At 59.3% G+C, this 57,671-nt stretch carries 48 protein-coding genes (2 of these 48 only partly in view); 27 read left to right on the forward strand and 21 right to left on the reverse strand.

Annotated elements, in window-relative coordinates; translation table 11 throughout:
- From HSW_RS03710 to HSW_RS03745, 8 genes are all read right to left on the reverse strand, one after another.
- A protein-coding gene (locus HSW_RS03710; RefSeq protein ID WP_044000880.1) for a T9SS type A sorting domain-containing protein crosses the window boundary here: on the reverse strand, positions 1 to 118 show its 5' portion. 1,046 nt of this gene lie to the left of the window's left edge; the window shows 118 of its 1,164 coding nt (coding positions 1–118); the start codon lies at positions 116 to 118; its stop codon lies beyond the left edge, outside the window.
- Between the two features lie 99 nt (positions 119 to 217).
- Positions 218 to 1,846, reverse strand: a complete 1,629-nt coding sequence (locus tag HSW_RS03715) for a RagB/SusD family nutrient uptake outer membrane protein (protein ID WP_081768242.1) — start codon at positions 1,844 to 1,846, stop codon at positions 218 to 220.
- 21 nt (positions 1,847 to 1,867) lie between these two features.
- Entirely contained in the window at positions 1,868 to 4,894 is a 3,027-nt protein-coding gene (locus HSW_RS03720) for a SusC/RagA family TonB-linked outer membrane protein (protein ID WP_231501350.1), read from the reverse strand.
- A 502-nt stretch (positions 4,895 to 5,396) separates the two neighbouring features.
- Positions 5,397 to 6,683 (reverse strand): M16 family metallopeptidase, encoded by a 1,287-nt coding sequence (locus HSW_RS03725; RefSeq protein ID WP_044004075.1) that lies wholly within the window; start codon positions 6,681 to 6,683, stop codon positions 5,397 to 5,399.
- 16 nt (positions 6,684 to 6,699) lie between these two features.
- Positions 6,700 to 7,899, reverse strand: a complete 1,200-nt coding sequence (gene porV, locus HSW_RS03730) for a type IX secretion system outer membrane channel protein PorV (RefSeq protein WP_044000882.1) — start codon at positions 7,897 to 7,899, stop codon at positions 6,700 to 6,702.
- 52 nt (positions 7,900 to 7,951) lie between these two features.
- Positions 7,952 to 11,890, reverse strand: coding sequence for a type IX secretion system sortase PorU (gene porU, locus HSW_RS03735; RefSeq protein WP_044000883.1), 3,939 nt, complete (start codon positions 11,888 to 11,890; stop codon positions 7,952 to 7,954).
- Positions 11,891 to 12,072: 182 nt separating this feature from the next.
- Positions 12,073 to 12,777, reverse strand: coding sequence for a CDP-diacylglycerol--serine O-phosphatidyltransferase (gene pssA, locus HSW_RS03740; protein ID WP_044000884.1), 705 nt, complete (start codon positions 12,775 to 12,777; stop codon positions 12,073 to 12,075).
- An 88-nt stretch (positions 12,778 to 12,865) separates the two neighbouring features.
- Positions 12,866 to 13,501 carry an MBL fold metallo-hydrolase gene (locus tag HSW_RS03745; RefSeq protein WP_044000885.1) on the reverse strand — a complete coding sequence of 212 codons (636 nt, stop codon included), beginning with the start codon at positions 13,499 to 13,501 and terminating at the stop codon, positions 12,866 to 12,868.
- A 117-nt stretch (positions 13,502 to 13,618) separates the two neighbouring features.
- Here HSW_RS03745 and HSW_RS03750 point away from each other — a divergent pair, with 117 nt between their 5' ends.
- The 8 genes from HSW_RS03750 (at position 13,619) to ccsA (ending at position 24,095) form a co-directional block, all read left to right on the forward strand.
- The gene (locus tag HSW_RS03750) at positions 13,619 to 14,731 is read left to right on the forward strand and encodes an NAD(P)/FAD-dependent oxidoreductase (RefSeq protein ID WP_052346079.1); all 1,113 of its coding nucleotides are present in this window, start codon (positions 13,619 to 13,621) and stop codon (positions 14,729 to 14,731) included.
- A 10-nt stretch (positions 14,732 to 14,741) separates the two neighbouring features.
- The gene (locus tag HSW_RS03755; RefSeq protein ID WP_052346080.1) at positions 14,742 to 18,062 is read left to right on the forward strand and encodes a TolB-like translocation protein; all 3,321 of its coding nucleotides are present in this window, start codon (positions 14,742 to 14,744) and stop codon (positions 18,060 to 18,062) included.
- A gap of 188 nt (positions 18,063 to 18,250) precedes the next feature.
- Entirely contained in the window at positions 18,251 to 18,892 is a 642-nt protein-coding gene (locus HSW_RS03760) for a heme exporter protein CcmB (RefSeq protein WP_044004078.1), read from the forward strand.
- A gap of 107 nt (positions 18,893 to 18,999) precedes the next feature.
- Complete coding sequence (locus HSW_RS03765) at positions 19,000 to 19,671, forward strand: cytochrome c biogenesis protein (RefSeq protein WP_044000886.1); 672 nt, start codon at positions 19,000 to 19,002, stop codon at positions 19,669 to 19,671.
- The gene (locus HSW_RS03770) at positions 19,652 to 19,900 is read left to right on the forward strand and encodes a CcmD family protein (protein ID WP_052346081.1); all 249 of its coding nucleotides are present in this window, start codon (positions 19,652 to 19,654) and stop codon (positions 19,898 to 19,900) included. Before HSW_RS03765 ends, HSW_RS03770 begins: the two co-directional genes overlap by 20 nt.
- 124 nt (positions 19,901 to 20,024) lie before the next feature.
- Positions 20,025 to 20,453 (forward strand): cytochrome c maturation protein CcmE domain-containing protein, encoded by a 429-nt coding sequence (locus tag HSW_RS03775; RefSeq protein WP_044004080.1) that lies wholly within the window; start codon positions 20,025 to 20,027, stop codon positions 20,451 to 20,453.
- 178 nt (positions 20,454 to 20,631) lie between these two features.
- Positions 20,632 to 21,423 carry a hypothetical protein gene (locus HSW_RS03780; RefSeq protein WP_197031935.1) on the forward strand — a complete coding sequence of 264 codons (792 nt, stop codon included), beginning with the start codon at positions 20,632 to 20,634 and terminating at the stop codon, positions 21,421 to 21,423.
- Positions 21,424 to 21,497: 74 nt separating this feature from the next.
- The gene (gene ccsA / locus HSW_RS03785; protein WP_044000888.1) at positions 21,498 to 24,095 is read left to right on the forward strand and encodes a cytochrome c biogenesis protein CcsA; all 2,598 of its coding nucleotides are present in this window, start codon (positions 21,498 to 21,500) and stop codon (positions 24,093 to 24,095) included.
- Between the two features lie 311 nt (positions 24,096 to 24,406).
- Here ccsA and HSW_RS03790 read toward each other — a convergent pair whose 3' ends face one another.
- Positions 24,407 to 27,193, reverse strand: coding sequence for a T9SS type A sorting domain-containing protein (locus HSW_RS03790; protein WP_044000889.1), 2,787 nt, complete (start codon positions 27,191 to 27,193; stop codon positions 24,407 to 24,409).
- A gap of 196 nt (positions 27,194 to 27,389) precedes the next feature.
- On the opposite strand from HSW_RS03790, the gene HSW_RS03795 reads away from it, so the two are divergent.
- The 8 genes from HSW_RS03795 (at position 27,390) to HSW_RS03830 (ending at position 33,687) form a co-directional block, all read left to right on the forward strand.
- A complete protein-coding gene (locus HSW_RS03795) occupies positions 27,390 to 28,205 on the forward strand; it encodes a Rossmann-like and DUF2520 domain-containing protein (protein ID WP_071883057.1) in 816 nt (271 codons plus the stop codon).
- A 70-nt stretch (positions 28,206 to 28,275) separates the two neighbouring features.
- Positions 28,276 to 28,605, forward strand: coding sequence for a 2Fe-2S iron-sulfur cluster-binding protein (locus HSW_RS03800; RefSeq protein WP_044000890.1), 330 nt, complete (start codon positions 28,276 to 28,278; stop codon positions 28,603 to 28,605).
- Positions 28,606 to 28,697: 92 nt separating this feature from the next.
- A complete protein-coding gene (gene iscX, locus HSW_RS03805) occupies positions 28,698 to 28,934 on the forward strand; it encodes a Fe-S cluster assembly protein IscX (protein WP_044000891.1) in 237 nt (78 codons plus the stop codon).
- Positions 28,935 to 29,008: 74 nt separating this feature from the next.
- The gene (locus HSW_RS03810) at positions 29,009 to 29,512 is read left to right on the forward strand and encodes a KdsC family phosphatase (protein WP_044000892.1); all 504 of its coding nucleotides are present in this window, start codon (positions 29,009 to 29,011) and stop codon (positions 29,510 to 29,512) included.
- 137 nt (positions 29,513 to 29,649) lie between these two features.
- Positions 29,650 to 29,844, forward strand: a complete 195-nt coding sequence (locus HSW_RS03815; RefSeq protein ID WP_044000893.1) for a cold-shock protein — start codon at positions 29,650 to 29,652, stop codon at positions 29,842 to 29,844.
- 65 nt (positions 29,845 to 29,909) lie between these two features.
- The gene (locus tag HSW_RS03820) at positions 29,910 to 30,902 is read left to right on the forward strand and encodes a geranylgeranylglycerol-phosphate geranylgeranyltransferase (protein ID WP_052346083.1); all 993 of its coding nucleotides are present in this window, start codon (positions 29,910 to 29,912) and stop codon (positions 30,900 to 30,902) included.
- Positions 30,903 to 31,069: 167 nt separating this feature from the next.
- Positions 31,070 to 32,347: a BamA/TamA family outer membrane protein gene (locus HSW_RS03825; protein WP_044000894.1), complete on the forward strand. Its 1,278-nt coding sequence runs from the start codon at positions 31,070 to 31,072 to the stop codon at positions 32,345 to 32,347.
- Between the two features lie 134 nt (positions 32,348 to 32,481).
- Positions 32,482 to 33,687, forward strand: a complete 1,206-nt coding sequence (locus tag HSW_RS03830) for a glycosyltransferase (RefSeq protein WP_081768244.1) — start codon at positions 32,482 to 32,484, stop codon at positions 33,685 to 33,687.
- Here the strand turns inward: HSW_RS03830 and HSW_RS03835 are convergent.
- The 3 genes from HSW_RS03835 to HSW_RS03845 are packed head-to-tail and all read right to left on the reverse strand — an operon-like array spanning position 33,684 to position 36,241.
- On the reverse strand, positions 33,684 to 34,286 hold the full coding sequence (locus HSW_RS03835) for an SAM-dependent methyltransferase (protein ID WP_044000895.1): 603 nt from the start codon (positions 34,284 to 34,286) through the stop codon (positions 33,684 to 33,686). The genes HSW_RS03830 and HSW_RS03835 overlap by 4 nt on opposite strands.
- Before the next feature lie 15 nt (positions 34,287 to 34,301).
- Entirely contained in the window at positions 34,302 to 35,045 is a 744-nt protein-coding gene (locus tag HSW_RS03840) for a PIG-L deacetylase family protein (protein WP_044000896.1), read from the reverse strand.
- Between the two features lie 38 nt (positions 35,046 to 35,083).
- Positions 35,084 to 36,241: an acyl-CoA dehydrogenase family protein gene (locus HSW_RS03845; protein ID WP_044000897.1), complete on the reverse strand. Its 1,158-nt coding sequence runs from the start codon at positions 36,239 to 36,241 to the stop codon at positions 35,084 to 35,086.
- 203 nt (positions 36,242 to 36,444) lie between these two features.
- On the opposite strand from HSW_RS03845, the gene purH reads away from it, so the two are divergent.
- The 7 genes from purH (at position 36,445) to HSW_RS03880 (ending at position 45,820) form a co-directional block, all read left to right on the forward strand.
- On the forward strand, positions 36,445 to 37,980 hold the full coding sequence (gene purH, locus HSW_RS03850; RefSeq protein ID WP_044000898.1) for a bifunctional phosphoribosylaminoimidazolecarboxamide formyltransferase/IMP cyclohydrolase: 1,536 nt from the start codon (positions 36,445 to 36,447) through the stop codon (positions 37,978 to 37,980).
- Positions 37,981 to 38,345: 365 nt separating this feature from the next.
- Positions 38,346 to 39,371, forward strand: coding sequence for a rod shape-determining protein (locus HSW_RS03855; protein ID WP_044000899.1), 1,026 nt, complete (start codon positions 38,346 to 38,348; stop codon positions 39,369 to 39,371).
- 108 nt (positions 39,372 to 39,479) lie between these two features.
- A complete protein-coding gene (gene mreC / locus HSW_RS03860; protein WP_044000900.1) occupies positions 39,480 to 40,406 on the forward strand; it encodes a rod shape-determining protein MreC in 927 nt (308 codons plus the stop codon).
- Entirely contained in the window at positions 40,403 to 40,939 is a 537-nt protein-coding gene (locus tag HSW_RS03865; RefSeq protein WP_052346085.1) for a hypothetical protein, read from the forward strand. The genes mreC and HSW_RS03865 overlap by 4 nt, the downstream gene beginning before the upstream one ends.
- 228 nt (positions 40,940 to 41,167) lie before the next feature.
- The gene (mrdA, locus tag HSW_RS03870; protein ID WP_044000901.1) at positions 41,168 to 43,009 is read left to right on the forward strand and encodes a penicillin-binding protein 2; all 1,842 of its coding nucleotides are present in this window, start codon (positions 41,168 to 41,170) and stop codon (positions 43,007 to 43,009) included.
- Between the two features lie 89 nt (positions 43,010 to 43,098).
- A complete protein-coding gene (gene rodA / locus HSW_RS03875; protein WP_044000902.1) occupies positions 43,099 to 44,397 on the forward strand; it encodes a rod shape-determining protein RodA in 1,299 nt (432 codons plus the stop codon).
- A 46-nt stretch (positions 44,398 to 44,443) separates the two neighbouring features.
- The gene (locus tag HSW_RS03880) at positions 44,444 to 45,820 is read left to right on the forward strand and encodes a hypothetical protein (protein ID WP_044000903.1); all 1,377 of its coding nucleotides are present in this window, start codon (positions 44,444 to 44,446) and stop codon (positions 45,818 to 45,820) included.
- Here HSW_RS03880 and HSW_RS22480 read toward each other — a convergent pair.
- Together HSW_RS22480 and HSW_RS03890 are read right to left on the reverse strand one after the other, a co-directional pair.
- Positions 45,765 to 46,832 carry a hypothetical protein gene (locus tag HSW_RS22480; RefSeq protein ID WP_052346086.1) on the reverse strand — a complete coding sequence of 356 codons (1,068 nt, stop codon included), beginning with the start codon at positions 46,830 to 46,832 and terminating at the stop codon, positions 45,765 to 45,767. The genes HSW_RS03880 and HSW_RS22480 overlap by 56 nt on opposite strands.
- A 94-nt stretch (positions 46,833 to 46,926) precedes the next feature.
- Entirely contained in the window at positions 46,927 to 48,102 is a 1,176-nt protein-coding gene (locus HSW_RS03890; protein ID WP_044000904.1) for a hypothetical protein, read from the reverse strand.
- Between the two features lie 34 nt (positions 48,103 to 48,136).
- Between HSW_RS03890 and HSW_RS03895 the strand changes: the two genes are divergently transcribed.
- From HSW_RS03895 to recO, 4 genes are all read left to right on the forward strand, one after another.
- Positions 48,137 to 48,460, forward strand: coding sequence for a 2Fe-2S iron-sulfur cluster-binding protein (locus tag HSW_RS03895; protein WP_044004086.1), 324 nt, complete (start codon positions 48,137 to 48,139; stop codon positions 48,458 to 48,460).
- A gap of 149 nt (positions 48,461 to 48,609) precedes the next feature.
- The gene (locus tag HSW_RS03900; protein WP_044000905.1) at positions 48,610 to 49,236 is read left to right on the forward strand and encodes a thymidine kinase; all 627 of its coding nucleotides are present in this window, start codon (positions 48,610 to 48,612) and stop codon (positions 49,234 to 49,236) included.
- Between the two features lie 79 nt (positions 49,237 to 49,315).
- On the forward strand, positions 49,316 to 51,664 hold the full coding sequence (porZ, locus tag HSW_RS03905; protein ID WP_044000906.1) for a type IX secretion system anionic LPS delivery protein PorZ: 2,349 nt from the start codon (positions 49,316 to 49,318) through the stop codon (positions 51,662 to 51,664).
- Between the two features lie 122 nt (positions 51,665 to 51,786).
- Entirely contained in the window at positions 51,787 to 52,509 is a 723-nt protein-coding gene (gene recO / locus HSW_RS03910; protein WP_044000907.1) for a DNA repair protein RecO, read from the forward strand.
- Between the two features lie 64 nt (positions 52,510 to 52,573).
- Here the strand turns inward: recO and HSW_RS03915 are convergent, their stop codons facing one another.
- The 7 genes from HSW_RS03915 to HSW_RS03945 form a co-directional block, all read right to left on the reverse strand.
- Positions 52,574 to 53,542: an FKBP-type peptidyl-prolyl cis-trans isomerase gene (locus HSW_RS03915; protein WP_052346087.1), complete on the reverse strand. Its 969-nt coding sequence runs from the start codon at positions 53,540 to 53,542 to the stop codon at positions 52,574 to 52,576.
- A gap of 94 nt (positions 53,543 to 53,636) precedes the next feature.
- Positions 53,637 to 54,074, reverse strand: coding sequence for an FKBP-type peptidyl-prolyl cis-trans isomerase (locus tag HSW_RS03920; protein WP_052346088.1), 438 nt, complete (start codon positions 54,072 to 54,074; stop codon positions 53,637 to 53,639).
- A 58-nt stretch (positions 54,075 to 54,132) separates the two neighbouring features.
- Positions 54,133 to 54,675, reverse strand: coding sequence for an FKBP-type peptidyl-prolyl cis-trans isomerase (locus HSW_RS03925; protein WP_052346089.1), 543 nt, complete (start codon positions 54,673 to 54,675; stop codon positions 54,133 to 54,135).
- Positions 54,676 to 54,712: 37 nt separating this feature from the next.
- Positions 54,713 to 55,201 carry an FKBP-type peptidyl-prolyl cis-trans isomerase gene (locus HSW_RS03930; protein ID WP_052346090.1) on the reverse strand — a complete coding sequence of 163 codons (489 nt, stop codon included), beginning with the start codon at positions 55,199 to 55,201 and terminating at the stop codon, positions 54,713 to 54,715.
- A 30-nt stretch (positions 55,202 to 55,231) separates the two neighbouring features.
- A complete protein-coding gene (locus HSW_RS03935) occupies positions 55,232 to 55,741 on the reverse strand; it encodes an FKBP-type peptidyl-prolyl cis-trans isomerase (protein ID WP_071883058.1) in 510 nt (169 codons plus the stop codon).
- 107 nt (positions 55,742 to 55,848) lie between these two features.
- The gene (locus HSW_RS03940; protein ID WP_052346091.1) at positions 55,849 to 56,910 is read right to left on the reverse strand and encodes an FKBP-type peptidyl-prolyl cis-trans isomerase; all 1,062 of its coding nucleotides are present in this window, start codon (positions 56,908 to 56,910) and stop codon (positions 55,849 to 55,851) included.
- Between the two features lie 50 nt (positions 56,911 to 56,960).
- A protein-coding gene (locus HSW_RS03945) for a DHH family phosphoesterase (protein WP_044000908.1) crosses the window boundary here: on the reverse strand, positions 56,961 to 57,671 show its 3' portion. It continues 333 nt past the right edge of the window; only the last 711 of its 1,044 coding nucleotides appear in the window; its start codon lies off the right edge, out of view; it ends in the stop codon at positions 56,961 to 56,963.

Here is a 57,671-nt window from a genome sequence, read left to right on the forward strand (position 1 = left end):
CGGCCGCCGACCCGATTTCGGTGGCGTTGATGATGCCGTCGAGCGTAATCTGGGCCTGGGCGCTCAGTGCAGTGCCCGTCAGGGTGGTGGCCAGGATGAGAGTAGAAAGTTTTTTCATGGGAAGATGAGAGAATGGTGGGGATTGCGGTAAGAAAGCTGCGAAAGTGAGGCTGGCAGGCAGTTGCAGCTACCCGCCAGCCTCAAGCGGTTCGGTTGGTTAGTAGCCGGGGTTCTGCACCAGCGTGGGGTTGGCCACGATGTCGGTGGAAGGCAGCGGGTAGAGGTTGAACTTGTTGTCGATGGCCTGGCCGTTGCGGGCACCGCCTTTCCAGGGCCACAGGTAGCTGCCGCTCGTGAACTTGCCGAAGCGCACCAGGTCGGTGCGGCGGGAGGCTTCCCAGTACAGTTCCCGGCCCCGCTCGTCCAGCACAAAATCGGTGGTGAGCTGAGTAGCGGTGATGCGGCCATCGGTGGTACCGCCGGCATTGCCGTAGGCCCGGTCGCGCAGGGCATTCACATAGGTAAGAGCCTGGGCTGGACTGCCGCCCTGGCCGCCGCGCAGCACGGCTTCGGCGTACATCAGGTACACGTCGCCGAGGCGAAACAATGGGAAGTCGGTATCCACGAAAATGAGCTGCGGGTCATTGCCGTCGGCACCGGTGGAAGTCTTGTTGCGCCACTTGGTCACGCCGTAGCCTTCCGTAAAAATGGTCAGGTCGTTGATTTCCAGGGTCTGACCGTTGGTGAAGAACATGGCCCGGGTATCGAAGCCGCTGGCAGGCGTGGGAAACAGCAGGGGCAGGTTTTTGCGGGCGCGGTTACCGGCCCAGCCGCTGTTGATGCCGAAGCCGCTGGCCAGCATCTGGCCTCCCACGGCGGCGTGCACCAGGTAAGTAGTGCCGCCATATACCTGCGACACGAGCCCGTCAGAGGTAATCGGAAAGATGATTTCCGAGGCAGCCGTTACGTTGTTATCGGCCAGGAACAGCAGACGGTACTCGGGGGCCAGCTGGTAGCCGCCGGCCAGCACTTTGTTGCAGTAGATGAGGCAGTCGGTGTAGCGGGCAGTGCCGGTATACACTTCCGCGTTCAGATACAGCTTGGCCAGCAGCGTTTGAGCGGCGCCCTGGTCGGCGCGGCCATATGGTCCCTGGCGGGCGGGCGTCAGTAGCGGCTCCACAGCCTTCAGCTCCGATTCCACATAGCTGAACAACGCCGCGCGGGTGGTTTGCTTGGGCAGGTCCTTGCTGGGCGCGTCGGCTTCGGTCACGAAGGGGACATTGCCGTACAAATCAATGGCGTGATAATAGGCCAGTGCGCGCAGAAAACGGGCTTCGGCGCGGTACAGGCGGGCTTTTTCGGCATCCGCGCCCGTAATACCCCGGCTGCTGAGCTTCTCGTCGCTGGTTTCCCGGATGAACTCATTGCAAAGTGCTACCTCATAGAAAATACGGGTGTAGCTGTTGTTGATCAGGTCGTTGCTGGACGTCCAGCTGGTGCGGTTCAGCTCCTGCAGCGGGCCGCTGTTCCAGGCCACGGCGGCTTCGTCGGTTACCAGTTCCTGCAGGTACCAGTAGGCGCGCATGTAGGAGGTTTCGCCTTCGTCCTTGCCCTGGCCGGCAAACACGTCGGGGCTGCCGGAGTTGCCGGAGAGGTTGAAGCCGGCGTAGCACTTGGCCAGCACCTGGATATAGTTGGCCGGGTCTTTATACACCGATCCGGTGTTCAAGTCATAAAACGGCTCCCGGTCAAGATCTTTCACGCAGGCCGTGAGGCCGCCGGTGAGCAGGGAAGCGGTAAGGGCCACTGTAAGGCCGCCGCGGCGCAGAGTAAAGGGGAATTTCATGAGAAGCAGGAGTAGCGGCGGTTAAAAACCAAGGTTGAGGCCCAGCGTGATGGTGCGGGGCAGAGGGTAGAAGTTGCTGTCGACGCCAGTAGCGCGCTCTGGGTCGAGGCCGGAGTAGCTGGTCAGCAGCAGCAGGTTCTGGGCGGCCAGGGTCACGTTGAGGTTGGTGCCGGCTTTCACCAGGCTGCCGAAATCGTAGCCCAGCGTCACGTTCTGCAGGCGCACGAACGAGGCGTCTTCCAGGTAAATGTTGCTCAGCGGCTGACCAGTGGTGAAGCCGGTGGTGTAGATGGCGGGCACCACGTTGGCCGAGTAGTTCAGGCCGGTATTCAGGCCGTAGTAGCTGCTCTGGCCGCCGTCTACGCTGTTGTACACGGAGCCGCCCACGTTGGAGCGCACCGTGAAGGCCAGACTCGCTTTGCCGTAGCTCAGGTTGGAGCTGAAGCCCAGAATGGCCTTGGGCGCGGGGTTCTTGCCGTACACCTTATCCCGCTCATTAATGATGCCGTCTCCGTTCTGGTCCACGTACTGCTCGATGGTGGGGCTGGCGGTGGGTCCCTGAATGGGCTTACCTGCCTCGCTGTACCGCTGCTCATACAGGAAGAAGGTATTGGGCGCGTAGCCCACGGCATTCACCTGCACAAACTGGAAGTTGCCGATGCCACCGGTAGGCGTGCCCAAGTAGGTGGGGTCCTGTACCTGTGAGAGTTTGGTGATTTTGCCCCGGTTCATGGTGGCATTGAGGTTCACGGACCAGTTCAGCCGGTCGCCCTGCAATATGTTGTAGTTCAAGGCCAGCTCCACGCCCCGGTTTTCCAGGCTCCCGATGTTGGTGAGCAGCGTGTTGGAGAGGTTGCTGCCCGCCGGAATCGGAATAACGGCCAGCAGGTCAGAGGTTTTGCGTAGATATACATCCACCGAACCGGTCAGACGGTTACCGAAGAAGCCATAGTCCAGGCCCACGTCGTAGGTTGCCGTTTGCTCCCACTGCAGGTTCCGGTCGTAGGCAGCGGGACGGAGGGTGTAGATGGTGTCCTGCCCGAAAATCTGCCGTACCGAGGGTGCCCCGAGGCTGTACTTGGCCAGGTAGGGGTAGTCACCGGCTACGTTGGTAATATCCTGCTGGCCCGTAATGCCGTAACTGGCCCGCAGCTTCAGGTCCGATACCGTTTTCGACTCAGCCAGGAAGCTTTCCTTGTTGAGGCGCCAGGCTACCGAGGCCGCCGGGAAGTAGCCCCAGCGGTTTTCGGGGCTGAAGTGCGAGGACGCATCGGCCCGCAAGGTGGCCGTCACGAGGTAGCGGTCCTTGAAGTTATAATTCGCCCGGCCGTAGTAGGAAAGCAGGGTGTACTGGGTTTTGAAGGGGTTCTGGGCTGGGTCGAGCGGGTACAGGCGCGAGCCGTCGGCCTTGTAGGCAAACCGGAAGGGCGCGTGGGTGTAGAAATCCTGGTAAGAGTAGCCGGCCAGGGCCTCCACCCGGTGGTTACCCAGCTCCTTGCTGTAGCGCAAGTAGGTTTCCAGCAGCTTGTTGTCCTTTTCCTGGCGGTAGGAGTTGTTCTGGCCCTGGGTGGAATACGCCACCGACGAGCTGGCCGGGATAAAGACAGTACCGTTGCTGCGCGACACATCATAGCCCACGTTTAGGTTGGCGTGCAGATCAGGCAGGAAATGCAGCTTGTAGTCGAGCTGCACGTTGCCGATGCTGCGCAACACCGTGCTCCGGTCCCGCTTGTCGTTGAGCAGGGCCACCGGGTTGCGGTCCGTGAGCGGGTTCGGAATAGCCCCGTCGCGCCACTCGAAGTATCCGTTGAAGCCGTCAGTGCCCGTGCTGTAAATGGGCTGGGTAGGGTTGAAGCGCACCGCGCCGCCAATGGCGCCCTGGTCGGCAAAGCGGTAGTCGGCCCAGGTGCCCTTCACGTTCACGTCAATGCGCAAATGGTCGTCCAGCAGGCGCGGGGAGAGGCCAATGGAGGCCGAGTTGCGCTTGAGGTTGCCGGTGCGCAGCGTGCCATCCTGATTCAGGTAGCCCAATGAAACCCGGTAGGGCACGTGCCGCACGCTGCCGGTCAGGCTCACGTTGTTATCGGTGGTCCAGGCAGTTTTGTAGATGGCGTCCTGCCAGTCGGTATTGGCGGTGCCGAGGTAGGCTTGGTTCAGGGCCGGAATAGTACCCTCCGCCACGGCCCGGTTCAGCAGTGCGCGGTACTCGTCGCCGCTGAGCACGTCCACCTTACCATAATTCGTGGCCCTGGATACCTGGGAGCTGATGTTCACGCGCATCTTCTCGCCATCCAGCCCTTTTTTGGTGGTGATGAGAATAACCCCGTTGGAAGCCCGGGAGCCGTAAATGGCCGTAGCCGAGGCATCCTTGAGCACCGTGAAGCTCTCAATATCCTGGGGGTTGACCAACGAAAGCGGATTGCCTGCCCCATTGATGCCCTGGTTATCCACCGGCACCCCGTCAATTACGATGAGCGGGTCATTGCTGGCGTTCAGGGAGGAGCCGCCCCGGATGCGAATCACACTGGCTTCGCCGGGTGCTCCGCCGCCGGTGGTAATCTGTACGCCGGCCACCTTGCCCTGCACCAGTTGCTCGGGCGAAGTCACTTGGCCTTTCACAAAGTCCTTAGTGGTTACCGTGGTTACGGAGCCCGTCACATCTTGGCGGCGAGCAGTGCCGTAGCCCACTACCACGGCCTCATTGAGCAGAGTCGTGTTGTCGCTGAGGGTGGCTGCCGCTACCTGGGTGGCCTGGCCTTCCGTCACCGTTACCGGCGTCCGTACGGTATTCAGCCCAATAGAGGAAAATACCAGCGTATGCGGACCGGCGGGCACATTAGCAATGGTATAGTTACCGCTGCCATCGGTGGAGGCTCCGAGCGAGGTGCCTTCCACCAGCACCGTCACGCCCGGAATGCCCTGGCCTGTGCTATCGACCACGCGGCCGGTTACCGTGCCGCCGGCCACAGCCGCCAGGCGAGCAAAATCAGGGGTAGCTGCGGCGTTTGCCGAGCGCGGCGCGGCCAGCGTGCTTCCGATAGAAAGCAAACCCAGCGCGGGCAAAACCAACCGGGCATGAGAAGGCCAGGAAGAGAGTGGGAATAGTAGGGGTACCGGCATGAGAGCAGGGTTAAGGGCGGGAATGGCTTGTACTCGACGCAGTACCCAGTACCTGAATAAGGCCCCGGCCACGCATACACGCGACCAGCCTGGTAACTGGGAACGGAGCAAAAGAATACCCTCCCTCTCTCAAGCGAAACTTATCAAACCCGGATCAAGAAAATATAGATTGTATTGGGTGCTATGTTTTTGTTTAACAAATAATTAAAAAGGAAATAAGTGGAGAAAATATTAAGGTAATATGACCTATTTTTTGCTCGTAAACCCAGGCAGGTATGCCCGATAGGCAAGGTGGAGGAGAGAATATATAGTCTATAGTGACTACTCACTTTGCTCCGTTTGCGCAACCGGACATGGTTCGATAGAAATGCAAAAAGCCTGCTTCTCTCTGGGAGAAACAGGCTTCAGAATTGGCTTGTTAAAACGTGGCTCAGGTGCGCTGCCCGGGACCGGCTACTACCTCAATCATGTCTTCCGGAGCAAGGTATTGCTGCGCCAACTCCTGCAGCGTTGAGGCACTGACGGCCTGAACATGGCTGATGAAATCGGAGTAATAGGTGGCGGGTAGGTTATAAAAGACCAGGTTCTTGTACTTATCGCACTGCTCGAATACGGTGCTGAGCTCATTGGCGAATTTGCCGGCCATGTAGTTTTTCACCGTCTGCAGCTCACTTTCAGGCACCAATTCCTCCTGCAGGCGGTGCAGCTCATGATGCACTTCCCGAATAGCTGCGTCGGCACTGGCTGCATTTACATCGGAACCAATCACGAAGCTGGTAGCCTGCTCACGCGGGCCGATACTGGCGTAAATGCCGTAAGTCAGGCCTTTATCTTCCCGGATGTTCTTCATCAGGCGGGAGCCGAAGTACCCACCAAGTACCTTCGCCAGTACCTGTAAATCATGCGTTTGAGGATGACTGAGAGCTGGCCACAACCGCCCGATGCGCAGAGAAGCCTGTAGGCTGCCTTCCACCAGCACGTAATCCTGGGCCGGGGCACTGGCCGGAAAAGCAGCCGCAACGGCCTCTATTCCGCTGCTAATGCCGGGAACAGCTCCCAGTATATCCTGTACAAGCGCATCCTGAACCGGGCTGACATCTCCGCAAAGGAAAAGCTCGGCTCCGGTAAAGGTGTATGCCTGCTGATGAAAAGTGCGGACCTGCTCTGTGGTGACGCGCTGGAAGGCTGTTTCGTCAAACTTGACCCCGTACGGATAGGTTGCCCCGAAGAGGTTGCTGGAGAACTGCTCGGCGGCGAGGTAGCTGGTTTTCTGCCGCTCAACCCGCACGTTCTGCACGGTGCGGGTTTGCAGCTGCGTCAGTTCGGCTTCCGGAAAGGTAGGCTCGGTGAGCACATCAAGAACCAGCGGCAGCAGCTTTTCCAGATGCCGGGTCAGGCAGTAGAGGGTGAGGGTAGCGCGGTCAAAGCCCTGGTCGCACTCCAGCGAGGCGCCGTAAAAGGCTATTTCGTCGGCAATCTGGCGGGCAGTGCGGGTGCGGGTGCCTTCCAGCAGCATGCGGGCCGTGAGCAACGATACGCCGGGGGCCGGCTCGTACCATTTACCGGCTTTAAATACTACCTGCAGCCGAACTACGGGTTGCGCATCATTGCGCATCACATGCAGGCGGGCTCCGTTAGGGAGCGAAAACACGTCAGCCGCGGGCAGCTTTACGCTGGCCAGCGGCTGAACGGGAGGAGCGACTGTGCGGTCGAGCATCAAAAGGAGAGGAGAGTTAGTTGGTTGGGCTGTCTGAAGAACCGAAGGCTTCGCTCAGCTCGTTGAAGTTAAAGTGCAGGGAGACACGTAAGGTTTGCGCCAGCGGGTTGGCCTTGGAGTTAGGAACCAGGTACGTGCCATCCACCCCGAAAACTTGGTAGCGTACTCCGGCCCCAAAGCTTAGATATTGCCGGTCACCCTTCATGGGGTTTTCGTAGAAATAGCCTACGCGGGCCATCAGCAAATCGTTGTACACGTACTCCAGGCCCGCCGAGAGGTTGATTTCCTTCATTTCCTCACTGAAACCGCCGGGCGCGTCGCTGAAGGAACTGGTAATGCCGCGCACGATGCCGTAGTTGGCCCGCTTCTCATTCTCGGCAACTACCGCCGGGGCCTGACGGTTATCAGTGGGGTCATTTACATCATAGAAAGGAGTTGGAACCAACAGCTTGTTGGCGTCCACCGTCACCGTTAATCTGTTGTAGGCGTCCAGCTCCCGGGTAATGGCCGTGCCCAGCTTCAGGTTGGTGGGCAGGAAATCCGGCTGATTGGCATCGGTGTACGTGATTTTGTTACCGATATTCGATACCGCCGCGCCAAGGGCCAGATTGTACTCGCCCGCCCCGATGGAAAGGTCGGTGGTGTAGTAGGCCCCCAGATCAACGGCTATGGCGTTGCCGGGATTAGAGTCGGTGCTGCCGCCAGTGAGGTTGGAGCGAACATAGCGGGCATTCAGACCCACGCCAAAGTTGTCGCTCAGCTTTTGGCCGTAGCCTACCGTAAAGGCGTATTCCTTGGGGTTGAAGGAACCGTTCGGCTGATTATTGGCCGTGCGGTAATCAATCTGGCCCAGATCGAAATACATCAGGTTGGCCGAAATTGTCGACCGCTCACCAAGTTTGCTGGTGCCACTCAGGTAAGCCAGACCCATATCATTGGCAATGCTGGCCAGCCAGGGAGTGTAGGATGCTGCCGCGCTGTACTGGTACCGCACAAAGCCCAGCTTGCCCGGGTTATAGTACCCGGCGTTGGCATCGGGGCTGATGGCAACCCCGGCCTCACCTAAAGCCGAAGAACGCGCATCGGGGCTGATGGTGAGAATGGGCACAGCGGTGGTAATGGCATTGACCCGGCTCTGGGCGTGGGTAGCAGTAGCAGCCAGACCAAGCAGACCAGGCAGCAGCACAGAGCGCAGGGACAGTTTCGGCAGTGTCATAAGGGAAGAAAGAATGGAGGCGGAAGGTAGGCGAAATAGCCCGATGGGTTGATTAGTTGAGCAAAACCAGTTTCTCGTATTTCGATGCGGTAGTCGTAGCCGAGCCGTTGGCTGAGCGTGTGCGCACGCTTACGCGGTACACGTACACGCCCCGGGCCAGCTGGTCCTGGTACTCATCGCGGCCGTCCCAGGTGACGGCCGAAACGTGGGAGCCGCTGCCAAAAGCCGAGCCCTGCAACGTGCGCACCAATTTACCCGACACCGTAAAAATCTGCACCTGAATGTCCAGATCCTCACCGCTCCGGTTATGGTCGAAATGGAAGGTGGTGTTGCGGGCAAACGGGTTAGGATAGTTCAGGACGTGCTGCAGGGCCAGTTTCTCGGTGGGTGCGGCCACAAACTCCACTGAGCGCTCCGCGGAGTTATTCCACGTGTCCCAGGCTTTTACGCGCAGCTCGTGGGGGCCAGCCGTGAGGTCCTTGAACTTGTATTCTACCCGGCCCACCTGAAAACTATCGGTTTTGGCGGTGTAGAAGGAGTTGAGAATGGTCACTTTGCTGGCGTCCCCGTCCAGGGTGGCCGTAAGGTCGTGCCCGATGCCGGTACCGGCCGTGTTGATACCACTTTCGTCGCGCAGATTGCCCAGCATGGTGGTAGTAAGACCCGTGAGCCCGCCAAATACAAACTGCTCATTATCCATGAACAGCTGGATGCGCGGCGGAATAGTGTCGCGGTAAGCCAGGGGAGACGCGTCGCCTACCGATACCAGCATCTGGCCGTGAGCATCGGTGCGGGAAGCGGCATCGGAGGCATACAGGCTGATTTTGCCCAGCCCTACGCTGTAATTGATATCCTTGGGCACGACAAACTGCACGTTGAACTGCCCGTTGCGCACCGTGGCCGGCCCATCATACAGCACATTCTCCCGGATGGTAATGGGTACCGTCGGCGAATTGGCCTCGTTAGCCAGTGTCATCACCACCGACTTCTTCTCGAAGACCTGCACGTTGGCCGTACCGTTGAAAGCATTATTCAGGCGGCCTCCTTGGCGCACTTCGCCTTTCAACTCCACCCGTTGAAGAGCCTTAAGCGTATCGGTCTGGGCCGCGCCGGCAGTTTTGCCATTGATTTGCGTGATGACTGCCAGTTGCTCCGGGTAGGCCAAACGCATAGATGGATCGCCGAGCAGAGCGTAATTGCGGTTGTTGTCGCCGGCCACGGCGATGTTCTTAGCCGTCTGGCAGATGTCGCCGATGCGGGGCATCGTGCCATCGGAGCGAGGCTTGAATAGGTCGTTGAAGAACTCAATAGCCAACGACTGGTTTTTATCGGCATACACCACGCGGGTAGTAGTGAGCAGCCCAATAGAGCCGCCGCTGATATCGGTGAGCGACAGTTCCCCGGCAGAGGTAAACTCCGGGTTATCATAGGTGCTGAAGTCGCAAGTGCCGGTAAATAGGAAGGGCAGCGTGGCGCTGTTCTGAAGCCGCTGAACTGAACCATTTGTCAAGATCTGCTCATCGGCCCAACTCCGTGGGCTGCCGTGACCTATGTAGTTGATCAGCAGAGAGCCTTTTTCAAACGCCTCGTCCAGTGCCTTTTCAGCTGCTGGGGAGCGTTGGCCGGCCGCCACAATGGTCTGCGGATACAGGTCGAGGTACTGCTTGTACACATTGTAGCTGCGCGCTTTAGCCAAGGTATCTAACGGATTAGCAAGCTGGTCGCTGTAGTAGCTGAACAGGTTGCCGTCCCCATCATCGGCCACGAAGGTCAGGCGGTTGCGCCACTTGCCGTAGCTGCTGGCCGCGTCGTAGCCAATCAGCTTTTTCACCACTAGAGTGGCCTGGTCAATGGTGCGGACGGGTAGGCGGCCCACGGCTACATCCATCAACTCGTTGCTGGTGTTGGGTAGCCAGGCCCCCTCGTTGTCATCGAGCAGGGCATAGTAATCGTCGGAGGAGTAGGTGAGGCCTTGGGCATTCGGGCGGGCCCCCATCACCAGGTCAAAGCCTTCCACCGACTCATACACCGGCACGAAGTTCTGGTTGATTTTATCGGCGTTAGCCGGCAAACGGTCCTTCCACCAATCAGGCAGCTTAGTGGCATCGTTGGTGATGTCGGCCTTATAGTCGTACGAGGCGTCGCCGAACAGCAGCAGATACTGGCGGCTGCTAGTGGTGTTCCGGTCGTACACCATCTTCATGAAGTCCCGAATGGCCGTTACGTCCTGCGCCCCGGAGCCGAACTCATTGTACACCTGGGTGGTGGTTACTACCTGCACCGTAAGCCCGTCGCGGGTGGTACGGTGAGCGGCCAGGGCGTTGGCGGCCGTCAGGAAAGCTGGGTGCGTGAGAATAACCAGCTCCAGCTTGCCATCAAGGTTGAGGGCGTGCAGGTTCTGGTTGCCGACTTTACCAAAACCGCGCGGCGTAGGGAAGTTGCTGCCGGTGAAGGCTACAAACTCGCGTACCGAATCGGTGCGGGCCAGAAAAGTGCCGCTGGTGTGGGCCACTGCCGCCGGCCGGCGCGGATTGGTTACTTCCCAGATGGTAGCTCCCGTGGCGTTGGCCAGCTCAAACTGACTAATAGCCGCCGCGCTAATGTTCTCAAGGGAGCGAAATTCCAGCAGGCTGCCATTCAGGCGAAGCTGGCGCTGGGCATTCAGCTCCAAGTAGTCGAGGTAGCCCTTAGCGCCCGGATCGGTTCCCCCGGCGTACGTCAGGCTTATTTTTACCTCTGATGGCGAGGTGCCCGGAACCGTGTAGGCTATATTGGAGAGGTTGGTATTGGCTATTTCCGGGTAGCAGCCGTAGCCGCCGGTGCAGTTGTAGCCCGGTACCACTTGGCTTACGGTATTCTGCCCATTTATACTGGTCTGGAAAACGGATGCGGAAGAGGAGGCCGCCACCACGGAAGACGTAACCTGTGCCGCCGAGCCGGCTACCAGATCAGTTACCGGAAAAGTAACCTCGCGCTGTGTCCCGGAGGCGGTGGAAAACTGCTCGCCTACCCACACCCGCCCCGATTTGGCCAGATTCTGCAGCTCCCGCTCATAGAACTGCCGCTCATTGAAGGTGGTAATACGAGCCGAAGCCGACCCGCTTACAGCGGACCTCGGGGCTACCCGCCGGCCGCCACTGGTGCCTGCTGTCAGGAAATAATAAGCAGTATCGGCGTAGGGGTTTTGCTGGTGCCGGAATCGGTTGCTCAGGCCGTCGCGCGTCCAAGTGTGGGGGCCCCGGGCGTAGAACAGAAAGTATTCGTTGTCGTCGAAGGTGGCGTTGCCGTCGCCCACGAACTGGATGGCGTTTTCGGCGAGGTCATCGGGGCGGTAGGCACTGTTGAGCTGGGGCAGGGTGCCCATAGCGTTGCCGTAGAGGCGCAGCCGGTTAGGGTCGAGGCCCTGCACATTCATGCCCAATCCGCTTAGCGTGGCTTTGTCGAGCTTATATATACCATTGCTTGGCACCCCAATCTTAAACCAGTCACCCTGGCTGAGCGCGGAAGTACGGGTATAGATGCGGGAAGCAGTAAGGCGTTGAGCGGCCGTGGTGTAGGCGTAAGTGAAGGAAACCAGCTTTTCGGGTTGGCCGGTCTGGGCATTGCGGCGTAGCGGCTGGATGGCCAGCAGCGTAACCGGCTGCCGGGTATCGGTACCCGAAATCAACTGTAACGTGGGAGTCGTAGGCAGCGCGGCCAGATCCAGTTGCTTAGCGTCTGCGGCCACCACCGGCTCATACACCGCGTCGCGAAGCTGGCCCTGGGCTACGATGCCAGCCAAGCGCAGCTGTAGGGTACCCACCTGCTCGTTGGCGCGGAACGACGCGCCCCGAAACGACGGTACCTGCCGCTTTTGCCCCCGTATGGCAATCGGCTCCTTGCCCGTCCAGGTGACGCGGGCTCGTACTACCTGCTCCGACTGTGCCCAAGCAGTCTGCCCGGCCATCGTCAAAACCAGGACAACCAGCCACCAGACCGTAGAATACCGCATACGCAAAGCTCAAGAATCAGCGAAAAGGAAAAAGATGCTTTCGAGGGGCAACAGGTGGGCGGGCAACACAGTTCAGCAGTGGCTATTTAACTACTTACGTGAGTAATTATTGCAGTCTGCCAAGAGAAAAAACGTTCAATCAGGTAAACGTATTCCGTTCCGACTATGGATTGCCGGGGTGGTTACGCGGCTTCGATTTTGGGCTTTGCGGGGCTCAGCACCGAGAGCAGCACGTACAACAAAATAATCAGCGGAATGGCGGCGGCCCATAGCCACAAAAGCAGCCCAACGCTCAGCAGCAGGAACACAAACCGCACTTGGTTGTCCTGCCAGCGAAAGGACTTAAACTTCAAGGCAAAGAGCGGCAACTCGGCTACCAGCAGCCCGGAAAGTACCAGCGTGAGCCCCAGCAGCACCCACGGATTCAGCACGTAGGGGCTGAGGGCAAACCGGTCGTTGGCCAGAATCAGGGGCAGCGAGGTGACCACCAGGGTGCAGGCTGGCGTGGGCAGGCCAATAAAGGAATCGGACTGGCGGGTATCATTATTGAATTTGGCCAGCCGCAGTGCCGAAAACACCGTCACGATAAAGCCGGCGTAGGGCAACCAGTTGGGCATTCCGGCCCCACTTTGCCGCAGCAGATCAAAGAGGAAGGCTCCCGGTACTACCCCAAACGACACGACATCGGCCAAGGAATCCAGGTCTTTGCCGATGGGGGAGGAGACGTGGAGTGCCCGCGCCAGTAAGCCGTCGAAGAAATCGAACAAAGCCGAAAGCCCAACGAAATAGGCGGCTGTTTCCAGGTTGCCAGCAAAAATTTGGCAGATGGCCAGGCAGCCCGAAAAGAGGTTCAGGCAGGTAACGGCGTTGGGAAGATGCTTTTTCAAGTAGAAGCGGCTGATTAGAAAAGCTACAGAAAGGCAGCGGCCCGGGGCACCAGGTCAGCTACAAAGCAATGGCAGGTAGCCGGCGGCCTTATTTCAGGAAAGGGTTACTGCGACGTTCCTGTCCTATAGTGGTAACCGGGCCGTGGCCGGAGTACACTACCGTCTCGTCGGGGAGCGTCAGGAGCTGGGTTTTGATGCTGGTAATGAGCGTGGCATAGTCGCCGCCGGGCAAATCGGTGCGGCCGATGCTGCCCTGAAACAGCACGTCGCCCCCAATTACGGTGCTGGTAGGAGCGTGGTAGAACACCACGTGGCCGGGTGCGTGGCCGGGCGCAAACCGAACTTCCAGCTCCGTTTCCCCAAAGCGGACTGGCTCACCGGGCGTCAGAAAACCGGTGGGCTCGGCCGGGTTATACTTCGGGAAGCCGTAGCTAGGCGCATACGTCGGTACTGCCCGGAGCGTAGCCAGGTCAGCCTCGTGAATTAGGAAGGGTACCTTATAGGTATCGAGAATGAATTGATTGCCGAAGACGTGGTCGATGTGGCAATGCGTGTTCACCAGTAACACCACCTGCAGGCCCTGGGCAGCAATGAATTGTTGGAGAGCTTCCTGCTCGGCCGGCTCGTAGCAGCCGGGGTCAACTACCACGCAGTGGCCGGTGGTATCGTGCAGCAGGTAGGTATTCTCGGAAAAAGCGTTGAAAGTAAATCCCGAAACAGTCATGGAAAAGAAAGGAAAACCGGAGTGGAGTCCGGGCGCATTTGGGAGGGTAAGTTACAACTTGTCGGGTGGAGTAACGCCGGACGCGAACTTTCCCTATTCCCTGTTACCTTGCTCCCAATGACGCGCGTTGAGTATTTATTGGTAGGCTACGGCATTGCTGGGGCTACGTTGGCGGCCGAGTTGCGCCACCGGGGGCACCAGGTGCTGGTGCTGGATACCCTGCAGCCCGATTCGGCTTCCCGGGTGGCAGCCGGCCTCATGAATCCGGTGGCCGGCAAGCGGTTTGCCCTGGCTTGGCGCGCCGATGAGCTGTTGACGGCTGCCACCGCCTTTTACCGGGCGCAGGAAGAACACCTAAAGCAGCCTTTCCTACGGGAATTGCCCATTATAAAGCTGTTCTCCTCTATTCAGGAGCAGAATACCATGCTAGCCCGTAGTGCCGACCAGCCCTGGCAGGATTTTGTGCCGGACCCCACCGGCGAGCTGCCCGAAATAGCGGGAGTGCAGCAGGAAATGGGTGGTTTGTGCATTCAGCGGGGCGGCTACGTGCTGGTTGAGGAGCTGCTTACTGCTCTCACGGCGGAAGGCCTGCGGGAAGGTTGGCTGCGGCACGAAACTTTTGATTGGGGCCGGCTTGTTGCCGATCCGGCAGAAGGCTTCATCTACGCCGATCAAGTGCACGCCCGGCACGTGGTTAGCTGCGAAGGTGCCGCCGCTGTGCATAACCCGTATTTCCGCTGGTTGCCGTTGACTCCCAACCAGGGAGAGGTGCTGGAAGTGGAATGCGCGGGGCTGCCTGCAGAGGTGGTGCTGAACAAGGGGGCCTACGTGGTGCCGCTCGGCAACGGCCGGCTGCGCGTAGGAGCCACCTACCGCTGGCCGCCCTTTGCGGAAGGCATTACGCCCGAAGCCCGTGAGGAACTCAGCCAGCGCCTGCAGGCCATGATCAGCTTGCCCTTCCGGGTAACAGGGCAACGGGCCGGGGTACGGCCCGCCGTGCGTGACCGGAAGCCGCTGCTGGGCACTCACCCGGAAACGCCGGGTGTGCACATTTTCAACGGGTTTGGCTCGAAAGGGGTGATGATGGCCCCGCGCCTAGCCCAAGTAATGGCCGACTGGCTGGAAAATGACGTAGAGCTCTGGCCCGAAGTCAATATCCGGCGGTATTTTACGTTGTATTCTTCCCTACCGGCTGCGGCCGGCCCGGCTTCTTCCGCGTCTCGCTCCTAGTCTTTCCTATATGAAGCACGTTTCCTTCCTTTTCCGGTCCCGCGTGGGTGGGCCGGCTGGCCTGGCGGCTTTGCTGCTGGGCTTGCTGCTTTCCGGTTCAACTGCTGCCCACGCCCAAACCGCTCAGGAGCCGTTCGGGCGCGTGCGCATTCAGTACAAGGACTTCAACTGGCAGCAGCTCAACACCCAAAACTTTAACATCTATTACTACGCTGGGGGCGAGGCCAATGCCCGGCACGCTGCCGAGTATGCGGAAAAGGAATTGCAGCGCATCACCGGCCTGATAGGGTACTATCCCTACTCCAAAACCACCATTATGCTCTTTAACTCCGTGGGCGACCTGCGGCAGAGCAATGTGGGCTTGAGCAGCGACAAATACCAGACCGGTGGCGAAACCTCTCTGCTGCGCATGACCAAGGTGCAGATTGCCTTTGAGGGTCAGCAAACCCGGTTTAAACAGGACTTGAGCAACCGTATCACCCAGGTGCTGCTCAATGATATGATGTATGGGGGCTCGCTGAAGGAAGTTATTCAGAGCAGCTACCTGTTGCAGCTGCCCGACTGGTTTATCAGTGGAGCCTCGGCTTACGCGGCGCAGGGCTGGAGCGTGGAAATGGACGACTACATGCGTACCATGACCAAAGAGCACGAGGGCACCCGGACGGCTCCGTTCTTTGTGCGCAACCCCGAGCTGGCCGGCCAGAGCCTGTGGAATTACATTGCGGAGCGCTACGGCTACACCAGCATCCAGAATATTCTGAACCTTACCCGCATTACCCGCGACGTGGAAGTGGGTATCAGCTCCTCGCTGAATGTGCCGTATAAAGTCTTCCTGAAAGACTGGCTGGGCTATTATCGTCAGCTTAATTCGCAGCCTCGCACGCCATACCAGGAGGCGAATGAGAAAAACCGCATTGTGGGTCGCAACCGCAAGGGAACCATCTACAGCCAGCCGGTAATAAGCCCCAACGGGCAGCGCATGGCGTACGTGCAGAACGACCAGGGCCGCTACCGGGTGCAGGTGGTGAATAAAGACGGCTCAGGCCGTAATATGATCCATCGGGGCGGCTACAAGACGCCTGATCAGCAGGTAGAAACCCGCCTGCCCGTACTGGCCTGGCGCGGCAACGGACAGATTGCAGTGGCCGAAGAAGACAAAGGCCAGCAAACCCTGCAGTTGCGGGAAGCCAGCGGTGGCGTGAGCAATATGCTGGCCCGGCTGAAAAGCTTGCTGCCCAGCTTTGGCCGCAGTACCTCGTTGTTTGCCCAGTTCTCGCAGGTGACCGACCTGAACTACTCACCTGATGGCAAATCATTGGTATTTAGCGGAGTCCGGAACGGGCAGAACGATTTGTACCTGCTGCGGGCCGGGAGTCGTATTCCCGAGAAGCTGACGAATGACGTATTTGATGACGTAGAGCCGGCCTTTCTGCCCGGGGGTAGCGGCATTCTGTTCAGCTCGAACCGTTGGCTCGATTCGGCCGGTACGGCGAAGGGAAGCTTCGGGGCCGTGGTGAATAACTACGACCTGTACCTGTACCACCTCGATGGCCGCCCGCAGCCGGTGGAAGTTCTGGTAAACACCATTTCCAACGAAGGCCGGCCCCGCGCCATTTCTGATGCAGAAATACTGTTCGTGGGCGAGGAAAGCGGAATTCGCAGCCTCTACCGCCTGACGTTGACTACCCGGCAGTACCAACCGGTGACCAGCTTCCTGGCCAGCATCAAGGACTACGATTACAACAGCACCAGCAACACGCTGGGTCTGGTGGCTGCTGAAGACGGGCACGACAATGTGTATTTGTACCCCGGCTACACGCTGCCAACGGATCTGGTCCTGTACAAAACAGCCCGGCAGGAAACCCTGGAGGACCGCTCGAAGCCGGCCAAGACAGCGGTTCCGGCAGCCAACCGGCCCGGCCCAACCGTGGCCAACGCTACGCAGCAAACCACTGCCCCGGCCGCCGCGCCGGAGGCTGCTCCGGAAACCGCTCCGGCCAAACCGGCCGATAACCGCGTCAATACCAATGCGTATGAGTTCGATGAGGATATTCCGGCTTCCCGGGCTTCGCCCACGGTAGCCAGGCGCCGGCCTGCCACGGTAGTGGCACTGCCCAAAGCGGCTCCCGCCGAAACATCGGCCCCGGCCGGCCCCTTCCGCTACGATACCCGCTTCAGCATCGACAACGTGGTATCCACGCTGTATTCTGATCCGTTGCTGGGACTGGGGCTGAGAGGGCAGGTAAACATGTCTGACCTGATGGAAGACCACCGCATCCAGGCGGGCATTTTTGCCCTCACTGACCTGCGCACCAGCAACATCTTCGCCGAGTACACCAACCTCAAACACCGCTACGACTGGAGCGTCCGGTACCAGAAGCAAGCTTATTTCGTGAGCCTGGAGAGCTTTGGGCGAGTGCGCTATGGTCGGCATGAAATTGCGCCCACGCTGGCTTACCCGCTCACGCACAACCTGAGCGTACGCCTGGGGCCGCGTTTTGTGAGCGTAAGCCGCAAAATTTTTGCTGACCTCAGCAACTCTACTGACCGCAGTACCAACTATCTGGGAGGAGAGGGCGAACTGGTGTTTGATAACTCCATTGCCACCGGCGTGAATATGCTGCAAGGCACCCGCATGAAGGCTGGTATAACGCGCCTGCGGGATTTGGACGGTCACGGCACCGACTTCACCAAGATTTTTGTGGACCTGCGCCACTACCAGAAAATTCACCGGCAGTTGATCTGGGCCAACCGGGCCAGCTTTGGCCAGTACATAGGAGGCGGAACGGCGCAGCCTTTCTTCCGGCTGGGCGGTATGGATAACTGGCTGAACTACGACTACAACGACAGTCAGTTCATCACCGCCGACCAGGCATCGGTGACGGACCCCACGCGCCTGGACCCCACCCAGATGTTCTATCAGCAGTTCGTGACGAACCTGCGGGGCTTCGACTACAGCAAGCGGGTAGGTCAGAAATACGTCCTGTTCAACTCCGAGCTACGGCTGCCCATCATCCAGTATTTCTCGCATCGGCCGATTGAATCGGGCTTCTTCCGTAATCTGCAGCTCACCGCTTTCGGCGACATGGGCACCACGTACTCAGGTGCCAACCCATTCAGCGTGAACAACTCCAACAACACGCAAACGGTGGAGGAAGGAGCCTTCAAAGCTTCCGTCGTGAACTTCACCAACCCCATGCTGTACGGCTACGGGGCCGGTATGCGCACTACTATGCTGGGCTTCTACGTGAAGGGTGACGTGGCCTGGGGCCGCGAACAATACAATAACAAAGGCCCCAAGCTGTATGTGACGCTGGGCTACGATTTTTAGAATACACTTCCGTTAACTACACTGCCGGCCGCCTTTTTCTCAGGAAAGAGTCGGCCGGTTGGCTTTTGTAGCGGCTGGTAGGAGTATTCCCGAGCGGGGGGCGGCTAATCCGGGAGTTGGGTTGTATCTTTGCGGTCCTGTTTACCAGCCGTGTTGCCGTGACGCTTCTGAGCGAAATTTGGGTACTGATGCAGAAGGACTTCCGTCTGGAATGGCGGCAGCGTGCGGCCCTGAACGGGATGCTGCTGTACGTGAGCAGCACGGTATTCGTGTGTTACCTCAGCTTCTCCTCGCGGGGGGGGCAACTGCCCGCTCCGGCCTGGAATGCCCTGTTCTGGATTGTACTGCTGTTCTCGGCCGTGAATGCCGTGGCCAAGGGGTTTCTGCAGGAAAGCCGGGGCCGGATGCTCTACTACTACACTGTAGTGCGCCCTCAGGCCGTGATTCTGGCCAAGATTCTCTACAACGCGCTGCTGCTGCTGGGGCTGGCTCTGGTGGCTTTTGGACTGTACGCGGTAGTGCTGGGCAACCCGGTGCAGAACGTGGGGCTGTTTGTAGGCAACGTGGCTTTGGGCGCGGTGGGGTTTGCCAGCACGCTCACGCTGGTTTCGGGCATTGCGGCCAAGGCCACCAACAGCAGCACCCTCATGGCGGTGCTGGGCTTCCCGCTAATGGTGCCCATGCTGTTGCTGCTCATTAAAGTATCGAAAAACGCGCTGGATGGTCTGGAATTCGAAGCCAGCCGCAGTTCCCTGCTGACTCTGGTAGCCCTGAATATGATTGTCGGGGCCGTGTCGTACCTACTGTTTCCTTTTTTATGGCGGTCCTGAGAGAAGCTATTGGCTTTTAGCTGTTAGCTGATGGCCGTTCAGGCTTTGCTCCGGTGTATTTGCTTTCTCACTTCAAAAAGCTGACAGTTAACAGCTAACAACCCTGCATGAAACAAAACTGGTGGAAAGCTCTGAGTGTGGTGCTGCTGCTGTACGTGGCAGTGGCGGGCCTGCTGCTGCCGGTGCCGCGCTTGGCTATTCTCAACGAAACCATCCGCAACCTGTACTTCCATGTGCCCATGTGGTTTGGGATGACCTTTATCCTGGTTGCCTCGGTGTACTATTCAGTGCGCTACCTGCGCACGCCCACGCCGGAGCTGGATATCCGGGCCCACGAAGCGGCCCGTACGGGTATTCTAATGGGATTTGTGGGTCTGGCTACGGGTAGCATCTGGGCCAAGTATACCTGGGGGGAGTGGTGGACCAACGACCCCAAGCTGAATGGCGCGGCCATTGCTATGCTCATTTACGGGGCGTATCTGGTGCTGCGCTCCTCCTTCACCGACGAGCAGCAGCGGGCCCGGGTGTCCGCCATCTACAACATCTTCGCCTTTGCCACGGCCATGCCGCTGTTCTATATCCTGCCGCGCCTCACCGACTCGCTGCACCCCGGCGCGGGCGGTAATCCGGCCTTCGCCAAATACGACCTCGACAGCAATATGCGGCTGGTATTCTACCCGGCCGTTATTGGCTGGACCTTACTGGCCTTCTGGCTGGCCCAGCTAGCCAGCCGTGTTTCTCTGCTCAAACTGAAAGTATATGAAAAACAGCTTGCCTAAACTGCGCCCGGCGCTGCTGCTGCTATTGGCCCTGCTGCTGCCCGTGCTACGTGTAGCCGCCCAGGCCACGGTACCCGCCGAACAGCCCGAAATGGCTGATGCTCTGCGCCAGAGCGGTAAAATTTACGTGGTAGTAGCCGTCATTGCGGTGGTGCTGGCGGGGCTGCTGTTCTTCCTGATTTCCCTAGACCGCAAGCTCAGCCGGCTGGAGAAGGAAGTTCGGGAGTAGGTGAAAGAGTAAAGTGGTAAACTAAGTAGTTCACCAGCTTATCTACCTGCGGACCTTTTCTATTAGTTGTTGTTGTTCTGAGTGACCTTTGGCCCTGGTTGGGGCCGCCTGTTGTAGCACCGAAATGAAAAAGACACACATCTTCATTATGGCCATAATTGCCGTGGCCATTGGTATTATCACGAGTACGGCCGGTGATGCCAGCGTGTACGTTTCCTTCAAGGAAGCGCGCGAACGGGCTTCGGAGGGCAACCTGACCAAAGTGCACGTAGTAGGCCGACTGCCGCGTGACGGGGCCAAGAACATCATGGGGCTGGAATACAACCCCACCGTCGACCCCAACTATTTCGCCTTCACGCTGGTGGATACCAACCGCATTGCCCAACGCGTGGTGTACTTCAACCCCAAGCCCCAGGACTTCGACAAATCGGAGCAAGTGGTGATTACCGGGGCCATGCGCAACAATACCTTCGTGGCCGACAAAATCCTGCTCAAATGTCCTTCCAAGTATGTGGAGAAGGATATTGAAGGCGCTACGGCCAGCGTGAACTAATCAGGTAAAGAGTAAAAGCGTGGTAAAGAAGCAATGTGAGAACGGGAGTAATACACGACTGTGCCGCTTGCTGGTAACTACCTCGCTTTTTGCTGCGCTGTTTTTGCCGGAGCAAGCTGCCGCACAGGTGCCTAACGATGACATTTCGCGTCGTCGGCAACTCCAGCCGGAAGCGTCAGTGACATCTTCTACCACCGGTTGCACCGTGCAGTGGAGTTGCGTGGATGAGCGACTGACCGGTAAGTGCATTGAGTATAATAACGACCAGTGGTTTGAGTTCACGCCCGCGGCATCTGGCCGTTACTACGTGAATATTGCTGGCCAGCAGTGCCGGGACGTCCGTGGGGTGCAGTTGGTTGTGCTGACGGGTACGCCCTGCCAACCGGCCACATACCGGGTGCTGTCCTGTGCTTCGCTTGGCAGCCAGGACGACGTATTCGTGACGTTGGATTCGCTACGGGCTGGCCAGCCATACTTGTTGAATGTGGATGGCTACCTGCACGACAACTGCCAGTTTACGCTCACCGTCAGTACCCAGGCCCACGGAATGCCACTTGCCCCATTGCCGCTGGCTAACGGCCCTGTTGCCAACCCGGTGGTAACTCTGCGCTGGCAATTGCCCGATTCGCTGGCTTCGGCTACGCAGTTTCGGGTAGTGCGCCGGGAAGCCGGGGCTTTCCGGGCCGATGGCCGGGCCGTGGTGGCAGTACGGCGCAGTACCTACGGCGCGCCAGCTACCAACTACACCTGGACCGACACACTCTCGGCTGCTGGGCGTTACCTTTACCAAGTGGTAGCCGAACAGCCGAATGGTAGTACGCCGATTCTGGTGCAGCAGCAGTGGTACGCTTACAGCAGGTTGCGGCAACGCACCGATGCAACTCCTGACGCGCGCCAGCAGGCGTTGCAGCAGCAACAAACCTGGGAACGGCAGGCCCGCCAGATGCGGCGGCAGCATCCCGTCAGATAATCCTAAAAACAACTTGTGGTCAGCTTGGTAGATATTCTGACGGGCTGATTTTTTCTTTCTCAACGCAGTAACCTATGCTTAACACCCTTATCGGCGACGCCGGGCACTTGAGTGTCATAGTGGCCTTCGTGGCAGCCACGGTGGCGGCGTACGCCTACTTTAAGGCCGGGCAGGGCCGCGCCCTCGGCATCACCGACGCCGGCTGGTTGCGGCTGGGGCGGGGCGCTTTCTTGGTGCATAGCCTATCCGTGGTTTCGGTGATTGTGTGCCTGTTTGCCATCATTCACGGCCACCGTTACGAGTACTACTACGCCTGGAGCCACAGCAGCAACCACCTGCCGGTGTACTACATGATTTCCTGCTTCTGGGAAGGGCAGGAGGGCAGCTTTCTGCTCTGGATTTTCTGGCACGTCTGCATTGGCCTGATTCTGATGCGCTACGCCCGCCGCTGGGAAGCTCCGGTGATGGCCATTTTTGCCGGCGTCCAGCTGTTCCTCACGTCCATGATTCTGGGCGTGGTGCTGGGCGACCTGAAAATCGGCTCCTCGCCTTTCATTCTGCTGCGCGACTTCATGCCCGACCTGCCGGTCTGGAAAACCAACCCCAACTTCGTGCCCAAGGATGGTACCGGCCTGAACGCGCTGCTCCAGAACTACTGGATGGTGATTCACCCGCCTACGCTGTTCCTGGGATTTGCCCTCACGCTGGCGCCTTTCGCCTACGCCGTAGCCGGTCTCTGGAAGGGCGAGTACACCAAGTGGGTGCGCCCAGCCATGCGCTGGACGCTCTGGGGTGGCATGGTGCTGGGCGTGGGCATCGTGATGGGCGCTTACTGGGCCTACGAAACCCTCAACTTCGGGGGCTACTGGAACTGGGACCCGGTGGAAAACGCCGTGTACATTCCGTGGCTGGTGCTGGTGGCTTCGTTGCACGGGCTGGTGCTGTGGCAGCGTAGCCGCACGGCTCTGCGCACGTCTTTCGTGCTGGTCATTGCCACCTTCCTGCTGATTCTCTACGCTACGTTCCTCACCCGTTCGGGCGTGCTGGGTAACGCCTCCGTCCACTCCTTCACCGACCTCGGTCTGTCGGGTCAGCTGATTATCTACCTGGCGGCTTTCGTGGTATTGAGTATCGGGCTGCTGGTGTGGCGCTGGAAACACATTCCGGTATCGGAGAAAGAACTGACTACTTATAACCCCGAGCTGTGGGTGTTCGTGGGCGCGACAGTGCTATGTCTGGGCGCGTTCCAGGTACTGTTCACCACCAGTATTCCGGTCTATAATGCCTTCCTGGGCTTTATCGGTATCAAATCAAACCTGGCTCTGCCCGCCGACCAGATTGCCCACTACACCAAGTTTCAGCTCTGGATGGGTGTGGGCGTGGCCTTCTTCTCGGGCCTGGCCCAGGTGATGTGGTGGCAGAAAAACGATAAGTCAAGCCTGACTAACACGCTCACGGTGCCCGCTATTCTGTCGTTGCTGGGCGCGGCCCTCGTGATTCTGCTGGTGCAGTACTACGGCCATAAGATGGACATTGTGTACATCGTGCTGCTGACCACGGCGCTGTTTGGGGTGCTGGCCAACGTGAGCATGGTGTTTACGCTGATGAAACGCAAAGTGAGCTTGTCGGGCGGTGGCATTGCCCACATAGGTATTGCCCTGATGCTGCTGGGCGTGCTGGCGTCGGCGGGCTACTCCAATATCATCAGTCAGAACGTATCGGGCTTGCTTTACTCGCGCGAATTCGACCAGACCACTAATCAGGATAACGTGCTGCTGTGGCGTAACGACCCCGCCCCGATGGGTAAGTACGATGTGCGCTACACCGGCCAGTTCTGGGACGTGCCCGGCGTGCCCGGCTACGTGGATAAACAGCTGCTCTACCGTACTGCCGACGAGTACAAAACCCTGGCCCGCGCTGATATTAAGCGCGGCGATAAGGTATACTACAAAGCCGGTGACACCGTTGAAATCAGCCCTGAAAACACCTTCTACCGCGTAGAGTACAAGGACCGCAAAACCGGCGAGGCCTTCACGCTCTATCCTCGGGCGCAGGTAAACGAGGAAATGGGCGGCCTGCTGGCCTCACCCGATATCCAGAAATTTGCCGACCACGACATCTACTCCCACATCAGCGCGGTGCCGCCGGTGGATAAGGAGAAGGACTGGAGCGAGGTGAAGGAGCACGTCCTGAGTGTGGGCGACACCATTTTCCTCAACGACTACTTTGCCGTGTTCCGGGCCGTGGAGCCCGCCCACCAGACCGCCGGCCTGGGCCTGCAGAAAGGTGACCTAGCTATTCAGGGTGACTTCTTGGTATACGGCGAGAAGAAGCAGTACCATATCCACCCGATGTTCGTGGTACGCAACCGTCTCATCGGCCGCGTGCCCGATGAAATTGAGGACCTGGGCCTGCGCCTGAGCTTCCTGAACGTAGATACCCAGAAAGGCAAGTTCACCTTCGGCGTGAGCACCACCCAGAAGGATTACATCATCCTGAAAGCCGTGGAGAAGCCGTTCATCAACCTGCTTTGGAGCGGTACCCTGCTGATGGCTGTCGGCTTCGGCATGGCCATCTACAAGCGCCGCCGCGAAACCGACGCTGCTGTGGAAACTACTCCAGCTGCCGGCACTACGGCTAGGCCGGTGCAACAGTCCCGTCAGGTAGCCTAAAGTATGCTCTCAGTAATGAAAAAGGCCCCGACTTCGCTGCCGGGGCCTTTTTTTGGTGCTTAAGGACTGGTTTCTGTATCATCAACTGACAGGATTGAAGCTGCGCTAAGTGCAGGGTATTGCGCGGGCCATGTAACATATAAAGCCTGCAGGCAGGTAAATAGTGAAGTGGTTCTTGCGGTCCGACAGCTTGCAGCCATCAGGCTAGTGTACCGTTCCCGACACCGCGCTACTGCAAGCAGCTGCCATTTTTGGGTACAAAAAAAGGACAGCCATTCGGCTGTCCTTTTTGATTTGATTAGAAGCAATATTTACTTCTGGATGGTGATGTTACGCATCATGTACTCGTTGCCGTTTTTCACTTTCACGATGTACATGCCGCTGGATAGCTTCGACAGATCAACCTGGTTGGTCATGTTGTCGCGCACCGTGGCGGTGTGTACCCGCTGACCCAGCAGGTTGATTACCTCTACTTGCAGGCCACCTTTGGCATTGGCACCGCTTACTTCCACCGTCAGGCTGCCCTCTGAGGGGTTCGGATACAGGCTGATAGCGCGCATCAGGGCCGGAGAAGAAGCCGTTATAGTGGATATGGCAATGTCATCGATGTACAGGTTGTACTGGTCGGCGGCGCTGTACACGTGGAAGCCTACGTAGTAGTTGCCGGTGGTGGCAGGCGTAATGGGTACTACCTGGCCCGTGGCGGTGCCACCTACCGTGGTGGTGTACGTAGCGTTGGCAATGGCCTCATTCTTCCAAAGCAGGTTGGTCTGGCCGGCAGCGGTGGCAGCGTTTCCGTACTTCACTTCCAGCTTCTCGGAAGTACCCAGCACAGCGGCTTTGTATTTGAACGATACCTGATACGTAGAGCCGGCTCGCAGGAACAGTGCCGGGGTGAAGAACCAGTCATCGGCAGCAGCCGTGGCGCTGTATACATAGCGCAGTTGGTTCGGAGCCGAAGCTGGGGCACCACCGGGCGTATCGGTGCCGATAACTGCCCATGTACGGTTGTCGTTGTTTTCGTTGGCTACCGTGATACCGCAGGGCAGCGTGCCGGCTGCTACACCGTCAAAGTTCTCGCCGTAAGGGAATGCCGTGATAATAGGCGCCTGGCAAACAGTAGTAAACTGGGCCACCGGGCTCAGGTTGCTCTGGTCGGTAGCACCGCAATTAGCCCGTACGTACACATCGTACTGGGTACCCGAAGTCAGGCCCGTGAGGGTAATAGGGGAGGCAGTACCGGGTACGCTGGTACCGGCAGTAGCGGGGTTGAAGCCACGGGGACCGTAAATAACGGTGTAGGCAGTGCCGTTGCTGGGCGCGGTGAAGGTTACCGAAGCACTGTTAACGGTGATGTTGCTAACCGCAACGGCCGTAGGCGTAGCGCAGGTAGGAACCGGGGCCAAGGTAGCATCAAGGGCAAGGCGGGTGCGGAGCGTCGTGTTATTCACAGGAGTCCAGGCACCGCCGCTCGTCTGGTAGTAGAAGGTGCCGGTGCGCAGTGGGTCTTCCAGCTGATAGGCAATGCCTACGTTACCCGAAACTTCCAGCACGCCAACATAGAAATCACCCGATACCACGGGGTTTGGTACCGCAATAGTAACCGTGCCGGCTGCTGCTGGGCGGCTCTGTACCGGTGAGGTATACAGCACAGTACCAGGGGTGCCGCCCGTTCCGTTGGCATCCAGCACTACCACCCGATACGTGGAGGTAGTAGTGGCGCTGGCCAGGAAAGTAGCTTTTACCTGGCTGAGGCTGGCAGCCTGGCTGTTTTTGTATTTTACTGCCAGCGTACCGCCAGCAGTGGTAGAGGAAACCCCTACCGAGCCGAAGAACACCTGGGCCGCATCTACATACGCTACTTGGTCAGTGGTAATCTGTTGCGTGTAGGGCAGCGAGTTATTGGTGTTGTCATCGTCGGCCGGTACGGTTACCGTCAGGTTGTTGGTTCCCTGGGCCAGCGTAGTGGGGTAGGCGTCAAACGTAACGGCTTGCGTAGCACCTGCGGCCAGCGTAGCAATGGTTTTGGTGCTGGTAAAAGTGTTGGCACCGCTCACCGTCAGGGTTACTGGTACGTTGGTAAGTGGGTTGGTACCGGAGTTGGTAACAGCGGCTACCACGGCGTGCGGCAACGAGTTGGGCACGGCCAGCTTACCTAGCGTATGAATAGTAGCTACGGAAGCATCGGAGGCAGGAGCAGTCCGGAAGCGGTAGGTGCGGCCGGCATCGGGCAACACGCTATTCTGCACAAAGTGGCCCACATAATATGTTACGCCGCCCTGTACTACCGTATTCTGGAAAGTAGTGGCGCTCCAGGCGGCCGTGCCACCTTTGGAAGTCAGGCTCAGATCGGCCGGATCGGCCGAACTGCCCTTCAGGCCCACCAGAAAGCCCTGGGCAGTGGCCGTGTTGCCGGAGCTAGTCCAGGCCCCGTATACGAACTCAATGTTGTTGGTGCCCTCATACAGTTTGATCTGAAACTGCATGGTGCTGAACTGTGACGGAATGGTTGTAGTACCGGAAACCGTCGGCTTGTCGCTCAGATTCTTGAACTGAATTGTGCAGACGCGGCTGCCGGCCGTGCCGGTAGTAGATACCCGGAACTCCGTAGGCGAAGCCGTTTGGTTGGCCGCCGCTACCAGGTCAACCCCAGAGGCAGGAGCCAGCACATTCTGATCCGTATTGTTGATAAGAATATTTACGTCGTTGGCGGCCGTAGGCGCCGTGGCCCCCAGCTTAACGAAGCCGTTGGTGTTGAGCGTAAACTGCGTGAAAGCCGTACCGTTGTACGAAAACGAAAATCCGATGTCCTGAGCACCGGAAGTTGCATCGTCGAGGTTGGCTGTGGTAATAGCCGTGCCAGCCGTGCCCAGGTCAGCGTAGGTACTGGTCACGTTCTGGGCCCGCCCGGAGGTGTAGGGCAAAGCGGTAATCCGACTGGCAACCGTAGGAGAGGCTAACTCAAGGGGTTGAGTCCGCAGGGCTACCGCTTGGTGGCGTTGCGCGTGAGCGGCCGTTGAGGCCAAGCCTAGCAGGCCCAGCACCGCTAGCTTGCGCCAGGGAGTGGTTGTGCTACCCTTTTTGTAAAGTTGTGTCATAGAAAGTGACAGGAAGGAAAGTGAAGAAAGAAATGAAGATGACAAGCTCAGCGCACCAACAAACTTCTGGTAGGGCCACCGTAAAGGTGAAGACAAGATGTTAAATATCGAGCATATACTTCATTGATTTTGTATAAAAAAGCCCTTTAAAGACAATTTTGTCTAATAGTTGCCCTTGTTCATAGCGAAGATGTCAATGCCAGGTTTGTCGCAGCGTGTCGTTTTATTGGGGGCTGGGCGAGTGGCTCAGCATTTGGCTCCGGCCTTGGCCGCTGCCGGGCACACGGTAGTGGGCGTGTGGAGCCGGACGCCGGAATCGGCGGCGTCGGTGGCCGCTTCGGTGCCCGGCGCGGCCGTGCTGGGTAGCCTACAGCATCTGCCGGCGGCTGCCGTGTATCTGCTGGCCCTGCCCGATGCGGTGGTGCCGGAAGTGCTGGCGGCGGCTCAGTTTCCAGCGGGGGCGTTGGTTGCCCACACGGCCGGGGCGTTGCCGCTCTCTGTCTTCGCGGCGTATCCCCGGATCCGGGGTGGCGTGTTCTACCCGCTCCAAACGTTCAGCCCCGGCCGCCAGATTCAGTGGCCCGCCGTACCGCTGTGCCTGGAAGCAGCGGATGCCGCCGGGCTGACGGCATTGCGCACACTGGCCACCTCGCTCAGCCAAGAGGTGCGGGAGCTAAGCTCGGAGCAGCGGCTGCAGCTGCACATGGCTGCCGTGTGGGCCTGTAATTTCCCCAATCATCTGCTCGGCATCAGCCACGCGTTGCTGGCGCAGGCCGGGCAACCCTGGGAACTGCTGCACCCGCTCATCCGCGAAACCGTCGATAAAGCCCTGGCTCTGCCTCCTTTTACCGCCCAAACCGGACCTGCTGTGCGCCACGATGCTGCTACGCTGGCCCGCCACGAAGCGACCCTGGCGGCGCATCCTGATTGGCAGACGCTTTACAAGGAGCTAACGGCAAGTATTCAGCGTACCGCTGCCGGGTTCGGGGCAAACAATGAGGCAGGCAAGTAGCTTTGATTCGGGGGGAGGCGTGCGTACCTTCGCACCCGCATTTTTGCCCCGATCTACCTAGCATTCCGTCGTGAAAGCCGTAAATATCACCTTCAAGTTTCAGGACGGCCAGCCCGACCAAACGCATGTGGCCGCCGAAGGCGAATCGGTGCTGGATGTGGCCCTCAACAACGATATTCAGCTGCAGCACAACTGCGGCGGAGTGTGCGGCTGCAGCACCTGTCACGTCTACATTCTACAGGGCGAAAACGACCTGCCTGAAATTTCCGACAAGGAGGAAGACTTTATTGACCGGGCCGTGGACCCGCGCATCAATTCCCGATTGGGCTGCCAGTGCGTTATGCAGGGCAACGCCGACATCGTGGTGCTCATTCCGCCCCAAAACTTCCTCGGCCACTAATCGAAGAGCTGAGGGATGAATGTTGAATTGGCAGCTGTCCGATTCCTGATTCAATTCATCACTCAGTATTCATCATTCATAACTCAATCAGAATGAATCATTTCGAGCCCCCGATCAAGTGGAGCGACCATGAAGATATTGCCATGGCGCTGTACGAGAAGTTCGGTGACGACTTCAGCGAAGCCAAAATCTACCGCATCCGCTTTACCGAACTGCTGGAATGGGTATTGAGCCTGCCCAACTTCGAAGGTACCCGCGAGCAGTCCACTGAAGGCCACCTGGAGCAGATTCAGGCCAAGTGGGTGTACGAGTGGCGCGATAATCAATAATTCGTAGTGAAAACACTGAGTAACCGGGCTGACTACACAGGCGGCAGGGTTACTCAGTGGCGTTTTTGAAGCATATGGATGCAACACCGGTTCCGGCCGATTTGTCGGTTATCAAGGTTTTTATCTTCGACGTAGATGGCGTGCTGACCGATGGTACGCTGCTGGCGTTCAACTCCGGTGAGCAGGCTCGCGCCTTCCATATTCGGGATGGGTATGCCGTGCGCCATGCCCTGCGCAAGGGGTACCGGGTGGCCATCATTTCGGGCCGGGAGGAGGAGGGCGTGCGTAAGCGGCTGGAGTCGCTGGACGTGCGCGACATCTATCTGGGAGTAGATGACAAGATGAAAATCTTCAACAGCTACCTCAATACCTACCACCTTGAGCCGACCAGCATTGCCTACATGGGCGACGACATGCCCGATATTGAGGTGATGCGCCGTTGCGCCGTTGCTGCCTGCCCCGCCGATGCCGCCGCCGACGTACGCGCCATTAGCAATTACACGGCTGCGTTGCCCGGCGGGCACGGGGCCGTGCGGGAGCTGATTGAAACCGTTATGAAGCTTCACGGTACCTGGTAGCCGAACGCCCGGTCGGAGTAGATGAAGCTGACTTTGGGCCAGATAGCCCCGGTTGCACCCCGTGTAGCCGGGGTTGCGTTTTTCTAAAATCCCTCTATATTTACCCGTATCATTAACCTACTTCTTTTCTTTTTTTCATGAAAACAGGAACCGTAAAATTCTATAATGAGTCGAAGGGCTACGGCTTCATTACGGAAGACGGCACGAAGGAAGATTTCTTCGTCCACATCACCGGCCTTAACGGGGGCCAGATTCAACAGAATGACCGGGTGGAATTCGATACGCAGGAGGGCCGTAAGGGTGTTAATGCGGTGAATGTGAAGAAAGTGTAAACAACGTTTACGCACACTTCTTATCACGTAGGAAAGCCTCTTCCAGGAACGGGAGAGGCTTTTTCATGCACCCTGCCAAACAGGGGTGCATCTTTGTGCTGCTGTTCGCTCTTCCCCTCGCCATGCCACTTCTGCCCAGCGCTTCTGCCAGTTCACCGTCCCCTGATCCGGGGCCTGGCGGCGCGCAGCCGGAAGCCAGCGGTGGGCGGCAACTGGCCCGGCTGGTTCGCTTGCCCAATCTGCTGATTATGGGGCTGTGCATGGTGTTGGTGCGGGCGTGTCTGCTGCTGCCCAATTCCCCGTGGCGGCAGGTGCTGGCTCCCGGTTTCGGTCTGCTGGTACTGGCAGCTCTCAGTGTAGGAGCTGCCGGCTACATCATCAATGATTATTATGATGTGAAGATTGATGCTATCAACCGGCCGGGGCGGCTGGTAGTGGGCAAAGCCGTCAACCGTCGGCATGCTATGCTGGCGCACCTGATACTATCGGGGCTGGGCGTTGGGCTGAGCGGGTGGTTGTCGCCGTGGCTGGGGCTAGTGAATCTGGGGTCGGCGCTGCTGTTATGGGGGTATTCGGTGCGGTTTAAACGAGTAGCCCTGGTCGGCAACCTAAGCATTGCCACCCTCACGGCCGCGCTGGTGCTTCTGCCCGAGCTACAGCTGCGCACCGGCCACGAGGCCGTATGGAGCTACGCGCTGGCGGCGTTCCTGCTGACGGTGGTACGCGAAATTGTGAAAGATGTGGAGGACATGCGCGGTGACGCCCAACACGACTGCCGCACTTTGCCTATTGTGTGGGGAGTGCCGCGCACGAAATGGATAGCTGGCTTTTTTCTGCTGTGCCTGGCCCTATTGGTAATGGGAGCGTGCTCGCGGGCACTGCTTACCCGGCAGTGGGAGCTGGGGCTGTGGCTACTGCTGCTGGTGCTGGTACCGTTACTGCTGGTAGCCTACCACCTGCGCCGGGCCGACCGCAAGAAACACTTCGCGCGTCTTAGTTCCTGGTGCAAATGGGTGATGCTGGCAGGGGTGCTGTCGATGCTGTGGATGGCTGGCTAGACCGAGAAAATGCGAGAGTGCCGGTGCCCTGACAACCGTGACCCCGGCTGTTGCGTTAGGAAGCACTACAGAAGCCGCATTTAGCCCTGCTGGCAGGTGCTGAAACCAGTCTCCGGCGGCGCTGTTTTGTATTCCCATCACCTTTTCTGTCCCCAAGCCATCTACGTATGCGCTTTCTCTACCCGCTGCTGGCGCTAGGCGCGCTGGCTGCTCCGGCTGCCTGGGCGCAGTCTGTTCCTGCCGCTACTACTGCTCCTGCCGAGCCGGTTTTGCTGGCCTCCGCTGCTGCCATTCCCCAGGCTCCGGCCGAAGCTCCTGTCACCGGAGCTCCCGTAGGCCTGAACCGGGCCTTAGCACCTGCTACCGCAAGCAAGCTCAAGCTCACCCCCGACGACCCGGACGACCCCAGCTTTATCCCGGTGCCCATCGTGTTTTATCAGCAGGAAACCGGCCTGGCCGGTGGAGCAGCTATTCTGCCGGTGTGGCGTTTTGGCAAGGATACCACGGTACGCAAGTCTAATGCTCGTCTGATTGCTTGGATTTCGCAGGAAAAGCAGACCACCGTCCAGCTTACGCACACCATCTTTACCAAGGAGGAGAAATTCTACTTCTCGGGTGAAGCCAGCTACTACGACCTCGCCTTCAACTACTATGGCCGCGGCAACGAAACCGATAAGGATGTGGAGTCGCACATTCAGTACCCGCTTATCGTGTTCGATGAGAAGGCCCTGGTGAAAGTAGTGCCGAACCTGTTTGTGGGGGTGCGCTACCGGTACACCGACCTGGGTAAAGTAGAGTTGAAAGACCAGGAAGGCAATACGGCTCCGTATTACGCCATCCCGGCCGAGCAGCGGGCCGGCTACGTGACTTCCGGCGTGGGCCCGGCTTTGCTCTATGATGGCCGCGACAACGTGCTGGCTACTTACACGGGCAACTTTGTGGATGCACACGTTTTGTTCAACGGCGGCGGCCTGGGTTCCGATTATAACTTCACCCGCTACATGGTGGATGCCCGGCACTTCAATCCCCTGTTTGGCTCCAACAACACCATTCTGGCGCTGCAGTTTCTGGGGCAGTACCACACCGGCTCGGTTCCGTTCCGCGAGTGGGGCGGCATGGGCGCTACTTTGGGCGGTTCGCTTTACAACAACGCGTACCTGATGCGCGGCATCTATGAAGCCCGCTTCCGTGACCGTCAGTTCACCACAGCGCAGGCCGAAATCCGCCAGAAACTGTTCTGGCGCATTGATGGGGTACTATTCGGGGCCGTGGGCCAGGTAGCACCCGCGTTGGATGACTACAAGCTGGATGCCATGAAGTTCGCCGGCGGCGTGGGCGGCCGGTTTCGCTTCAACCGCCGCGACCGGCTTAACATTCGCCTTGATTATGGTGTAGGCTCGGGCGGCAACTCCGGAATTATTTTCGCGGTTGGCGAAGCTTTCTAACGAATGACTGCCTGAAACTATCAGAAAACCCTGAGGCTACGGTTTCGGGGTTTTCTGCGTTTTTAGCTCCACAGTAGAGGGTTTTCAGACTTTTTCGGTAGCTCCCGGCCGCAATACCGCGTAGAAAGCCCACTATGTCCCACGCCACCCCTCTGCGTTTTCATACCACTTCCTCTGCTGGCGCTACGGCCCTTCATGCTCCGGGCCTTACGGTACCCATACTGCCCGCGCCGGAGTTGCGGGCCAGCGTTATTATTCCAGCCAAGGACGAAGCCGACACGTTGCCGGCTGCTTTGCACGCCCTGGCCACGCAGATTGATGCTCAGGGGCATCCGTTGCCGCCCCGTAGTATTGAAGTGTTGATATTAGCCAATAATTGCCAGGACGCCACGGCCCAGGTTGCCCGTAACTTTGCTGCCCGCCACCCGGAGTTGGTGGTGCATGTAGCCGAAATTACCCTGCCTGCTACCGAAGCCCACGTTGGTCGGGCCCGCCGCCTTCTCATGGACGAGGCCTGCCGTCGTCTGGAACTGGTGGGCCACCCCGAAGCCTTCATTGCCAGCACCGACGCGGATACCCAGGTGGCCAGCAACTGGCTGGCTGCTACCTGCGCCGCGCTGGTCGCCGGAGCTGATGCGGTTGGGGGGCGGATTCTGATGGCGGATGCCGACCCGACTTGTCCGGTACGCCGCTGGCAGCTGCGAGACGCTACCTATCATCTGCTTCGGGCGCAGCTGGAACACCTACTGGATCCAGCCGCGCATGACCCCTGGCCCCGGCATCACCAGCATTTTGGGGCCAGTTTCGCGGTGACGGTAAGCGCCTACCGCCAAGTAGGCGGGCTGCCCATAGTGCCGCATCTGGAGGACGAAGCGCTCTACCAGTTATTGACACAGCATGATTTGCGGGTACGCCACAGTCCGGCGGTGCGCGTCTTCACCTCCGGGCGGCAGCAGGGGCGGGTAGCGGTGGGCCTGTCGTGGCAGCTGCGGGAGTGGGCCAGCCTGGGCCGGCAAGAACTGCTGGTGCCGCATCCGGCCGCGTTGGCCGGTGAGTTGCAGATACGTCGGCAATTGCGGAAGGCGTGGCATGCCCAACCGGACGCTTTGGCAACTCCGGACTCTGTTGTACAGCCCTGGGTAGCCGGTATGGTGCAGTACCAGACATTCGGGGCTTTCTGGCAGTGGGCGGGCCCGAAAATCAGGTCGGCGGAAGAAAGTAAGTACGTGCCCATCCCACTTGCTCAAGCGCTGATAGTGTTGCGGCGGGTACTGGCCATGCATACAGCTGCGGCCGGTAGCACCCACATCGGGCTGCGGGCTTCTGAACCGGTTGCTTAGCGCCTAGTTAGTACATCTAGCCGGTACTGCGCGTGGCGCTGGCTGCTTATGTGCTGCAAAGGTCCCTCCGGACCGGCCTGGCGGAGAAAGAACTCATGCACGTCGTCGCCGGTAAGTGGATAGTCGTGAACGGGTGGAGTCCAGTGGACCAGTACCAGGTGGCCACCGGGGCGCAGGGCTTCAATAATGCGCTCAGACGCCTGCCGCAGGTCGTCGGGACTCCAATAATAGCCCACTTCCGAAACCAGAATCAAGTTGAATTCTTCCTCCGGAAATTCCTCCGGTACGCGCAGAAGCTGAAATGTAACCTGCGGCAAATGAGCGCACCGTTGCCGGGCCCGCTCCAGGGGAGCTGCCGCTATATCAACGGCCAGCAAGTGGCCACAACGTGGGGCCAGTTGTTCGGTAAGTACTCCCAGCGAGCAGCCAATTTCAAATGCCGTATCGTACTCGGTTTTGGGTAAGGCTGCCAGTGTAGCCGCGTACTTGGCCTGTTCATAGGGGCTGGTTTCGAAGTTCCACGGATCGTCATTGGCGCGGTATACGTCATCGAAGTAGGAGGGCGGTAAGGTATGAGGCTGGTTCGGGTTGGCTTCCATACGGGACAGGAGATGTTATGCAGGTGCATTTTCCAGATATACTTCCACGGGCCGGGCGAAATGCGCCAGCATTGATGGGGCTAGCGTAAAGCCCGTGGGGTCATCATCAATGGGGGAGCCGGCCAGTTGCGACTTGTGGGCGGCAATAGCCCGCTGCTTCTGCGCTAGCACTGGTTCGATGTCGAGCTGCCAGCCCTGGGTTTCGCCAGGATGGGGGAGGTCGGCGGGGGCGGCTCGTTCCCAAGCCCACACCACGTATTCCAGCAGGCGCGGGGCGGGCGTCAGCTGTGCCAAAGCGGCCTGGGCCAGCTGGTACGTGGCCCGGTGGTCGGGGTGCGGGTCGCGGCGCCAAGGCACTAGCACGGTAGCCGGTTGGGTGTGGCCCAGAAACTCCACTAGCTGTTGCACGGCCACAGTGCCGGTTGGTGCCTCGGGCAGGGGTACCGCGCCATCAGGCAGGTTGAGCGGAAACAATGCCTGTGCCGGTACGCCCAACTCCGTAAGAGCCACGCGCAACTCCTGTTCCCGCAGCTGCTGGCGAGCCGGGGCCGGATACTTGCGGGAATTCGGGTGCGACATGGTTCCGTCGCTGACCAGCACGCACCATACGGGCTGCCCGGCCTGCCGCAGCAACGCCAGTAGCCCCCCGCAGCCCAACGATTCGTCATCGGGGTGCGGGGCCAGTACTACGGTAGGGCCCAACGTGGCGGCGGTAGCGGCCGGCATAAGAGGGTAGGCAGAGAAATCGGAGGCAGGCATAGGTGTGGTAGTAGAGGAGGGGCGAAGAGAAAGCGGTATTACGGTTGCCAGAGCTGGTAGGCCGGAGAAGTTTGTTCCAGCGCATAGCGGCCGGCGTCGGCCAAAGCGGCATCGGGGGCAGGCTGGCGCAAGTAGTGGGTCAGGTCGCGGTGCAGGCGTTCGAAGGGCTCGGGCCGCAACAGGCCCCGGGCTCCCACGCACCGCTCGGCCAGCGGCAGTACGCGCAGGCAGATGTCTTCGATGGCCGAACGCATCAGGTTGGCATGGGCCACGGTGGCCTCGGCGGCAGTTGCGGCATCGGGGCGGGCGGCAACCCCGGCGGCAGCCTGCAGCCAGTGCTGGGCCTGGGCAATGAGCAGGCTCATTTCGCCGAGGCGTTGCCGCTGGTAGGGGTCGTTGGTGCGGCCCAGCCGCTGCAAAAATCGTCGGGTTTCATCGAATACGGCTTCGGCTCCGCCCGCCTGCACGGCCGCAAACCGAATGGCCCCACCGCTGAACCAGGGTTGGCGGTAGTAGTCGCCGGGCTGGCCAAGCAGGTCCTCGGTCCCAATTTCCAACCCCGCAAAATCTATCCGGAAACTGGCCGACGCCCGCATGCCCAGCGGTTGCCAGAACTCGGAAGCATAGCGTGGTACCTGCTCATCGGCGGGCAGAATCAGCATCTGCCAGCCACCATCGGGTAAAGCGGCCGTAAGCAGCGGGCGGGTAACGTGGCCGGCTCCGGAGCCGAAGGTTTTGCTGCCGTGCAACCGGAAGCGGCCGTCGGGCAACGGTTCCAGCTTCACTCCATCGTGCGCTTCAGTATTCCACACCCCAAACAGATGTCCCTGGGCCGCCTCCTGCGCCCAGCGTGCCACCTGGGCCGGCTGCCCAAACCGTTGCAGTAACTGCAAGGCATTGACATGGCCTTCGTACACGCGGCCCACGGCTAGGTTGCCGCGCCCGATGTGCCGCAACGTGCTTAACAGGGCAGCCGTGTGAGCAGTTTCGCCGAGGCCGCTACCACCTAAAGCCACTGGTAAAGGAGCGGCAAGAAGTCCCGCCTCGCGCAGCCAGCCGAACTCTCGGGTTGGGAAACCGCCCTCCACATCAGAGTGCGCGGCCTGGGCCAGCAGGCGTGGGGCCAGCGCGGCGGCTAGGGCTTCGGCGGATGCCACCGAAACAGAAGGGGTAATCAGAGCAATGGATTCGGGCATAGGAAGTAGGAAAGCGAACTGGCTACGGCTATACGGCGGCGGCCGGTTTCGGGTCAGAAAGCAGGCTGGCACGGCGGCAAAAGCCCGGAATGTTCCCTATTCGCCCACACAGAGCCGCGCTGTTAATAATTCCGTAACACCGGCTTGGGCTAGTGGCCCTACCTTCGCGCAGCATTTCACACTCACTATTTACCCCGCCTGTCATGTCGCAGCCCATTCGTTCCGCGCTTGTTTCCGTCTATTATAAGGACCGTCTGGAGCCGTTGGTGGCGCTGCTGAAGCAGCACGGCGTAACCATTTATTCCACCGGCGGCACCCAGCAATTCATTGAGGAACAGAGCGCGCCTGTAACTGCCGTCGAAACGCTGACAGGCTTCCCGGCCGTGTTCGGGGGGCGCGTCAAAACCCTGCACCCGAAAGTATTCGGCGGCATTCTGCACCGCCGCCACGAGGCCAGCGACCTGCAGGAAGCCGAACAGCACCAGATTCCGCCCATTGATCTGGTGATTGTGGACCTGTACCCCTTCGAGGAAACCGTGGCTTCGGGCGCGCCCGAAGCGGACGTCATCGAGAAGATTGACATCGGCGGGATTTCCCTGCTACGCGCCGCCGCCAAAAACTTCCGCGACGTGCTGGTGGTCAGCTCCCGCGACCAATACGCGGCCGTAACCGAGTTGCTGCAAACCAAAGGCTGCGCCACCGACCTGGAGGACCGTCGCCACTACGCGGCCGCCGCCTTCGAGGCCACCTCGCACTACGACACCCAGATCTTCCGCTACATGGCGCAGGGCACTGACCTGAGTAGCGCCACCCTGAAGCTTTCCGAAAAGCCTGCTACAGCCCTGCGCTACGGCGAAAACCCCCACCAGGCCGGCACCTTCTACGGCGACCTGAACGCGCTGTTCGACCAGCTCCACGGTAAGCAGCTCAGCTACAACAACCTGGTAGATGTGGACGCCGCCGTGCTGCTGATGCAGGAGTTTGCCGCCGACGGCCCCGCCGCTTGCGCCATCCTCAAGCACACTAACGCCTGCGGCGTAGCCCAGGCCGATTCGCTGTGCCAGGCCTACCTCAACGCCCTCAGCTGCGACCCAGTTTCGGCCTTCGGCGGCGTACTAATCGTGAACAAGCCGGTGGATATGGCCACGGCCGAAGAACTGAGCAAGCTCTTCTTCGAGGTGCTGATTGCCCCTGCCTTTGATGAGGAAGCCCTGACGATTCTGCAGGGCAAGAAAAACCGCATTCTGCTGCGCCAGAAGCCTGTGCAATTCCCTATCAAGCAGGTCAAAACCCTACTCAACGGCGTAATTGAGCAGGATTTCGATCGGGTGGTGGAAGGTGCTCAGGAGTTCCGCACCGTAACGGAGTCGGCTCCGACGGCCGAGGAAGTGGCGGCCCTGGAATTCGCCCTCAAAATCTGCAAGCACACCAAGAGCAACACCATCGTGCTGGCCCGGGCCGGGCAGCTGCTGGCTTCCGGCGTGGGCCAGACCTCCCGCGTGGACGCTCTGCGCCAGGCCATTGAGAAGGCCCATGCTTTCGGGTTCGACCTCAACGGGGCCGTTATGGCTTCCGATGCTTTCTTCCCCTTCCCCGACTGCGTGGAAATTGCGGGCCAGGCCGGCATTCGGGCCGTGGTGCAGCCCGGCGGCTCCATCAAGGACCAGGACAGCATTGCCGCCGCTAACCAGCTGGGCATGGCTATGGTGCTCACCGGCGTGCGGCACTTCAAGCACTAAGCGGAAAGCCGTCTGGTCCAGCGGCTGGCAGCCATTAGGGCGGGCCCTACGCCTGCCGCGAACCAGACGAAACAACGACCCGCAAGCTCCGGCCGTCCTTGCGGAACGGCCGGAGCTTGCGGGTCGGAGCCGGAGAATTTTCAGGCCCGCCAACCGGATGCGGCCATCGGTAAGGCAATGAATTCGGGGTTTGGGCGTTGGGGACGCCACCGGCGCGCCCCGGGATTCCCGGAACGGGAAAGAACGGGCGCGCGGCTGCTTCATATTGAGTAGCAAGGGTAACGGGCTTCGCTGAAACTTGCTTACTTTTGCCCCCACTTTTGACGGGCGCAAACCGCCCGTTCTCATTCACTTGCCGTTACTCGATGGGTTTCTTCAATTTTCTGACCAGCGACATTGCCATTGACCTGGGCACGGCCAACACACTCATCATTCACAACGATAAAATCGTGGTGGATGAGCCGAGTATCATTGCGAAAGACCGCACTACTAATAAAGTAATTGCCGTGGGTCGGCAGGCGCAGCAAATGCACGAGAAGACCCACGACAACATCAAAACCATCCGGCCCCTCAAAGACGGCGTTATTGCCGACTTCCACGCGGCGGAGGAGATGATTAAGGGGTTGATCAAGATGATTGACACCCGAAATCGGCTGTTTCAGCCCTCCCACCGCATGGTTATCTGCATTCCTTCGGGCATTACCGAAGTAGAAAAGCGCGCCGTACGGGACTCCGCCGAGCACGCTGGGGCCAAGGAAGTCTGGATGATTCAGGAACCGATGGCCGCTGCCATTGGCATCGGCATCGACGTGGAGCAGCCTGTGGGCTCCATGATTATCGACATCGGGGGTGGCACCACCGAAATTGCGGTAATTGCCCTTTCCGGTATCGTCTGCGACCAGAGCATCAAGACGGCCGGCGACGTGTTCAACCAGGACATTCTCGACTACATGCGCCGCCAGCACAACCTGCTGATTGGCGAGCGGAGCGCTGAGCGTATCAAGATTGAGGTTGGCGCGGCCCTCACCGAGCTGGAAGTAACCCCGCCCGACTTTGAGGTGCGCGGCCGCGACCTGATGACCGGTATTCCGAAGGTGATTAAGGTAACGTCCTCTGAAATTGCCATTGCCCTCGATAAATCGGTGGCCAAAATTGAGGAAGCCGTACTGAAGGCCCTGGAGATTTCGCCGCCCGAGCTGTCAGCCGATATTTACGAAAACGGTATTCACCTAACCGGCGGCGGTGCTTTGCTGCGTGGCCTTGACAAACGCCTGGCCGCCAAAACCAAGCTGCCCATTCACATTGCCGAGGACCCGCTCCGCGCCGTGGTGCGCGGTACTGGTGCCGCCATCAAAAATATCCAGGCCTTCCGTAGCGTGCTGCTGACCTAGAATTGAGATAAGCAGAAGTGAGAAGTGAGACGTTTGTTCTGGCCCCCAATTTTGGTGGTTTGAACGAAGTCTCACTTCTCACTTCTCACGTTCTCACATCTCCCCTCGATGAATAACCTGCTCAACTTTCTGTTTCGCTACCGGGGAATCCTGGTATTTGCGTTGCTGGAGGTGCTGAGCTTGTACCTGTTGGTGCGCAACAGCACGTATCAGCGGGCGGCGTTCTTTAACTCCTCTAACGCCTACGTGGGGCAGGTACTCGACTGGCGGGCCCAGATTCAGGGCTATTTCCGGTTGGTGGACGTGAACCAGAGCCTAATGCAGGAAAACGCCCGGCTGCGCCAGCAACTCTACCGCCCTGACCTGAGCGGCCGCGTGGCCGACTCGTTGCCGGTAAGCCAGGACAGCACCACCCAGGCCCGCCTGGCCCTCCTGGGCCGGCCCGATTCGCTGCTGCTGGGCCTACGCCAGCTGGCCGCCCACGACCCCGACTACCCGCTCATTCCGGCCCGCGTGGTGAGCAGCACCCAGCGCCGCGTGGACAATTACCTGACCCTGAACGTGGGTTCCGTGGATGGCGTGAAGCAGGGCATGGGCGTGGTGTCGGCCGATGGAGTAGTGGGCCGGGTGAAGGTGACCTCGGAGCACTACACTACCATTACCTCGGTGCTGCACTCCAAGTCCACCATTTCGGCCCGAATTCAGCGCGACGGCACCATTGGCACTGTCCGCTGGCTGGGTGATGACCCGGCGCATGTGCTGCTCGACAACGTGCCCCGCCAGAATAAGCTGGTGCGCGGCGACACGGTGGTGACTTCCGGCTACAACGCTGTATTCCCGGAGGGCGTCCTCATTGGGACCATTGAGTCGTTTGTGAAGGAGCCGGATAAGAACTTCTGGACGGTGCGGGTGCGGGTAGCGGTGGACTTTTCGCGCCTGACCTATGTGTACGTAGTAACCAGCCGGCCCAAACTGGAGCGTGATACGGTGGAGGCCCGGGCCGGCATCAAACCCGAAGCTGACGAACGACCATGAGGGGCGGAATATTCGAAATTCTGTGGCAGGCTATTCGGGGCGTTGTATACATAGCCCTCTACATACTGCTCATCAGCGGCACCGATTTCGTGTTGTTTAACCTGGGCTGGTGCTTTATTTACCTCGGGTTTCTGCTGTTTCTGCCCATTGCCACGCCCATCGTAGTCCAGTTGCTCATCGGCTTTCTGACGGGCATTACCATGGACCTGTTCTTTGATACCGGCGGGGTGCATGCCGGAGCCGCCGTGCTGCTCATGTACCTGCGGCCCTGGGTGTTGCGCCTGCTCACGCCCCGCGACGGGTACGACGCGCAGGATGCGGTAAATATCCATCAGATGGGCTGGCAGTGGATGGTGGTGTACCTGGCGATGCTGACGGCTATTCACCACACGGCATTTTTTCTGCTCGAACTGGGTTCTTTCCAGGTGCCGGGGGTGACGCTGGCCAAAATCCTCATCAGCACCCTCTACACGGGGCTCACACTACTTATCATTCAGCTAGTGTTCTTCCCCACACGCCGCCGCAGCCGGTAAGCGGTGAAAAAGAACGGTCATTCCGAGCTTGCGAGGAATCTCGCGTGCTGACGTTGCAGTGGTGAATTTCTCCTCTCGTCGGAATAACAGTTGCCATTGCAACGTTAGCCTGCGAGATTCCTCGCAAGCTCGGAATGACGTTCTTTTTCACCGTTTCCCCGCCTGCTGGAGTATCTTTGTCGTCCCGAAAACTGCTTCGGAACCCGTTACCTTTCAGACTTTTCTGCTTTGCAATACCTCGAAGGCCGCAAGTACGTAGTCCAGGCGATTTTCCTGGCCGTCGCGCTGGTGTTTGCGGCACGCCTCTTCTATATCCAGGTGCTGGATGGCAGCTACAAGTTGGCGGCCGACCGAAACACCCTCCAACGCATTGTCCAAACGCCCTACCGGGGCCTGATTTACGACCGGAAAGGTCAGATTCTGGTGCAGAACACCCCAGTGTATGACCTGATGGTGACGCCCCGGGAAGTGAAGCAGTTGGATACCGCCCGGTTCTGCCAGCTGCTGCAGCTGCCCATTGAGGAAATTCGGGCCAGCCTGCAGGCGGCCAGGGCCTTCAGTCGCGTAAAGGCCTCGCCGCTGGTCCAGAACCTGAGTACGCCCGAGCTGGCCGCTATTCAGGATAACCTTATCGACTTTCCGGGTTTTAGCGTGAAAGCCCGCATGGCCCGGTCGTATAATACGCACAGCATGGCCCACGCGCTGGGCTACGTGGGCAGCATCACACCGGCTTTCATGGAGAAGCCCCGCTACGCCAAATACCAGCCCGGGGAGTTTCTAGGCATTACGGGGCTGGAATCGTACTACGAAGACCAGCTGATGGGCCGCCGCGGGGTGCAATACCGCATGGTGAACGTACGCGGGATTGAGAAGGGCGCTTTCCGAGGCGGCGAGTTTGATACGCTGTCGGTGGCGGGCCAGGATCTGCACCTGAGCCTCGACTCGGAGCTGCAGGACTACACCGAGAAGCTGATGGCCGGTAAGCGCGGCTCGGTGGTGGCCCTTGACCCCAAAACCGGCGAAATCCTGGTGTTTGTATCGGCCCCGATGTTTGATCCGGCCACCCTTTCGGGCAAGGGCATGGGCAACCGCTACATGGAGCTGCTCAATAATCCCGAGCGGCCTTTGTTCAACCGTCCGTTGATGGCAACTTACCCACCCGGCTCCACTTTTAAGCTGGTAAACGAACTGGTGGCACTGCAAATGGGTGTGGTGACGCCGCAAACCGGCTTTCCATGCAACTGGAAGCTGGTGCGCTGCACCCACCGCCACGACTACCCCAGCGACGTGGGCATTGCCATCCGCAACAGCTGCAACCCGTATTTCTACCAGGTAATGCGGGCTGCCGTGATGCGCGGCCGCTCTACCAACCGCTTCGAGGATGCCCGCCTGGGTTTGGCCGAGTGGCGGCGGCAGGTAATGCAGTTCGGACTGGGCGAGAAGCTGGGCGTGGATATGTCGCAGGAGAAAAAAGGCCTGATTCCATCCTCCGATTTCTACGACAAGCGCAACGGCTACCACCGCTGGAACTTCCGCACGGTGTATTCGCTCAGTATCGGGCAGGGCGAAATTGGTATTACCGGCCTCCAGATGGCCAATATCATGGCAACCATTGCCAACCGGGGCTGGTACTACACGCCCCACTTCGTGAAAAGCATCGGGCAGGGCGGGCCGCTGCCGCAGTACCAGCAGAAGCATACCGTAGGCGTTGATCCGCTACACTTTGAGGAAATAATTCCCGGCATGCAGGGCGTGGTGGACGGCCGGGGCGGTACCGGCGGCAACGCCAGCCTGCTGGACGTGGGCATTTCGGTAGCGGGCAAAACCGGTACCGTGCAAAACCCCCACGGCGACGACCACGCCACCTTCGCCGCCTTTGCGCCGGCCGAAGACCCGAAAATTGCCATTGTGGTCTTTATCGAAAACGCCGGTTTTGGGGGCAGCTCCGCCGCGCCGTTGGCCTCCCTCGTGATGGAGAAATACCTGCGCGGCAAAGTAGCTCCCTGGCGGCACCGCTGGGAAGAATGGCTCCCCGGCCCCGCTGAACGATTTATTGTCCGTCGTCACTAACTGTCAGGCCAAGCGGAGCCAGGAATCTGAGTCAGCCTCTGATAGGTAACCCGGATTCTTCGCTCCGCTCAGAATGACATGCTTCTCTTATGTCCACTTCTCCCGCACGTTACAGCCGCAGCATCGACTGGGTTACGGTGCTCATTTACCTGCTGATGGTAGGTGTGGGCTGGCTCAACGTGTACGCGGCCAGCTACTCGCCCGATGCGCCGGATAATGTCCTCAGCACGCTGAGTTTCCAGGAACTGATGGCCTTCAACTGGTTCAAGCAGATTCTGTGGATCGGGACGGCCGTGGTGCTCATCGTGGTGCTGGTCGTCATTGATTCCAAGGCCTACGACACGTTTGCCTTTGTGCTCTACGGGGGCATGATTCTGCTACTGATTGTCACGCCGTTTATTGCCCGGCCTATTGCCGGTTCCCGCTCCTGGCTGGAACTGGGGCCGGTGCGCCTGCAACCCGCCGAGTTTGCCAAGTTCATTACGGCCCTGGCCGCCTCACGCTATATGGCAGGCATCAACCTGCGTCAGCAGAATTTTCGCGACCAACTGGTGCTGGCGGGCCTTACGCTGTTGCCACCGCTGCTCATCATTGCTGCCAATGAAACCGGGCAGGCGCTGGTATTCGGAGCGTTTCTGCTGGCCTACTTCCGGGAGGGTATGTCGCCCCTGATTCTGCTGATTCTGGCCGCCGCCGGGGCCATTCTCATCCTGGCGCTGCTGGTGCCTAAGCTGTGGCTGGTGGGAGCATTTACCTTAATTCTGGGGATAGTCTTCGCCTTTAACTCTAAGCTCTGGCGGCACCATTTGCCCTTGTCGCTGAGCGTGTGGGCGGTGGTGATTGGGATGGTGTTCGGGGTAGATTTCTTCTTCAACAACGTGCTGCAGCCTCACCAGCGCAAGCGCATCGAAATTCTCATCAACCCCTCCGCCGACCCATTGGGCGTGGGCTGGAACGTCACGCAGTCGAAAATTGCCATCGGCTCGGGTGGTTTCGCGGGCAAAGGCTTTTTGCAGGGCACCCAGACCAAGTTCGATTTCGTGCCCGAACAGAGCACCGACTTTATCTTCTGCACCGTGGGCGAGGAGTGGGGCTGGGCTGGCACGATGGTAACAATTATCCTGTTTATGACGCTGCTGGGCCGCATCCTGTACGTGGCCGAGCGGCAAAAATCGGTATTCGGGCGTACCTACGGCTATTGCGTGGCCAGTATTATCTTCTTCCACTTCTGCGTGAACATCGGCATGACTATCGGGCTGGCGCCGGTGGTGGGCATTCCGTTGCCGTTCTTCAGCTACGGCGGGTCCTCACTCTGGTCGTTTACCACCCTGTTGTTTATTCTGCTGGCCATTGATGCCTACCGCAAACAGGATCTGGAGCGGTATTAGGGAGGACAGTATATCCACTCCATCCATTACCCCGTTTCTTTGCGGCATGACAGCTGACAGGCACCCGGCACGGCAGAAGGAGCCCCGCATTCCGCGCTGGGTATGGGCCGGGCTGGTAGTGCTCCACCTGCTGGCGCTGAGCTGGCAGCTGCGCCACCACACGTACCTATTTCCCGATTCGGACCGCTATGTGCAAGCGGCTCGTAACCTGCGCGAGGTGGGTGTGCTGTACGCGCTGCCATTCCAGGAAACCCCGCTCCAGCCGCAGGAGTATTCTATCCGGCCGCCCGGCTACCCGGTATTTCTGCTGCTGACCGGTGGGACTGGCTCGGACTTTCCCTGGCTGACGCTGCTGCTGCAAAACCTGCTGAGCCTGCTGAATCTGGGGTTGGCCCTACGGTGGCTGGCGCGTCTGACGGGCGGGCTACCGCCCCGGCAATGGCTGGCCGTGCTGCTGTTAGCAGCGGCTGGGCCGGGGCAGTTCATCTACGCCAATGTACTGATGAGCGAAATGCTGCTGCAGACTGCCGTAGTGGTTCTGTGGCTGAGTCTGGATGCGTTCTGGACTACCGGGCAAAAGATGCTTCCGCTGTTACTGGCCGCTGCCGCCACGGCGGTGGCGCTGCTCCTCAAGCCGGTGTTCTTTCCGTTTGCGGGCGTGTTGGTGCTAATGAGTGGACTGGCTGGCTGGCGACAACGCCGTGCCTGGCTGGTGCTGGCCGGGACTGTGCCGTTGCTGGTGGCCGGCCTCTGGATGGCCCGCAACGAGGCCCGTACCGGCTACTTCCATTTCTCCAGCATTGCCGAGATAAACCTGCTTCGCTACAACGTACGTGGCGTTTTGCAGACTACTGAGGGCCCGGTAGCTGCCGAAGAGTTTGTGCGGGGTACCTTGGCCGCTACTCACGGGCTGCCCACGTTTCGGGCGCAGCAGCAGCATATTCAGCAAGTGAGCATAGCTGCCCTGGCGCGTCACCCGGTTGCTTACGCCGCGCAGCATCTGCGCGGTGTAGTGACCTTTTTTCTCGACCCTGGCCGCTTCGATCTGGTACACTTTCTGGATGTTCCGCAAACTGCTGACCAGGGCCTGCTGCAGCTCTTTAACCAGCGTAGTGCCCCCGCTGTCATCCACTACCTGCATCAGATGCCCTGGGGCGTGTTAAGCAGTCTGCTGCTGTTATTGCTGGCTGCTGCAGTGAGGCTGGGGCTGATTATCCGGTTTTGCGCCGGGCATCTGTACGCGTGGCCGTCACGGCTGCTACTGTTGGGGCTGGTGAGTTACGTGGCTCTCCTGACGGGCCCACTGGGGGCGGCGCGCTTCGCGGTGCCGGTACTGCCGCTGTTGCTGGCTGCTGCCGGAGCCGGGCTTAGCGGTGGGCCCCGGGCTGTTCTGCCACTAAGCCCGGCTCCGAAAGCCAACTAAACAGTGGATCCTGAGTCAGGATAACGGCTACGGCTACCACAAAAACCGGGGCCGCGAGGTAGCCCATCCGCCCCAGGTCGCCCGACAGCAGCATATGCACGGCAACGATAAGCACAAGCCAGCCGCCGCGCCAGCCCAGCAGGGGAAGCCATTGCCGCCGCGCCGCTTGGCTGCGCAGGCCCACTAGCAGAAGCAGACTGAAAAAGCCGAAAATGCTGAAGATTTCGCCGGCTCCTTTCACGGAAAACAGTCGCTGAATGGAATAGGTAAGGTTTTCGAAGTGGGCCAGGGCATTCTGGAGGCTGGCTGCGGGGGGAGCACCCAGGCGGTTGTCAATCCAGAAGCGGACGGCCAGCGCAGCGCCGCCGCCTGCTGCCAGCCAGCCCAGCTGCCCCGGCCAGCGCAGCGCCGTGCGCCCGTATACCCACAGCCACGGCACCAGAAATACCGCCGACTCTTTGGCCTGAAACCCCAGAACCAGTGCTGCCGCCACCGCCACCTCCGAGTTGCTACGGGCTCCGTAGAACGCCAGCGCAAACACCAGCAGATACAGACTGTCTACCAAGGGCAAACCGCTCATATACACGGCCCAGCGGCTAGTAAGCACGGCTGCTACGGCCAGAGCCGCCGCCGTCGGCGAGGCCCCGTATAGCAGGCAGGTGCGGAAGAGCAAAAGCCCCACAGCTGCCATCAACAGGCTGTTTACGGCGTAAAACCCCAGTCGAAGCGGCCATTCACTTGCTGCGCGCTGGGGCCACATATGCGCGTATACCTGCTCCAGCGGCCAAGCTACCACGGCGGCAGCGGCGGGCACTAGCACCCGGTAACGCCGCGTGATATTGACCCCCTCAAATTCGCCCCGGGCCATGCGCAGATAGCTGCGCGTGTCGAGCGAATGCGAGAAATCGTAATGCACGTACATGGTATAGGCCGGGCCGGCTACCAGGCCCAGGGCCAGCAGATACACGAGTAGCCACCGGGGCCAGCGCAGGGAGAGGGCAGGAGAGGGCATAGCCGCAAAGTAACCGCAGGAAACCGGAACGGCTGGCCCGCAAGATGCCGGCCAGCCGTTATTTAATAAAAGCAATTTGCCCGTCAAACAGGGGCTACGCCCCAAATTTCCGGTCGATGAGCTTGAGCAGCTTATTAACGTGCTCTTCCTTGCGCACCCACTGGTATTTGTTGGTCAGATCCTCGTTCACGTAACGTTTGGCAATATCCGGGCTGGGCAGCGTGTCGAGGTGCTGAATGGCAGCATGATACTCCATATTTTCCCCATTGAATAGCTCGTTGATAAAGCTGAACCGCTGGTTGATGGAAATGGCTTCCCGCAACGACTCTACTTTCGGGGCCTTATCGGCCAGTGTGGCCGTACGGTCCTGGCGTAGAGTTTCGCTCAGCGTAGGGGCCGCCGACTGTTCCGCCCTGAGCTTTTCGTACAACGACCCGGCACCGGCCAGGTCTGCTGCGGGCTGGGCTGCCTCCGCAACAACCGGCGCAGGCTTTGGCTCAGGCTGAGCTACTGGAACAGGCGGCGCAGCTATAGCAGCCGGCTCAGGAGCCGGGGCAGATGTTGCTGTGGCTGCTGCTACCGGAGCTGCAGGAGCGGGGCTGGCGGCAGGAGCAGCCCGCTCCGGCTCGGTCTGTGGAGCCAGCTCATACAGGTCGTCTTCGGTGATAGGCAATAATACATTGAACTGCTCCACTACCAGCAGCACCGGCTGCAGCTGGGCCTGGCAGGCTTCCTGGTGCAGCCGGAAGCGGCTTACCAGGTAGTCGCGTTCCTGCTCCTGGCCGGCCGGCAGCGTGTCGAGGAAGCTCTCAAACACCGGTTTGTTCACATCAAGGTAGCGCAGAGATTCGCGCAATTGCTCCGGCGTGCAGGCCGTCGGCTCGCCCAGCAGTTTGCGCGTAAAAGTATCAGCAGGGTCCAGGCTACCAGTCAGCGTATCGGTAATGGCTTCGGCCAGTAAGGGCTCAAAAGCCGGGCGGCTCAGCTTGATGCGCCGGGACAGCACGTTCATAAACTGGGTGAGGGCCTGGCGCACATCGGCATCCTCAAAATCGAAGTAGGGACTGCGCAGCTGGGCCATTTCGGCGGTCCACTTGCCCAGCAGCTGTTGCACCACAAACAGGTTTACCTGCCGAATGGGCGTAAAGCGCAACACCGCCGGCCCATCGAGGGTGGCCGTGGGGCGGGCTCCAAAGTACTGGTCGCAGAGCAGCGCCGCCAGCAGGCGGCCGTATTGTTCACGCTTGGCGTGGCTATATTTGGTCTTCATGGAAAGCCTGATTCGAGCGGGCAAGTTAGGGAAAATGCCCACGCTGCTAATTGAAAATCTGCCCTCCGACGCCATTTTCGTGCCTTCGGGGAGCACCCTGCTGGCTGCCCTGCAAACAGCCGGCCACGACTGGCTGCACGCCTGCGGGGCCCGGGGGCGTTGCACCACCTGCCGGGTGCAGGTCAGCCATGGGCTCGACCTCCTAACGCCCCTTACCTCCGCCGAGTTGCGCTACCGGGAAGCAGGCCGCCTCCTGCCCGACGAGCGCCTGACCTGCCAGGCCCGGTTACCGGCTGGTACGGTAACGGCCCGCGTGCCCCGCGCTACGCAGCTGCCGCATGTACAGTACACGCAATAGGTAGTTTATGCTTCTGATTGCCTGAGCTGTGCGCCCGAAGTGCGCTGGCCGATGCGGCCGGCCGGGGGTAAAGTTGTAACTTCGATTACCGGTTATGCCTGGCTTGGCCGGTAGCCGCTTCCAGTCTCTAATTCACTAATTCACCGATTGTGTTCATTGAACCCCGCGTAATTACGGGCTCGGGCATTGCTCGCCGGGGCTGGATTGAAGTCGTGTGCGGCTCCATGTTTTCGGGCAAAACGGAGGAACTGATCCGGCGGCTGAACCGGGCTAAAATTGCCCGGCAGCGGGTCGAAATCTTCAAGCCGGCTCTTGATACCCGCTACCATGCCGAGGACGTGGTGTCGCACAACCAGAACAGCATCCGCTCCACGCCCGTGCCCGTGGCTCAGGAAATGCTGCTGCTGGCCGCCGGTTGCGACGTTATCGGGGTGGATGAGGCCCAGTTCTTCGATGAGTCGTTGGTGGAAGTGTGCGTGCAGCTGGCCAATCGGGGCACTCGCGTGATTGTAGCGGGCCTCGATATGGATTTCCAGGGCCAGCCTTTCGGCCCCATGCCGGCTTTGATGGCCGTAGCTGAGTTCGTGACCAAGGTGCACGCCATTTGTGTCTGTTGCGGCGAGTTGGCCACGTATTCCTTTCGCGTCACGGCTTCCGAAGACAAGATTCTGCTGGGCGAAACCGATGCCTATGAAGCACGCTGCCGGGTTTGTTTTCAGGAAGGCATGAAGGAAAAGCACCCGGAGTCGACAGCCGAGAAAGTTGCCCGTACCTAAGCGCACACCCGAGCCGCACTAAACCCCGGCCGGCGGCGTTATCTTGCCACTTCACCGCGTCTGCCGCCACTTCTTGCCGATGATTCCAGTGTTACGCTTGTTCCGGGGGGCCTGCCTCGCGGCTTTTCTGCTGACTGCCACTGGGGTTGAGGCCCAGTCTACCGCCGGCTATGGCGACTGGCAGCTACACCTGCCCACTACCCAGGCCAAAGCCCTGGCCGATGTAAGCAACCGGGTGTACGTGGCCACCGAAGACGCTTTCTTCTACTTCGACAAGGAACTGAATACTACCCAGCTGTTGTCGCGTCGCGATGGGCTCAACGATGTGGGTGTCAGTGCTTTGGCTTATGACTCGCTGAGCCAACAGGTAGTGGTAGCCTACCGCAGTGCCAATCTGGATGTGTTGAAGCTGAAAGGTGGCATTACGAACCTCAACGATATTGCCCGCAAGGAAATCAGCGGTACCAAAACCATTAACAGCATCCACATCAATAGCCGCCGGGCGTATCTGGCGTGCAGTTTCGGGATTGTGGTAGTGGATCTGGCCCGGCTGGAAATCCGGGATTCGTACACCAATATCGGGCCGGGCGGTACGGTGGTGCAGGTGTTTGCCACGGCCGTAGCCAACGGCATACTTTTCGCGGCAACTTCCAACGGCCTGATGCGGGCGAACCTCAGCGGCAACCCCCTGGACTACCGCAACTGGACAACCGACCTGCCGGCCCGCGCCGGTAACCCCTACCGCACGCTAGCCGTGCAGGATGGCCGCGTGGTGGCCGGTATCAACGGCGACCGGCTGGTGGCGTACGTGGCCGGCAGTGGCTGGCAGACGGTAACTGGCTCGCCCACGAACGTGCAGTTCCGGCAGCTTACCCCTTCCCGGGCTGGTTTGCTTATCACCGACAACAACAAAGTATCCGTTCTGAACCTTACCACCGGCACTACCAGCCTGGTACTGCGGCCTGCCCTGCTAACCAATCCGCAGGCGGCTGTGCGGGCCAGAGGCGGCACGTATTTCCTGGCCGATTACGCCAATGGGCTGCTGAAAACCACCGATGGGGTGCAGGCCGAACAGTTCCTGACCAACGCGCCGGCTACGGCCCAAGCTTTCAGCGTGCTGGCTGATGGCCGCTCCGGGAAGGTGAACATCTTCACCGGCGGCTATGGCGAGAATTATCTGCAGCAGGATTTCTACCGGGGGTTCTTTGAGTATGCCGATGGCCGTTGGACCAATTTTACGCCCGCTACCCAGCCCAGTCCGGCGCAGTACCCCAATCCGAAGGACGTAGTGCGCGGTACCCGCACCCCGGATGGTACGCTGTACGTGGCCAGCTACGGCAACGGGCTGTTGGAGTGGAAAGGCGTAGGCGACTTCCGGTTGTTCAATCCAACTACCAACCTGCCCAACCCGTTACGCAGTGCTATTGCCAACCCCACTTTTACCCGCGTAACCGACCTGACCACCGATGCGGCCGGGAAGGTGTGGGTGATTAACCGCCACCAGATTGCCGGGCAGCCGGGCGTATTCATCTTCGACCCGATGGCGAATAGCTGGCAGATCATCGACTACTTCAGCGGCAGTGAGAATCTGGAGCGGCTGGTGCTGGACAACGCGGGCAATATGTGGGCCGCTGGCAGCCGCCGGAGCGGGGTGAACATGGTGGCCTACAACCCGGAAACCAAGGCCACCCGCTATTACTCGCAGGCGTTCGGCCCCGATAATTCCTCCCTGAGCTTCGCGGATATTGTAAACGACGTGGTGAAGGACCGTACAGGGGATATATGGGTGGCGACCAACAAAGGCCCGGTTGTGTTCAACGACCCGCTCAGTGCCTTTGAAAGCACTCTGGACCTGACTTTTCGGGTGCCGTACGTGCGGCGTGGGGCTGGGGCCGGGTTTCCTACGCTGCTCAACGAGCGGATTCGGGCTATTGCCGTGGATGGCGGCAACCGCAAATGGTTTGGCACCGACCGAGGGTTATGGCTCTTCAGTGCCGACGCCGACGAAGCGCTGCAGCATTTCACCACCGACAACAGCCCGCTGCCTTCCGACCAGATTGTGGACGTGGAGGTGAACGACAAAACCGGTGAAGTATTCGTGGTGACGGACGCGGGCGTGGTGGCCTACCGTGGCGACGCCACGGTAACGGAGGGTAAGCCCAGCTGCGCCAAAGTGTTTCCCAACCCAGTCCGGACCGATTTTACGGGCCAAGTGGGTATTGCGGGGCTGGCCAACAATGCGCCCGTCAAAATAACGGACGTAACCGGCAAGCTCGTGTATCAGACCCGGGCCAACGGCGGCACCGTTACCTGGAACCTGACCGACTACAACGGCCGCCGGGTGCAATCCGGAGTCTACCTAGTGCTGTCTTCGGATGCAGACGGCAAAAACGGCTGTGTGAGCAAAGTGGCCGTAGTAGAACGGTAGGAGGGAAGCGAATTAAACGGCAGTGCGGGCTGTTAAGCAGAGTCTTTCTTTCCGTAGCTGCACTGGGCTGTCGGCTATATCGGCGGTGTTACTGCTTCCATTTCTGATTCAACTTTCCTCTTATGCTGATCAAAACCCGGGGTATCGTGCTCAACTACATGCGCTACCGCGAAACCAGCATCATTGCCCGGATTTATACAGAGCGTCTGGGTCTGCAGAGCTACGTGGTGAACGGGGTGCGCAAAGCCAAGCCGCCCGGGCGCATTGCATTGTTCCAGCCCTTTACGCTGCTGGATCTGGTGGCGTACACTTCCCGGAGCGGCGGCCTTACCCGGCTCTCGGAATTCCGGTGTGCGGAGCCGTTCCGGACGCTGCCGTATGATGTGCGGAAGAGCAGCATTGCGCTGTTTCTGTCGGAAGTGGTGGGGCGGGTGCTGCTGGAAGAGGAGGAAAACGAGCCGTTATTTACCTTTCTGCACGATTCGGTACTGGCCTTCGACCGGCAGGAAGAAGGCTTCGAGAACTTCGCGCTGGAGTTTCTGCTGCGCCTGAGCCACTACCTCGGCTTCGGCCCCGAAACCGGTGAGCAGATTACCTCGCAGGTGGCCTTTGCCTCGGAAGCGCCCAATACGGCCGCCGGGCATAGTCCCACGGCCCTGCGGTTTCAGGAGTTTGAGCAGCATTTCGACGACCTGCTGCACCGCCCCGCAATGGCAGCCGTGCCCAACGGCCGGGTGCGCCGGGAGCTGCTGGGGGTATTAATCCGCTACTACCAGCTCCACGTTGAACACCTCGGGGATATTCGCTCTCTGGCCGTGCTATCAGAGGTGTTGGCAGAGCTGTAAGGTGAATGATGAGGGATGAATTGGCAGGACTCAAATAGTGTTGCCAATCCATTCCTCATCATTTCTACTTCACGCCCACCAGCTCCACATTGAAACGCAGAATGCTATTGGCCGGAATGTCGGCCCCGGCTCCCCGAGGACCGTATGCCAGGGCGGAAGGAATCAGCAAAATGGCTTTCGAGCCTTTCGGAAGCAGGGCAATACCCTGGTCCCAGCCCGGAATTACCTGGCCCTGACCCAGCGGAAACTCAATGGGCTTGTTCCCGTTGCGCGACGAGGCATCGAACACTTTTCCGTTGAGCAGCATGCCGGTGTACAGCACCGATACTACCTGCCCGGTTTTGGGTTTGGCTCCGATACCCGCTTTTGTGATGACGTAGTACACCCCGCCGGGGGCCTTTATTCCTTTCAGCTTGTTTTGCTTGAGGTAAGCCAGAATACTGGCATCTTCTTTCAGAGCTAGGCCGGCTGCCTGTTTTTTGGCTTCGGCCTGAGCCTTCAGCTGGGCCTGCTGCGCCTCCTGCACGGCTTCTTCCTGCGTCTGGATTTTCTCGGCCTTGGCTAGCACCGTAAGCGTAGAGCCGGCCCTGCGGATGAAGGGCGGAACCGGCTGGCGGAAAGACTTCAGAAACACGGTATCCACGTTCAGGCGAAATACACCGGAGTCGCCGGGCTGGAGCAAGGACAAGGCTTCTTCCACTGTGCCATGCTGTTGACGCCGCACCGTATCCAGCGGCACGCGCACGGGTTGGTTGCGGTTCTGGCGGCGGGAATGCATCAGCACCGAGTCCTGGGCCGTGCGGAACTGCATGTGCAGGCTCATGATTTTACCGATTCGGGCGGCATACGTGGCGTCGCCGCTGGTGGGCAGAGCTGGGCGTAGTACGTAGCGGCCGTTTTCCAGGTGGTAAATCCGGTATTCCAGTCCGGAGCTGAGGCGGTTAAACGGCGTCGGGTCGCCCTGAAACGACATCAGACCGGCAGCAGCCAGCAGGGCAGGTATGGCAAGCTGGAGGCGGGCAGCAAAAAGCATAAGCAACGGTAGTTAAGGCCAACAAGATAAGCCGGTTTTCTGAGGCTGCCGATAAGCAAAGCGGCCCACCGGCAAATGCCGACGGGCCACAGTGTCATTTTACTTTCAGCACTTCCAGCTCGAATATCAAATCTGAGTTGGGGGGAATGAGGTAGCGCTTTTCCGTTTCATCATCGGGGTCGAGGCGGCCTTTGGCACCGTAAGCTAGTGCCGCCGGAATCCAGACGCGGGCCCGGCTGCCTTCGGGGAGCAGCAGCAATGCCTCATCGAACCCTTTGATAACTACGCCCCGGCCGGCCTTCACTTTGAGCGGGCCGCCCTGCTGCACGGAGGTGTCAAAAATGTGCCCGTCGGTAGCCAGAAAGCCAGTGTAATGCACCACCACCCGGTCGCCGGCCTGCGGGCGCGCCCCGGTGCCCGTCTGGCGGACCGTGTAGCGCAGGCCCGAAGCCGTAGTAGTAGCGCGGGTGAGGAGGCTGTCGGAAGCGGCTGGTACTACCGTGGTTAGTACGCGCTGCGCCTGGCTCGCCATCGGCAGGCCGCTTAACGCTACCAGTAACTTCCAGACAGCCGTTGCTCTCACGCTGTGCCTACTCTACATTCAGAATCTCCATGTCAAACAGCAGCGGAGTATTAGCCGGAATCGAGCCAAATCCGGATACACCGTAGGCCAGGTAAGAAGGAATAAGAATCAGCTTTCTGTCGCCCTTACGCATTTGCAGCGTAGCCTGGCTCCAGCCGGGGATGATGCCTGACTGACCATTGATAAAGCCGAAGCAGCCACAGGCCGTGTGATTATTGCTGGAGGCATCAAAAACCAATCCGTCGTTACTCGTTCCGATAAAGCGGCCCACGTAGTTGGTGGTCACTTTCTGGCCGGCTTTAATCAGCGGATTGGCAGTGGGCCCCTCCGTAATAGGAATCAGGTAAATCCCCGATTCCAAGCGGCTGTAATTGGTCAGGTTGTTACGGGTGAGGTAGGCCTGGATGGCGGTATCGTCCGTTTTTTTCTGCTCTTCTACTATTTTCTCTTGCTGCTCAAAAATAGTGTCGGAGCCGTTACAGCCGGTAAGAGAAGAGGCCCCCGTCAGCAGCAACGCCAACAGAAGCAGAACGGGAGAAAATTTCTTCATGATTACGGGAGCAGCCGGTTGCAGCCGCCAAGTAAAGTTACTTAATATCAACTACCTCCACATCGAAGCGCAGCACCGAATTAGGCGGGATGGTGCCGCCACCCGTCTGCCCGTACGCCTGCGCCGAAGGAATCAGCAGAATGGCCTTTGACCCTTTATTTAAGCGGGTAAATGCCGCGTCCCAGCCACTGATAACGCGCCCCTGGCCCAACATGAAGGGAAATCCGAGCGTCGTGAGGTTGCTATCGAACACAGTTCCATCCAGCAGCGTGCCGGTATACAGCACTTTCACCACCTGATTCTTCTTGGCTTTAGCACCGGTGCCGGGCTGCGTAACGGCAATGTACACCCCCAGTGTATCCTTCTGGAAGCCGGTCAGGCTTTTGTCTTTGATGTACTGCTGAATGGTGGCGTCGTCCTGCGCCGTGTAGTCAGGTGTGGCCTCGGTATCATCTTTTTCGCAGGCAGCTAGTAGCGTGAGCAGGCCCAGCAGCAGAAAAGAGAAAAGGGAAAAGCGGAATTTCATGGCAGATACAGAGAAAAAAGAAGCCAGCACTTACTGAACTTTCAGCACTTCCACATCGAAGCGGAGCACCGAGTGGGCAGGCAGCGGACCCACGGCCATTTTGCCGTAAGCTAGGCCGGAAGGAATGAGCAGGATGGCTTTCGAGCCTACCGGTAATAGCGCAAAGCCCAGGTCCCAGCCCTGAATAACTTTGCCCTGGCCCAGCGGGAAGGAAAAAGGCTGGTTGGGGTTGGTAGCGGAATCAAAAACGCGGTTGTCCAGGGTAAGGCCGGTATACAGCGCCGACACGTTCTGACCAGACGTGGGCAGGGCACCGGTACCCGGCTGGGTAATGGCCACGTACAGGCCCGAAGGTTGCCGTTGGAAGCCGGCCAGTCCGTTATCCTTGATGTAGGCCTTGATCAGGTCCTCATCCCGCTGAACGTAATCGGTGTTGTCTTCCGGGATGTCGGTTTTCTGGCAGGCCGAAACCAGGTTCCCCAGTACCAGCAGGCACAGAACCAGCCAACTGCCCGAACGACGGAAAAGAGAAAAGAGCATAAGCAGAAAAGTAAATGTGCTGAGTAGAAGAGCCAAAAGCCCCCGGCCCGGTTGCACCGGACCGGGGGCTTTTATGTCGTTACTGGAAAACGAGCGGGCGTCGGCAATTATTTGCCCTGCTGCTGACGCTGCATTTCCTCAATCTGGCGCTGGATATCAGCCGCGTTAGGCTGGCCAGGCTGGCCGGCGGGCTGCGGCGGCGCGTTCTTCACGTCCACCAGTTCCACGTCGAAGCGCAGGATGGCATCGGCCGGAATGTCGGCTCCGGCACCACGCTGCCCGTAAGCCAGCGACGATGGAATTAGGAGTACCGCTTTCGAGCCCTTGTTGAGCATCGGAATTGCCTTATCCCAGCCCGGAATCACCTGGCCTACGCCAATCGGGAATTCGATGGGCTTGCCGCCGTTGCCTTTGGCTGAGGAGTCGAACTCCTTACCGTTTTCCAGCAAAGTGCCTTTGTACTGCACAGCTACAATCTGGCCGGCTTTGGGCTTAGGGCCGGTACCAGCCGAAGTCACCACGTAATACACGCCCGAAGGGTCCTTCTGGGCCGTCAGGTTGTTCTTCTTGATGTACTCCTGCAGCTTCACGTCGTCGGCTTTCAACTGCTGATCGGCGTGCTCCTTCATCTTCTGCTGCTGCTCGCCCTGCATTTTCTGTACGTCGGCCATGGCCTCGTCGCGGGTCTGCACCTTGGCCACCTTCACGTACATGGTCATGGTTTTACCAGCCTTCTGCATGAACGGCGGCACCGGCTGACGGAACGACTTGGCGAAAATGGTGTCCACGTTGAAACGGAACACGGCTGAGTCGCCGGGCTGCAACAGGCTGATGGCTTCTTCCAGACCGCCTTTCTGAGCTGCCCGTACGGTATCGAGCGGTACCCGAACCGGGAAGCCCATCTGCTGCTTACGCGAGTTGAACAGAATCGAATCCTTGCCCGTGCGGTACTCTACGTGCAGCGCCATAATCTTGCCGATGCGCTCCTTGTAGGTCGCGTCACCATCGGCACTGATTTCGCGGGCATCGTAGCTCTTGCCGTTGCTCTTGAATACTTTGTATTCAATTCCCGATTTGGTCTTGCTGAATTCACCGCCTTTGTTGCAGGAGGCGAGGCCCAGAACGCCGGCTGCGAGGGCCAGGCTCAGAAGGTTGCGTTTAAGGAGCATGAAAGGGTTATCGTGTGTACAAACAGAATGAGCGGCCAAGTTACACCGAATTATACCGATGGTGCTACCGGCGCCAACGGGGCCGTAACCAGCTGCGCCTGATAAGCAGGAAGCAAGCTCAGAAACCGCTCTACGGTGCTGCTGAGGGAGTCATAGCTGATGCCACCAGCGGCATTATGGTGGCCGCCGCCATTGAAATTGCGGCGCGAAAACTCGCTGACTGAGAAGTCACCCACCGAACGGAAGGAAATCTTCACGGCCTGTACCCGGTCAATGAGAATGGCGGCAAACACGATTCCCTCAATGCTGAGCGCAAAGTTCACCAGCCCTTCCGTATCGCCGGTTTTAGAGTTGTACTGGCGCAACTCGTCGGCCGTAATAGCAATGTAGGCCGTGTTATACTCGCGCAGCACCGTGAGCTTATCCTTCAGCACGAAGCCCAGAAAGCGCAGCCGCTCCTCTGAGTGCGAGTCGTAGATGCGGCGGTGCACATCGGAGAGATTGATGCCCGCGTTCAGCAGCTCGGCAATAATCAGGTGCACGTTGCGCGAGGTGCTGGGGTGGCGAAACGAGCCGGTATCCGTCATGATGCCGGCGTAGAGGCACTCCCCGATGCCGGTGTCAATCAGGTCCTGGTCGCCCAGGTCGCGGATTACTTCAAACACCAGCTCGGCCGTGGCGGCAGCTTTGGGATTGGAGTAGTCCAGCTGCGCGAAATCCTCGGGCTCCTGGTGGTGGTCGATGAGGACCTTGGTACCCTT

It is taken from the genome of Hymenobacter swuensis DY53, assembly GCF_000576555.1.
GTDB lineage: Bacteria > Bacteroidota > Bacteroidia > Cytophagales > Hymenobacteraceae > Hymenobacter > Hymenobacter swuensis.

What these genes read in the sequence shown, in the direction of transcription:
- HSW_RS03715 (WP_081768242.1), bottom strand. Translation starts at nt 1,846, where the DNA reads ATGAAATTCCCCTTTACTCTGCGCCGCGGCGGCCTTACAGTGGCCCTT.
- HSW_RS03725 (WP_044004075.1), bottom strand. Translation starts at nt 6,683, where the DNA reads ATGCTCGACCGCACAGTCGCTCCTCCCGTTCAGCCGCTGGCCAGCGTA.
- porV (WP_044000882.1), bottom strand. Translation starts at nt 7,899, where the DNA reads ATGACACTGCCGAAACTGTCCCTGCGCTCTGTGCTGCTGCCTGGTCTG.
- porU (WP_044000883.1), bottom strand. Translation starts at nt 11,890, where the DNA reads ATGCGGTATTCTACGGTCTGGTGGCTGGTTGTCCTGGTTTTGACGATG.
- HSW_RS03745 (WP_044000885.1), bottom strand. Translation starts at nt 13,501, where the DNA reads ATGACTGTTTCGGGATTTACTTTCAACGCTTTTTCCGAGAATACCTAC.
- HSW_RS03750 (WP_052346079.1), top strand. Translation starts at nt 13,619, where the DNA reads ATGACGCGCGTTGAGTATTTATTGGTAGGCTACGGCATTGCTGGGGCT.
- HSW_RS03755 (WP_052346080.1), top strand. Translation starts at nt 14,742, where the DNA reads ATGAAGCACGTTTCCTTCCTTTTCCGGTCCCGCGTGGGTGGGCCGGCT.
- HSW_RS03760 (WP_044004078.1), top strand. Translation starts at nt 18,251, where the DNA reads ATGCAGAAGGACTTCCGTCTGGAATGGCGGCAGCGTGCGGCCCTGAAC.
- HSW_RS03765 (WP_044000886.1), top strand. Translation starts at nt 19,000, where the DNA reads ATGAAACAAAACTGGTGGAAAGCTCTGAGTGTGGTGCTGCTGCTGTAC.
- HSW_RS03770 (WP_052346081.1), top strand. Translation starts at nt 19,652, where the DNA reads ATGAAAAACAGCTTGCCTAAACTGCGCCCGGCGCTGCTGCTGCTATTG.
- HSW_RS03775 (WP_044004080.1), top strand. Translation starts at nt 20,025, where the DNA reads ATGAAAAAGACACACATCTTCATTATGGCCATAATTGCCGTGGCCATT.
- ccsA (WP_044000888.1), top strand. Translation starts at nt 21,498, where the DNA reads ATGCTTAACACCCTTATCGGCGACGCCGGGCACTTGAGTGTCATAGTG.
- HSW_RS03790 (WP_044000889.1), bottom strand. Translation starts at nt 27,193, where the DNA reads ATGACACAACTTTACAAAAAGGGTAGCACAACCACTCCCTGGCGCAAG.
- HSW_RS03795 (WP_071883057.1), top strand. Translation starts at nt 27,390, where the DNA reads ATGCCAGGTTTGTCGCAGCGTGTCGTTTTATTGGGGGCTGGGCGAGTG.
- iscX (WP_044000891.1), top strand. Translation starts at nt 28,698, where the DNA reads ATGAATCATTTCGAGCCCCCGATCAAGTGGAGCGACCATGAAGATATT.
- HSW_RS03810 (WP_044000892.1), top strand. Translation starts at nt 29,009, where the DNA reads ATGGATGCAACACCGGTTCCGGCCGATTTGTCGGTTATCAAGGTTTTT.
- HSW_RS03815 (WP_044000893.1), top strand. Translation starts at nt 29,650, where the DNA reads ATGAAAACAGGAACCGTAAAATTCTATAATGAGTCGAAGGGCTACGGC.
- HSW_RS03820 (WP_052346083.1), top strand. Translation starts at nt 29,910, where the DNA reads ATGCACCCTGCCAAACAGGGGTGCATCTTTGTGCTGCTGTTCGCTCTT.
- HSW_RS03825 (WP_044000894.1), top strand. Translation starts at nt 31,070, where the DNA reads ATGCGCTTTCTCTACCCGCTGCTGGCGCTAGGCGCGCTGGCTGCTCCG.
- HSW_RS03830 (WP_081768244.1), top strand. Translation starts at nt 32,482, where the DNA reads ATGTCCCACGCCACCCCTCTGCGTTTTCATACCACTTCCTCTGCTGGC.
- HSW_RS03835 (WP_044000895.1), bottom strand. Translation starts at nt 34,286, where the DNA reads ATGGAAGCCAACCCGAACCAGCCTCATACCTTACCGCCCTCCTACTTC.
- HSW_RS03840 (WP_044000896.1), bottom strand. Translation starts at nt 35,045, where the DNA reads ATGCCTGCCTCCGATTTCTCTGCCTACCCTCTTATGCCGGCCGCTACC.
- HSW_RS03845 (WP_044000897.1), bottom strand. Translation starts at nt 36,241, where the DNA reads ATGCCCGAATCCATTGCTCTGATTACCCCTTCTGTTTCGGTGGCATCC.
- purH (WP_044000898.1), top strand. Translation starts at nt 36,445, where the DNA reads ATGTCGCAGCCCATTCGTTCCGCGCTTGTTTCCGTCTATTATAAGGAC.
- HSW_RS03855 (WP_044000899.1), top strand. Translation starts at nt 38,346, where the DNA reads ATGGGTTTCTTCAATTTTCTGACCAGCGACATTGCCATTGACCTGGGC.
- mreC (WP_044000900.1), top strand. Translation starts at nt 39,480, where the DNA reads ATGAATAACCTGCTCAACTTTCTGTTTCGCTACCGGGGAATCCTGGTA.
- HSW_RS03865 (WP_052346085.1), top strand. Translation starts at nt 40,403, where the DNA reads ATGAGGGGCGGAATATTCGAAATTCTGTGGCAGGCTATTCGGGGCGTT.
- rodA (WP_044000902.1), top strand. Translation starts at nt 43,099, where the DNA reads ATGTCCACTTCTCCCGCACGTTACAGCCGCAGCATCGACTGGGTTACG.
- HSW_RS03880 (WP_044000903.1), top strand. Translation starts at nt 44,444, where the DNA reads ATGACAGCTGACAGGCACCCGGCACGGCAGAAGGAGCCCCGCATTCCG.
- HSW_RS22480 (WP_052346086.1), bottom strand. Translation starts at nt 46,832, where the DNA reads ATGCCCTCTCCTGCCCTCTCCCTGCGCTGGCCCCGGTGGCTACTCGTG.
- HSW_RS03890 (WP_044000904.1), bottom strand. Translation starts at nt 48,102, where the DNA reads ATGAAGACCAAATATAGCCACGCCAAGCGTGAACAATACGGCCGCCTG.
- HSW_RS03895 (WP_044004086.1), top strand. Translation starts at nt 48,137, where the DNA reads ATGCCCACGCTGCTAATTGAAAATCTGCCCTCCGACGCCATTTTCGTG.
- porZ (WP_044000906.1), top strand. Translation starts at nt 49,316, where the DNA reads ATGATTCCAGTGTTACGCTTGTTCCGGGGGGCCTGCCTCGCGGCTTTT.
- recO (WP_044000907.1), top strand. Translation starts at nt 51,787, where the DNA reads ATGCTGATCAAAACCCGGGGTATCGTGCTCAACTACATGCGCTACCGC.
- HSW_RS03915 (WP_052346087.1), bottom strand. Translation starts at nt 53,542, where the DNA reads ATGCTTTTTGCTGCCCGCCTCCAGCTTGCCATACCTGCCCTGCTGGCT.
- HSW_RS03920 (WP_052346088.1), bottom strand. Translation starts at nt 54,074, where the DNA reads ATGGCGAGCCAGGCGCAGCGCGTACTAACCACGGTAGTACCAGCCGCT.
- HSW_RS03925 (WP_052346089.1), bottom strand. Translation starts at nt 54,675, where the DNA reads ATGAAGAAATTTTCTCCCGTTCTGCTTCTGTTGGCGTTGCTGCTGACG.
- HSW_RS03930 (WP_052346090.1), bottom strand. Translation starts at nt 55,201, where the DNA reads ATGAAATTCCGCTTTTCCCTTTTCTCTTTTCTGCTGCTGGGCCTGCTC.
- HSW_RS03935 (WP_071883058.1), bottom strand. Translation starts at nt 55,741, where the DNA reads ATGCTCTTTTCTCTTTTCCGTCGTTCGGGCAGTTGGCTGGTTCTGTGC.
- HSW_RS03940 (WP_052346091.1), bottom strand. Translation starts at nt 56,910, where the DNA reads ATGCTCCTTAAACGCAACCTTCTGAGCCTGGCCCTCGCAGCCGGCGTT.